The 55,297-nt window shown below is 66.1% G+C and carries 55 protein-coding genes and 2 tRNA genes (1 of these 57 cut by a window edge); 27 read left to right on the top strand and 30 right to left on the bottom strand.

The annotated features are described in order from the left end of the window. Positions 1-259: 259 nt before the first annotated feature. From KV697_RS03705 to serS, 3 genes are read right to left on the bottom strand one after another with little or no spacing between them, the layout of a single operon-like run. Complete coding sequence (locus KV697_RS03705) at positions 260-1,501, bottom strand: peptidoglycan DD-metalloendopeptidase family protein (RefSeq protein ID WP_257575590.1); 1,242 nt, start codon at positions 1,499-1,501, stop codon at positions 260-262. A gap of 24 nt (positions 1,502-1,525) precedes the next feature. Beyond that, positions 1,526-2,290, bottom strand: coding sequence for a 5'/3'-nucleotidase SurE (gene surE, locus KV697_RS03700; RefSeq protein WP_219020150.1), 765 nt, complete (start codon positions 2,288-2,290; stop codon positions 1,526-1,528). Next, on the bottom strand, positions 2,290-3,567 hold the full coding sequence (serS, locus tag KV697_RS03695; RefSeq protein WP_219020149.1) for a serine--tRNA ligase: 1,278 nt from the start codon (positions 3,565-3,567) through the stop codon (positions 2,290-2,292). Before serS ends, surE begins: the two co-directional genes overlap by 1 nt. 87 nt (positions 3,568-3,654) lie before the next feature. Between serS and KV697_RS03690 the strand changes: the two genes are divergently transcribed. After that, positions 3,655-4,086, top strand: coding sequence for a host attachment family protein (locus KV697_RS03690; protein ID WP_219020148.1), 432 nt, complete (start codon positions 3,655-3,657; stop codon positions 4,084-4,086). Positions 4,087-4,107: 21 nt separating this feature from the next. On the opposite strand, the gene KV697_RS03685 is transcribed toward KV697_RS03690, so the two are convergent. Next, entirely contained in the window at positions 4,108-4,971 is an 864-nt protein-coding gene (locus KV697_RS03685; protein WP_219020147.1) for a PEP-CTERM sorting domain-containing protein, read from the bottom strand. A gap of 526 nt (positions 4,972-5,497) precedes the next feature. Between KV697_RS03685 and dksA the strand changes: the two genes are divergently transcribed. Together dksA and KV697_RS03675 are read left to right on the top strand one after the other, a co-directional pair. Then, positions 5,498-5,959, top strand: a complete 462-nt coding sequence (gene dksA, locus KV697_RS03680; RefSeq protein ID WP_219020146.1) for an RNA polymerase-binding protein DksA — start codon at positions 5,498-5,500, stop codon at positions 5,957-5,959. A 241-nt stretch (positions 5,960-6,200) separates the two neighbouring features. After that, positions 6,201-6,566 (top strand): PilZ domain-containing protein, encoded by a 366-nt coding sequence (locus tag KV697_RS03675; RefSeq protein WP_257575589.1) that lies wholly within the window; start codon positions 6,201-6,203, stop codon positions 6,564-6,566. Positions 6,567-6,703: 137 nt separating this feature from the next. Here KV697_RS03675 and KV697_RS03670 read toward each other — a convergent pair whose 3' ends face one another. Continuing rightward, entirely contained in the window at positions 6,704-6,859 is a 156-nt protein-coding gene (locus KV697_RS03670) for a YdcH family protein (protein WP_219020144.1), read from the bottom strand. A gap of 204 nt (positions 6,860-7,063) precedes the next feature. Between KV697_RS03670 and KV697_RS03665 the strand changes: the two genes are divergently transcribed. Next, a complete protein-coding gene (locus tag KV697_RS03665) occupies positions 7,064-7,261 on the top strand; it encodes a YdcH family protein (RefSeq protein WP_042482878.1) in 198 nt (65 codons plus the stop codon). An 83-nt stretch (positions 7,262-7,344) separates the two neighbouring features. Continuing rightward, complete coding sequence (locus KV697_RS03660) at positions 7,345-7,797, top strand: DUF1465 family protein (protein WP_257575588.1); 453 nt, start codon at positions 7,345-7,347, stop codon at positions 7,795-7,797. Positions 7,798-7,816: 19 nt separating this feature from the next. On the opposite strand, the gene KV697_RS03655 is transcribed toward KV697_RS03660, so the two are convergent. Continuing rightward, on the bottom strand, positions 7,817-8,776 hold the full coding sequence (locus KV697_RS03655; RefSeq protein ID WP_219020142.1) for an NAD(P)H-dependent flavin oxidoreductase: 960 nt from the start codon (positions 8,774-8,776) through the stop codon (positions 7,817-7,819). A 137-nt stretch (positions 8,777-8,913) separates the two neighbouring features. Between KV697_RS03655 and KV697_RS03650 the strand changes: the two genes are divergently transcribed. The 3 genes from KV697_RS03650 to KV697_RS03640 all read left to right on the top strand — a co-directional run bounded on the left by KV697_RS03650 (position 8,914) and on the right by KV697_RS03640 (position 14,103). After that, entirely contained in the window at positions 8,914-11,499 is a 2,586-nt protein-coding gene (locus KV697_RS03650; RefSeq protein WP_219020141.1) for a M1 family metallopeptidase, read from the top strand. A 462-nt stretch (positions 11,500-11,961) separates the two neighbouring features. Then, positions 11,962-13,545 (top strand): S10 family peptidase, encoded by a 1,584-nt coding sequence (locus KV697_RS03645; protein ID WP_219021222.1) that lies wholly within the window; start codon positions 11,962-11,964, stop codon positions 13,543-13,545. 39 nt (positions 13,546-13,584) lie between these two features. Then, positions 13,585-14,103 (top strand): hypothetical protein, encoded by a 519-nt coding sequence (locus KV697_RS03640; RefSeq protein WP_219020140.1) that lies wholly within the window; start codon positions 13,585-13,587, stop codon positions 14,101-14,103. Between the two features lie 37 nt (positions 14,104-14,140). Here the strand turns inward: KV697_RS03640 and KV697_RS03635 are convergent. Further along, a tRNA-Lys gene (locus tag KV697_RS03635) sits at positions 14,141-14,216 on the bottom strand. Positions 14,217-14,358: 142 nt separating this feature from the next. After that, positions 14,359-14,967, bottom strand: coding sequence for an NAD(P)-dependent oxidoreductase (locus KV697_RS03630; RefSeq protein ID WP_219020139.1), 609 nt, complete (start codon positions 14,965-14,967; stop codon positions 14,359-14,361). A 90-nt stretch (positions 14,968-15,057) separates the two neighbouring features. On the opposite strand from KV697_RS03630, the gene KV697_RS03625 reads away from it, so the two are divergent. Continuing rightward, a complete protein-coding gene (locus KV697_RS03625; RefSeq protein WP_219020138.1) occupies positions 15,058-15,423 on the top strand; it encodes a winged helix-turn-helix transcriptional regulator in 366 nt (121 codons plus the stop codon). A 14-nt stretch (positions 15,424-15,437) separates the two neighbouring features. Here the strand turns inward: KV697_RS03625 and KV697_RS03620 are convergent, their stop codons facing one another. After that, positions 15,438-16,877 carry an NAD-dependent succinate-semialdehyde dehydrogenase gene (locus KV697_RS03620; RefSeq protein ID WP_219020137.1) on the bottom strand — a complete coding sequence of 480 codons (1,440 nt, stop codon included), beginning with the start codon at positions 16,875-16,877 and terminating at the stop codon, positions 15,438-15,440. Between the two features lie 228 nt (positions 16,878-17,105). Between KV697_RS03620 and KV697_RS03615 the strand changes: the two genes are divergently transcribed. From KV697_RS03615 to KV697_RS03590, 6 genes are all read left to right on the top strand, one after another. Further along, positions 17,106-18,116 (top strand): sulfate ABC transporter substrate-binding protein, encoded by a 1,011-nt coding sequence (locus tag KV697_RS03615; protein ID WP_306822682.1) that lies wholly within the window; start codon positions 17,106-17,108, stop codon positions 18,114-18,116. Positions 18,117-18,121: 5 nt separating this feature from the next. Further along, entirely contained in the window at positions 18,122-18,952 is an 831-nt protein-coding gene (cysT, locus tag KV697_RS03610; protein WP_257575587.1) for a sulfate ABC transporter permease subunit CysT, read from the top strand. Further along, positions 18,949-19,794 (top strand): sulfate ABC transporter permease subunit CysW, encoded by an 846-nt coding sequence (gene cysW, locus KV697_RS03605; protein WP_219020136.1) that lies wholly within the window; start codon positions 18,949-18,951, stop codon positions 19,792-19,794. Before cysT ends, cysW begins: the two co-directional genes overlap by 4 nt. Continuing rightward, positions 19,791-20,825 (top strand): sulfate/molybdate ABC transporter ATP-binding protein, encoded by a 1,035-nt coding sequence (locus KV697_RS03600; RefSeq protein WP_219020135.1) that lies wholly within the window; start codon positions 19,791-19,793, stop codon positions 20,823-20,825. The genes cysW and KV697_RS03600 overlap by 4 nt, the downstream gene beginning before the upstream one ends. Positions 20,826-20,979: 154 nt before the next feature. Then, positions 20,980-22,359, top strand: a complete 1,380-nt coding sequence (locus KV697_RS03595; RefSeq protein WP_219021219.1) for a phospholipase D-like domain-containing protein — start codon at positions 20,980-20,982, stop codon at positions 22,357-22,359. After that, positions 22,359-22,535: a DUF4169 family protein gene (locus KV697_RS03590; protein ID WP_219020134.1), complete on the top strand. Its 177-nt coding sequence runs from the start codon at positions 22,359-22,361 to the stop codon at positions 22,533-22,535. The genes KV697_RS03595 and KV697_RS03590 overlap by 1 nt, the downstream gene beginning before the upstream one ends. A gap of 115 nt (positions 22,536-22,650) precedes the next feature. Here the strand turns inward: KV697_RS03590 and KV697_RS03585 are convergent, their stop codons facing one another. From KV697_RS03585 to KV697_RS03550, 8 genes are all read right to left on the bottom strand, one after another. Next, positions 22,651-23,322 carry a spermidine synthase gene (locus KV697_RS03585; RefSeq protein WP_219020133.1) on the bottom strand — a complete coding sequence of 224 codons (672 nt, stop codon included), beginning with the start codon at positions 23,320-23,322 and terminating at the stop codon, positions 22,651-22,653. Further along, positions 23,319-23,681 (bottom strand): DUF6481 family protein, encoded by a 363-nt coding sequence (locus KV697_RS03580; RefSeq protein ID WP_056438408.1) that lies wholly within the window; start codon positions 23,679-23,681, stop codon positions 23,319-23,321. The genes KV697_RS03585 and KV697_RS03580 overlap by 4 nt, the downstream gene beginning before the upstream one ends. 78 nt (positions 23,682-23,759) lie before the next feature. Beyond that, positions 23,760-23,835: transfer RNA gene (locus KV697_RS03575), tRNA-Lys, on the bottom strand. A gap of 105 nt (positions 23,836-23,940) precedes the next feature. Further along, positions 23,941-25,053: a rod shape-determining protein RodA gene (rodA, locus tag KV697_RS03570; protein ID WP_219020132.1), complete on the bottom strand. Its 1,113-nt coding sequence runs from the start codon at positions 25,051-25,053 to the stop codon at positions 23,941-23,943. Next, positions 25,050-27,116 (bottom strand): penicillin-binding protein 2, encoded by a 2,067-nt coding sequence (gene mrdA, locus KV697_RS03565; RefSeq protein WP_219020131.1) that lies wholly within the window; start codon positions 27,114-27,116, stop codon positions 25,050-25,052. Before mrdA ends, rodA begins: the two co-directional genes overlap by 4 nt. Before the next feature lie 2 nt (positions 27,117-27,118). Next, on the bottom strand, positions 27,119-27,643 hold the full coding sequence (locus tag KV697_RS03560) for a rod shape-determining protein MreD (RefSeq protein WP_056437662.1): 525 nt from the start codon (positions 27,641-27,643) through the stop codon (positions 27,119-27,121). Then, positions 27,640-28,509, bottom strand: a complete 870-nt coding sequence (gene mreC, locus KV697_RS03555) for a rod shape-determining protein MreC (protein ID WP_219020130.1) — start codon at positions 28,507-28,509, stop codon at positions 27,640-27,642. The genes KV697_RS03560 and mreC overlap by 4 nt, the downstream gene beginning before the upstream one ends. A 24-nt stretch (positions 28,510-28,533) precedes the next feature. Continuing rightward, positions 28,534-29,574: a rod shape-determining protein gene (locus KV697_RS03550; protein ID WP_042482832.1), complete on the bottom strand. Its 1,041-nt coding sequence runs from the start codon at positions 29,572-29,574 to the stop codon at positions 28,534-28,536. 134 nt (positions 29,575-29,708) lie between these two features. Here KV697_RS03550 and mutL point away from each other — a divergent pair, with 134 nt between their 5' ends. Next, on the top strand, positions 29,709-31,496 hold the full coding sequence (gene mutL / locus KV697_RS03545; protein WP_219020129.1) for a DNA mismatch repair endonuclease MutL: 1,788 nt from the start codon (positions 29,709-29,711) through the stop codon (positions 31,494-31,496). Positions 31,497-32,029: 533 nt separating this feature from the next. Here the strand turns inward: mutL and rplI are convergent. The 3 genes from rplI to rpsF are packed head-to-tail and all read right to left on the bottom strand — an operon-like array spanning position 32,030 to position 33,270. Further along, positions 32,030-32,623, bottom strand: coding sequence for a 50S ribosomal protein L9 (gene rplI / locus KV697_RS03540; protein ID WP_056437565.1), 594 nt, complete (start codon positions 32,621-32,623; stop codon positions 32,030-32,032). A gap of 12 nt (positions 32,624-32,635) precedes the next feature. Then, entirely contained in the window at positions 32,636-32,860 is a 225-nt protein-coding gene (gene rpsR, locus KV697_RS03535) for a 30S ribosomal protein S18 (RefSeq protein WP_007403456.1), read from the bottom strand. Beyond that, entirely contained in the window at positions 32,860-33,270 is a 411-nt protein-coding gene (rpsF, locus tag KV697_RS03530; RefSeq protein ID WP_037567458.1) for a 30S ribosomal protein S6, read from the bottom strand. The genes rpsR and rpsF overlap by 1 nt, the downstream gene beginning before the upstream one ends. 255 nt (positions 33,271-33,525) lie before the next feature. On the opposite strand from rpsF, the gene fabD reads away from it, so the two are divergent. The 6 genes from fabD (at position 33,526) to mltG (ending at position 38,660) form a co-directional block, all read left to right on the top strand. Continuing rightward, positions 33,526-34,485, top strand: coding sequence for an ACP S-malonyltransferase (gene fabD / locus KV697_RS03525; protein WP_219020128.1), 960 nt, complete (start codon positions 33,526-33,528; stop codon positions 34,483-34,485). 32 nt (positions 34,486-34,517) lie between these two features. Continuing rightward, positions 34,518-34,946, top strand: coding sequence for a GxxExxY protein (locus tag KV697_RS03520; protein WP_219020127.1), 429 nt, complete (start codon positions 34,518-34,520; stop codon positions 34,944-34,946). Positions 34,947-34,948: 2 nt separating this feature from the next. Then, positions 34,949-35,689 carry a 3-oxoacyl-[acyl-carrier-protein] reductase gene (gene fabG / locus KV697_RS03515; protein ID WP_219020126.1) on the top strand — a complete coding sequence of 247 codons (741 nt, stop codon included), beginning with the start codon at positions 34,949-34,951 and terminating at the stop codon, positions 35,687-35,689. A gap of 131 nt (positions 35,690-35,820) precedes the next feature. Beyond that, positions 35,821-36,057, top strand: a complete 237-nt coding sequence (locus KV697_RS03510) for an acyl carrier protein (protein ID WP_007403554.1) — start codon at positions 35,821-35,823, stop codon at positions 36,055-36,057. A gap of 122 nt (positions 36,058-36,179) precedes the next feature. Next, complete coding sequence (fabF, locus tag KV697_RS03505) at positions 36,180-37,436, top strand: beta-ketoacyl-ACP synthase II (protein WP_219020125.1); 1,257 nt, start codon at positions 36,180-36,182, stop codon at positions 37,434-37,436. 255 nt (positions 37,437-37,691) lie between these two features. Next, positions 37,692-38,660: an endolytic transglycosylase MltG gene (gene mltG, locus KV697_RS03500; protein WP_219020124.1), complete on the top strand. Its 969-nt coding sequence runs from the start codon at positions 37,692-37,694 to the stop codon at positions 38,658-38,660. 3 nt (positions 38,661-38,663) lie between these two features. On the opposite strand, the gene bla is transcribed toward mltG, so the two are convergent. Next, on the bottom strand, positions 38,664-39,527 hold the full coding sequence (gene bla / locus KV697_RS03495) for a subclass B3 metallo-beta-lactamase (RefSeq protein WP_219020123.1): 864 nt from the start codon (positions 39,525-39,527) through the stop codon (positions 38,664-38,666). Positions 39,528-39,621: 94 nt separating this feature from the next. Between bla and KV697_RS03490 the strand changes: the two genes are divergently transcribed. Beyond that, complete coding sequence (locus tag KV697_RS03490) at positions 39,622-40,500, top strand: LysR family transcriptional regulator (RefSeq protein WP_219020122.1); 879 nt, start codon at positions 39,622-39,624, stop codon at positions 40,498-40,500. Between the two features lie 110 nt (positions 40,501-40,610). Here the strand turns inward: KV697_RS03490 and eda are convergent, their stop codons facing one another. From eda to KV697_RS03450, 8 genes are all read right to left on the bottom strand, one after another. Then, positions 40,611-41,216, bottom strand: coding sequence for a bifunctional 4-hydroxy-2-oxoglutarate aldolase/2-dehydro-3-deoxy-phosphogluconate aldolase (gene eda, locus KV697_RS03485; protein ID WP_058744040.1), 606 nt, complete (start codon positions 41,214-41,216; stop codon positions 40,611-40,613). Next, complete coding sequence (glk, locus tag KV697_RS03480) at positions 41,213-42,178, bottom strand: glucokinase (protein ID WP_219020121.1); 966 nt, start codon at positions 42,176-42,178, stop codon at positions 41,213-41,215. Before glk ends, eda begins: the two co-directional genes overlap by 4 nt. Positions 42,179-42,200: 22 nt before the next feature. Further along, positions 42,201-44,018: a phosphogluconate dehydratase gene (edd, locus tag KV697_RS03475; protein WP_219020120.1), complete on the bottom strand. Its 1,818-nt coding sequence runs from the start codon at positions 44,016-44,018 to the stop codon at positions 42,201-42,203. Beyond that, entirely contained in the window at positions 44,015-44,725 is a 711-nt protein-coding gene (pgl, locus tag KV697_RS03470) for a 6-phosphogluconolactonase (protein ID WP_058716759.1), read from the bottom strand. The genes edd and pgl overlap by 4 nt, the downstream gene beginning before the upstream one ends. A gap of 97 nt (positions 44,726-44,822) precedes the next feature. Next, a complete protein-coding gene (gene zwf, locus KV697_RS03465; RefSeq protein WP_219020119.1) occupies positions 44,823-46,286 on the bottom strand; it encodes a glucose-6-phosphate dehydrogenase in 1,464 nt (487 codons plus the stop codon). Between the two features lie 9 nt (positions 46,287-46,295). Beyond that, entirely contained in the window at positions 46,296-47,222 is a 927-nt protein-coding gene (gene argC, locus KV697_RS03460; RefSeq protein ID WP_219020118.1) for an N-acetyl-gamma-glutamyl-phosphate reductase, read from the bottom strand. Beyond that, the gene (locus KV697_RS20265; protein WP_306822681.1) at positions 47,219-47,410 is read right to left on the bottom strand and encodes an SH3 domain-containing protein; all 192 of its coding nucleotides are present in this window, start codon (positions 47,408-47,410) and stop codon (positions 47,219-47,221) included. The genes argC and KV697_RS20265 overlap by 4 nt, the downstream gene beginning before the upstream one ends. 118 nt (positions 47,411-47,528) lie before the next feature. Next, on the bottom strand, positions 47,529-47,849 hold the full coding sequence (locus KV697_RS03450) for a MarR family transcriptional regulator (protein ID WP_058732142.1): 321 nt from the start codon (positions 47,847-47,849) through the stop codon (positions 47,529-47,531). Positions 47,850-48,136: 287 nt separating this feature from the next. Here KV697_RS03450 and secG point away from each other — a divergent pair, with 287 nt between their 5' ends. Next, positions 48,137-48,502: a preprotein translocase subunit SecG gene (gene secG / locus KV697_RS03445; RefSeq protein ID WP_042482793.1), complete on the top strand. Its 366-nt coding sequence runs from the start codon at positions 48,137-48,139 to the stop codon at positions 48,500-48,502. 106 nt (positions 48,503-48,608) lie between these two features. Next, positions 48,609-50,258 (top strand): CTP synthase, encoded by a 1,650-nt coding sequence (locus tag KV697_RS03440; protein ID WP_219020117.1) that lies wholly within the window; start codon positions 48,609-48,611, stop codon positions 50,256-50,258. Positions 50,259-50,496: 238 nt separating this feature from the next. Here KV697_RS03440 and KV697_RS03435 read toward each other — a convergent pair whose 3' ends face one another. Next, entirely contained in the window at positions 50,497-50,973 is a 477-nt protein-coding gene (locus tag KV697_RS03435) for an Hsp20 family protein (RefSeq protein WP_219020116.1), read from the bottom strand. 245 nt (positions 50,974-51,218) lie between these two features. Here KV697_RS03435 and KV697_RS03430 point away from each other — a divergent pair, with 245 nt between their 5' ends. Further along, the gene (locus KV697_RS03430) at positions 51,219-53,660 is read left to right on the top strand and encodes a TonB-dependent receptor (RefSeq protein ID WP_219020115.1); all 2,442 of its coding nucleotides are present in this window, start codon (positions 51,219-51,221) and stop codon (positions 53,658-53,660) included. Between the two features lie 551 nt (positions 53,661-54,211). Continuing rightward, positions 54,212-55,297: the 5' portion of a lipoprotein-releasing ABC transporter permease subunit gene (locus KV697_RS03425; protein ID WP_219020114.1), read on the top strand. Its footprint extends 165 nt past the window's final position; only the first 1,086 of its 1,251 coding nucleotides appear in the window; its start codon is at positions 54,212-54,214; its stop codon lies beyond the right edge, outside the window.

Here is a 55,297-nt window from a genome sequence, read left to right as displayed (position 1 = left end):
GATCCACACTCATAACGCATCTCCTTTCCCTCTCCCCTGGACAGGGGAGAGGGTTAGCGGAGCTTGCCAGCGTGCTGGCTAGCGCAGCTTGGGTGAGGGGTTGAGCGAGCCCTGCGGGCTCGCGCGCTCGGTCCCCGAGCGCTTCGCCCCTCACCCAGCTCCGACTAAGCCTTTGCTTTCGCAAAGACCAAGTCTGCGCAACCCTCTCCCCTCTGAGAGGGGCGAGGGAGGAATAGGCAGGGCTGAATGTCGATTTGGCCTAGGGCTTGGGCAACTGGCTGAGCGGATCGACGGGGGTGCGGCCCCGGCGCAGCTCGAAATGCAGCTCGGGCCGGTCGGCAAAGCCGGTCTGGCCCGACAGCGCCAGCGTCTGGCCGCGCTTCACGCTCTGGCCGCGCTGGACCATCAGCTTGGAGGCATGGCCATAGACGCTGGTCCAGCCGTCACCGTGCTTGACGATCACCAGCCCGCCCAGCGCCGCGATGCCGTCGCCGACATAGGCGACCACGCCGTCCGCCGTCGCCTTGATCGGCGTACCGACCGGCACCGCTATCTTGATGCCGTCGTTGCGCTCGCCGCTGGAGCCCGCGCCGAACCGCTTCACGACGCGGCCATCGACCGGCCAGGCAAAGCCCGAGCGCAGCCGGGCGGGGGCCGCGACCACGGCGGTCGGCGGCAGGACGCGGCGTGGCGTCGCGCTGGGCTTGGCGGGTTCCTGGTTGCTGGCCAGCGCGGGCTCGCCTCCGGTCAGGATGTCGTCGACGTCGAGCTTGAAGGCGGCGGCGCGCTCGGCGGCGCTGCTGAGCGGCGTGGCGCCGGGAGCCGTGCCGGGGATCAGGATCCGCTGCCCGGCGCGCAGGACATAGGGTTCGCTCAGCGCATTGGCGTCGACGATCCGCGACCATGAGACGCCGTAAGCGCGCGCGATCGCAATGCCGCTCTCACCCGAGCGGACCAGATGATAGCGGCCGCCGGGGATGGTCAGGCGCTGGCCCGTCCGGATCATGAAGGGGGGGGGCAGCGCGTTGGCACGTGCGATGACTTCAGACCCGGCACCCGTGCGATCCGCCACGGCGCGCAGCGTGTCGCCGGGCTTCACGACATAGACGCTGTCCGCGATCTCGCGCGCATCGGGCGTGACCGGGCGCAGCTCCCAGGAGGGGCGCGGTGCGGGCAGCGAGGAAACGGGCGCGGTCGGCGTCGCGACGGGGGCGGGCCGCTGGCTGACGGGCGGGGCCATCGGCACGCGCTGCGTCGTGCGAGGCGCAGCGGCGGGCACCGATCGACGGATGGCGGGGCGCGATCCATTCGGCCGGGGAGCCGGCGACACGGGGACAGGCCGCGTCACCGGGGCGGCCTGAGGCGGCACGGTGGCGACTTGGGCGGGCGGCGGCGCGACGGGCTCGGCGGCGCGCATCGGCGGCTCCATGTTCGGAATGCAGCCCGATACCAGCAGCCCCAGCCCCAAGATCCGCCCGATGGCGCCCGTTGTCCGATCCAACCCCACGTCCCCCCAAGAACCCGTTCAGCGATAGGCTTTGTTAAGCATAACGAAGGACGGGTCATGCGTCAGGTCGAGTTGCAAAGGCGTTACCGCGATATAATCCTCAGCCACGGCGTCGAGATCGCTGTCCTGACCCGGCTGATGCGGCAGGCGGCCAAGCGCCAGCCAGTAATAGTCGTAACCGCGCGGGTCGGCACGCTTCTCGAACCGCGCCCGGCCATAGTCGCGCAGGCCCTGTCGCGCGACGCGGATACCCTTTACCACGTCCGGCGCGACCGGCGGGAAGTTGACGTTGACCAGCGTGCGGGGCGCGAAGTCCATGTCGAGCAGCGGACGCAATACCCGCTCGCCCCAGGCTTCGGCCGTGGCGAAGGAGACCTGGTCGCCGACCCCTTGCGTCGGATAGCGCTGGCTGAGCGCGACCGAGCGGATGCCCGCCAGCGCGCCCTCCATCGCGGCCGACACCGTGCCGGAATAAAAGACGTCCTCGCCCAGATTGGCACCGCGATTGACGCCCGACAGGATCAGGTCGGGTTTGTTGTCCGCCATCACCTCGCCCAGCGCCATCAGCACCGAGTCGGTCGGCGTGCCCGTCACCGCAAAGCGCCGCTCACCAAATTGCCGCAGCCGCATCGGCCGGGTCAGGGTCAGCGAGCGGCTGGTCCCCGACTGGTCCTCGGCGGGCGCAACGATCCAGACATCGTCCGACAGCGTCGCCGCGATCCGCTCCAGTGCGACCAGCCCCGGTGCGTGATAGCCGTCGTCATTGGTGAGCAGGATGCGCATCAGCGCGGCTCCAGCACCGCCTGCCCGCCGAGATAGGGACGGATGACCTCGGGAACGACGACCGAGCCATCGGCCTGCTGGTAATTCTCAATGACGGCGACCAGCGTACGGCCGACCGCCAGCCCCGAGCCGTTAAGCGTATGGACGAAGCGCGTGCCCTTGCCCTCGGCGGGGCGATAGCGCGTCATCATCCGCCGCGCCTGGAAATCGGTGCAGGTCGAGCAGGACGAAATCTCGCGATAGCGTGCCTGTCCGGGCAGCCAGACCTCCAGGTCATAGGTGCGCGCCGCCGAGAAGCCCATGTCGCCGGTGCACAACAGCATCCGGCGATAGGGAAGGCCCAGTGCCTCCAGCACGCCCTCGGCACAGGCGGTCATCCGCTCATGCTCGGCATCCGACTGGTCGGGGGTGGTGATCGACACCATCTCGACCTTGTCGAACTGGTGCTGGCGGATCAGACCGCGCGTGTCGCGCCCGGCCGCGCCCGCTTCCGAACGGAAACAGGGGGTCAGCGCCGTGAAGCGCAGCGGCAACTCCGCTTCGCTCAGAATCGCCTCACGCACGATGTTGGTCAGCGAGACCTCCGCCGTCGGGATCAGCCAGCGGCCATCGGTGGTGCGAAACAGATCCTCGGCGAATTTGGGCAACTGGCCGGTGCCGAAGGCGGCTTCGTCGCGGACCAGAAGCGGCGGCTGGACCAGCTCGAAACCGTTTTCCTCGGTCATGCGGTCGAGCATGAACTGGCCGAGCGCGCGCGACAGCCGCGCCATGGGGCCGCGCAACAGGGTGAAGCGCGCGCCCGACAGTGCGACGCCGGTCTCGAAATCCATGCCCAGCGCGGGCGCGATCGCGTCATGCTCGCGCGCCTCGAACGCGAAGGTCGCGGGGCTCCCCTTCTGGTGGACCAGCGCATTGTCATTCTCGTCCGCGCCCTGCGGCACATCGGCGGCGGGCAGGTTGGGAATGGCGGCGAGTGCGGTGTTCAGCTCGGCCTCGACGCCACGCTCCTGCTCCTCCAGTTCCGGGAGCTTGGCCTTCAGCGCGGCGACCTCGTCCATCAAGGCCTGGGCGCGTGCCTCGTCCTTGGCCGCCTTGGCCTGGCCGATCTGCTTGGACAGGTCGTTGCGGCGGGTCTGCGCGTCTTGCGCGTCGGCGATGATCGCGCGGCGGCGCTCGTCGATCGCGATCAGCGTGTCAGCCTGGGGTTCGGCGCCCCGCTTGGCGAGGGCGGCGTCGAAGGCGGCGGGGTCGTCCCGGATCAGGCGAATGTCGTGCATGGGGGCGAGGCTATGGCCTTCGCTCCGCCGTCACGCAACCCGTGGCGAAGCGACCGCGTTATCCCAGTCCATAGAAGGAGAAACGCGATGCAGGTGCCGCATAACAGCTTCGTGCTGGTCGTCGATGGCCGCAAGAGCCTGTTCTTTCGGAACGAAGGCAATGCCGAATATCCCAATCTGATCGTCGAACAGGCGGTGGAACAGAATAATCCCGCCGATCGCGACCAGAAGACCGATCAGGCCGGTCAGGCCTCTTCGACCACCGGCGGCACGATGGGCGAGGTCGACTTCCATCAGCAGGAGGAAGATCGCTTCGCGGCCGAAACCGCCGAGATGCTCAAGCGCCGTGCGCTGGCCAACGAGTTCGAGGCGCTGATCGTCGTCGCCCCGCCCAAGACTCTGGGCGAGCTGCGTAAACATTATCACAAGGCGGTCGAGGACCGACTGGTCGGCGAACTGGCCAAGGACCTGACCGGGCATCCGGTCCCGGAGATCGAGGCCGCGCTGCAAAAGGCGTAATCGCCACCGGGCGGCGGCGGGTCAGGCCGTTCTCGGCTTGGCCAGTCGCCGCCGGATGACCAGCGCCGCCGCCGCGCTGCCGAACAGCAGGACCATCGGCGGGGCGGGCACCGGGGTCGGCGGCGGCGTGTCGCCGCCCGACGAGGATGCGCTGCTCGCCGAGGAGGCGGACGATGCGCTCGACGCCGAGGATGCGCTGGAGGCGGAAGAGCCGTTGGACGACCACCCGCTGCTGCTCGACGCATAGCCGCTGGACGACGCAGAGGAGGCGGACGACGCGGAAGAGGCACTCGACGAACTCGACGAACTGACATCGCCCGACGACGCGCTTGTCGAGGAAACATTGCCCGACGAGGTGGACGATCCGCCAGTCGAGGACGTGCTCGACACGTTGCCGCTCGACGAGGTGCTGCTGACTCCGCCGGTCGAGGTGGACGATCCGCCCGCCCCCCCGGATGCGGAGGAGGTCGACGACCCGCCGGACCCGCCCGAAGCCGAAGAGGTGGAGGTCGACCCGCCGCTGCTGGTCGAGGAAATGACGATGTTGCCGTTCGATCCGCCGCCGCCGAAACCGAAGCCGCCCCCGAAACCACCGCCCCAGCCTCCGCCGAAGCCGCCGCCCCAGCCGCCGATCACCGCGGGGACATAGCCGCCACCCGTCGCGAACGAGGGGGCGGGGGGCAGGGGGATGGGAACCGGCGGGTCCTGAGTCGTGACGGTGACGATGGTGGGAGGCGGCGTAGTGGTGATGGTCGTGGTCCGCTTGACGATCCGCCGCTTTGGCGGGGGACGGCGGTGGACGATCCGCTTCTTGACCTTGGTCTGCTTGACCAGGGCAGGGCGCTCGGGACGGTCGACCATATGCACGGCCCCGCCACCGATCACGGCACCCCCAGCGGCACATGCCGTCAGCTTTGCCAAGGCCATTCGCACAGACATCGTCACATCCTCTAACGGTTCCGGCCCCAGAACGATACGGGGTCCGAACCAAGGCTCGAACCGGGCGATGGTTCCGGTCCCGTGATGGTCCCGGCTGCGCCCGTCTGCCCATTATCGGCAGTTTTCAGGTTTCTGTCATCACAGTGACCAACAAAGCCTTAAGGTCAAACCGAATATTCCCCTCCCGCGTCTAGCTTTGGGATTCGGGCCGCGGACAGGAGCGGGTTCTCTAAAAAACGGGCGGGTCGCGGCAGGGAGATTCGACGATTGGGTGTGGAAATACACCATAAAGGCACCATTTCGTCCATATCGGGTTAACATCGCAACTTTATTATAGAAATTGGCAATACGATGAAACGCCGGTCGCTTGCGGCAGACGGTGGCACCGATTATAGGCCCTCTCGACCATCAGGGGGCGGCCCCGAGGACACGGTGCCGAACGTCGCACCGACGGGCCCTTTGGGAGAGTGGTATGGCGACGGTGATTAATCGCGTGACGGAATCCACCGGGCCGGATGCGGCCAATGATCTCGACGAAAATTATCGTCCCTCGGCGGACGAGCCTTTCATGAACCTGAAGCAGCAGGCCTATTTCCGCCGCAAGCTGATCGCATGGAAGGAAGCCATTCAGCGCGAGGCGCAGGGAACCCTGTCCCAGCTGCAGATCGACTCGCTGCGCGAACCCGATCTGACCGATCGCGCGTCGAGCGAGACCGACTGGTCGATCGAGCTTCGCACCCGCGACCGCCAGCGCAAGCTGATCTCCAAGATCGACGCCGCGCTGCGCCGGATCGAGGAAGGCGAATATGGTTATTGCGAAGTGACCGGCGAGCCGATCAGCCTGGGTCGGCTGGAGGCGCGGCCGATCGCGACGATGACGGTCGAGGCGCAGGAGCGTCACGAGCGCAACGAAAAGGTCTCGCGCGACGATTGATCGACAGGGTGGGGCATCGGGGCGGTATAAGTCGGCCCGGCCCCCGCCCTGGTTTCGCCCGGCAGGAAAGCGGGGCGAACGCGAAGGACTTGCCCCATTTGCTGACAGATGGTTGGAGCCCGTTGCCAATAATGGATTGGCAACGCGGCGGCAGCTGTCGCATGATCGCGCAAGGCAATAACGGGTACGTAGGACGATCGGGATGGAAGCGACGAGCCGCGCACCCGCAAGTGGATCTGGAATGGCCGAAGACGAAGTGGAACGCAGCGACCGGGCTGGACGGCGCGACAGCCTGTTGCTCATGGCGCAGATGACGTTGGACGACGAGGCGACGCCGCGCGACGTGCGCGTCCGTAATATCTCCGAGGGCGGGTTGATGGCCGAGCTGGCCGTCTCCGTGGAAATAGGAACGCCGGTCTCGCTGGATCTGCGCGGGATCGGCCTGGTGTCGGGGCGGATCGCCTGGTGCACACAGGGCCGGGTGGGCGTCGCCTTCGATCGGCCGATTGATCCGACGCTCGTGCGCAAGCCGGTCGGCGGGGGGACGTCAACGCCGGACTATGCCAAGCCGTTCACGGGCTTGAAGACCAAGCCCTTCCATCACTGATCCGACGATGGTTGTGGGGGCGTAGCACCATTCCTTATCCAGGAAGGCCCCGATCTGCGACGTAGTCCGTCGGTGACAAGGGTCCGTCGGCGACAAGGGCCGCAGCGGGCCGAATGACCCGCGCGGCCGCGTCAAGGCTATAGGCCTTGCATCTCTTCCTTCAGCCTGAGCTTTTGCTTCTTCAAATCCGCAAGGATCAGCGCGTCTGGCACGGGACGCTGTGATTCGGCGCTGATTCGCCGATCCAACGTCGCGTGCTTGGTCTCCAGGGCCGTTTGATGCGCCGTGTGCATGGGCTTCAACCTCCTGTCGTTGCTTGGGGGAGTGATTAAAACACCAAAAGCCGCATCTGTCCCCATCCATTTTCGTCAGAATCGACCGGATGAGGCATTTGACGCGACGACGTGTTGCCGCCTCTCGCGCCGCGCACGCGGGCTTGCTAGAGGGGCTGAACCGGCGTCGGACTTCCTCCGCGTCGGTCGCCAAGGGGGAGCAGGATGGACGTCACGCTGGCACGCGCGCGGATCGACATGTTGCGAACCGAGCACCGCGATCTGGACGATGCCATTGCCGCGCTGCTGCAGTCCTCCACGCCCGACCAGTTGCAGATCGCGCGGCTGAAGAAGCGCAAACTGCGCCTGCGCGACGAGCTTGCCGAACTGGAAGACCGGCTGATTCCCGACATCATCGCCTGACCGGTTCGTATCGGGACAGGCCGCCCCCAAGCGCCGTCTTGTCCCTGAAAGCCATGTCATGCGAGCCATGGGCCATGCCCGACATGCCGTCCGAATCCCCGTTTCACGCGAAGCTGATCGAAAGCCTTTATGGCGAGGCCATGGCGCTGGCCGAGGCGGCGCGCGGCTATTTCGACGGCATCGGACGTGACGAGCGCGATGCGCTGGACCCGGTGGTACGGGTCGCCTTTTCTTGCGAGTCGCTGAAGGTCACGACGCGGCTGATGCATGTCATCGCCTGGGTCCTGACCCAGCGCGCGGTCGAGGCCGGGGAGATGGACTGGACCGAAGCGCGCCAGCCGGTGCGGCGGCTGGGCGCATCGCCGGACAGCGACGCAGCGCAACTCGCCGTCTTGCCCCGCCAGGCGCAGCGGCTCACCCAGGCGAGCCTCGACCTGCATCGCCGGGTCGAGAGGCTCGATGCGCTCGCTGACGTGACCCCGCCCGTAATGAGTCCGGTTCAGGCATTGCAGGCGCGGTTGGGGCGGGCGTTCTAAATACTCCGACGGGCGACGGCTATCGGGCCAGCGACAGACTTTCCCGCGCCGCCTCATATTGCTCCCGCAACGCTGCGATGCGTTCGGCGGCGGGGGCGATGCGGTCGACCGCGCCGATGCCTTGCCCTGCGCCCCATATGTCGCGCCATGCCTTGGCGGCTTGACCACCGCCGAAGTTCATCGTCGCCACGTCGCCGTCCGGCAGGTTGTCGGGGTCCAGCCCGGCCGCCACGATCGACGCGCGCAGATAATTGCCGTGGACGCCGGTAAACAGGCTGGAATAGACGATGTCGCTCGCGCGGCCCTCGACCACCGCCTGCTTATACGCTTCGGCGGCATTGGCCTCGGTCGTGGCGATGAAGGGCGAGCCGATATAGGCGAAGTCCGCCCCCATGGCCTGCGCCGCGAGGATCGCATCGCCCGTCGCGATCGCCCCCGCCAGCGCCAGCGGCCCGTCGAACCAGCTGCGGATTTCCTGCACCAGCGCGAAGGGAGAGAGCCGCCCGGCATGGCCGCCCGCGCCCGTCGCCACCGCGATCAGCCCGTCCGCGCCCTTTTCCACGGCTTTGCGTGCGAAACGGTCGTCGATCACGTCATGCAGTGTGATCCCGCCCCAGCTATGGACGCCCGCATTCACATCCTCCCGCGCGCCGAGCGAGGTGATGACGATCGGCACCTTCCACTTGGCGCACACCGCCAGGTCGGCCTCCAGTCGGTCGTTGGAGCGATGAACGATCTGATTGACCGCGAACGGCGCGGCGGGGCGATCGGGATGCGCCCGGTCATGCGCCGCCAGTTCTTCTGTGATCCGGTGGAGCCATTCGTCGAGCAGGCTGGCAGGCCGCGCGTTCAGCGCCGGGAAGGAGCCGACGATCCCCGCCTTACACTGGGCGATGACCAGGTCCGGGTTGGAGATGATGAACAGCGGCGACCCGATGACAGGCAGGGACAGGCGACTCAGGGCGGGGGGCAGGCTCATGGCTTTACGATAACGTAAAGGTAAAGCGTGTCCAGCGCCGCTTGGTCGCGTGCAACATTATTACATGACCGTCATTTGCTTTGAGCCGAACAGGGCGTAGAGATTTGCGCATTCCAAAGTGAAAGGCCCTGATTGCGATGAAGTCCGCCCTATCGGTCCTGCTGGCCCTGACCGTTTCCACCCCGGCGCTGGCGGCGGGCCAGTTGCCCCAGACCGTCGCGCCGGTTCTGTACGACATCACCGTGCGGCCGGATGCGAAGGCGCTGACCTTCGCCGGCGAGGAAACGGTCGATGTCGATGTGAAAGAGGCGACCGCGACGATCGTGCTGAACGCCGCCGAGCTGACCGTGACGCGCGCGACCTTCGACGGAAAGCCGGTGCCTTTCGTCGCTGACAAGACGGCGCAGACCCTGACGCTGACCCTGCCGCAGGCGGCGAGCGTAGGGCGGCACAAGGTCGGTTTCGCCTGGACCGGCACGATCAACCGCTCGGCCAACGGCCTGTTCGCGATCGACTATACCAATGCCGACGGCTCGGCCGACCGGATGCTGGCGACCCAGTTCGAGGCGCCCGACGCGCGCCGCTTCGCGCCGATGTGGGACGAGCCTGCCTTCAAGGCCAAGTTCCGCCTGACCGCTACCGCGCCCAAGGGCCAGCGCGCGATCAGCAACATGCCCGCAGAATCCGTCACCGCCCAAGCAGACGGCAGCCAGCTCTACCGCTTCGGCGAGACGCCGGTGATGTCCAGCTATCTGCTCTTCTTCGGCTCGGGCAATCTCGATCGTAAGACGGTGGACGCGAACGGTGTCCAGATCGGCGTGGTCAGCCGCAAGGGTGTGGTGGATCAGGGCGATTATTCGCTGAGCTCGGCCACCAAGCTGCTGTCCTATTACAACGACTATTTCGGCACGCCCTATCCGCTGCCCAAGATGGACATGATCGCAGGCCCCGGCTCCAGCCAGTTCTTCGGCGCGATGGAGAATTGGGGGGCGATCTTCTATTTCGAGAATGAGTTACTCTTCGACCCGAAGGTGATGAGCGAGAGCAACCGCCAGCGCATCCACACCGTCGTCGCGCATGAAATGGCGCACCAGTGGTTCGGCGATCTCGTTACCCCGCGCTGGTGGGACGACCTCTGGCTGAACGAGGGCTTCGCCTCGTGGATGGAGGGCAAGGCCAGCAACGACCTGAACCCCAGCTGGGAAGCGGCGGCGGCCAGCGTCGCGGGCGAGCGCGAGTCGGCGATGGGGATCGACGCGACCAGCGCCACCCACCCGATCATCCGCAAGGTCGAGACGGTCGACCAGATCGGCGAAGCGTTCGACAGCATCACCTACCTGAAGGGGCAGGCGGTGATCGGGATGCTGGAATCGACGCTGGGCGCGGACACGTTTCGCAAGGGCATCCGCGCCTATATGGCGAAGTACAAGTATCGGAATACGGTGACCGACCAGCTCTGGGAAGAGCTGTCCAAGGCGTCCGGCACTAACGTCGCGACCATCGCGCACGACTTCACCCTGCAGGGCGGCGTGCCGCTCATCACGATGACCGGCGCACGCTGCGAGGGCGGCAAGACCGTCGCGACGCTGACGCAAGGGCGGTTCGGGCTGGATGAGTCGTCGAAAGCACCCCAGACCTGGCATGTGCCGATCCGCGTGGCGACGATCGGCGGGGCCGAGACGACCGCGATCGTGACCGGCGCTGCGCCTGTGCCGGTGACGGTCGGCGGCTGCGGCACGCTGGTCCTGAACCAGGGCAAGGGGTCCTATACGCGCGTCATGTATGACGATGCGGGCCATGCCGCGATCGTGCGCGACTATGTCAAGCTGGCGCTGAACGATCGTCTGGGTACGCTGGGCGACGATTATGCGCTGGCGGCGGGTGGTTATCAGGATCTGAGCCGCTGGTTCGAGCTGATGGCAAAGGTGCAGCCCGAGGCCGATCCGCTGGAATGGGAGACGGTCGCCGGCGAACTGGCGCGTCTGAACGGCCTGTATGAGGGCACGCCGCTCGAAAAGCCGCTGCGAGCGCGGACGGCGGCGATCCTGTCGCCGGTGCTGGCGCGGATCGGGTTCGAGCCGAAGCCGGAGGACGGCGCGCTCGTCTCCAACCTGCGCGAGACGCTGATCGGGCAGCTCGGCACGAGCGGCGACGCGATGGTCGCGGCGCGCGCGCGTGGCTATGTGACGGCGCTGGGCAAGAACCCGAACGCCATTCCGGGCGCCATCCGCCAGCCGATCCTGGCGACCTACGCCAAGCAGGCGACGCCCGCTGAGTGGGACCGCCTGTACGAATTGGCCAAGGCCGAGCGCAACCCGGTGGTCAAGAACCGCTATGTCTCGCTGCTGGGCTTTGCCGAGGACGAGGCGGCGGCGCGTCGGGCGCTGAGCGTGTTGAAGGACAACACCTTCACCCCGCCGCAGCGCGCCGCGCTGCTCCGCTCGATCGCGGGGGCGCATCCTGACATGGCGTTCGACTGGGCGGTCGCGAACAAGCCGCTGGTCGACAGCTTCCTGGAGGAGAGCAATCGCTCGACCTTCATCGTCGGGCTGGGCGCAGGATCGAACGATCCCGCCATGCCTGGCAAGATCGAAGCCTGGGCCGCCGCCAATCTGCCCGAAGGCTCGCGCGGCGGGGCCAAGCGGTCGATCTCGCAGATCGCGGTGCGCAAGGCGGTAGCCGATCGCCTGAAGCCCGCCGTCCAGACCTGGCTGTCGCGGTGATGTGAGAGGCTGGCGGGGACACGATCCCGCCAGCCTTTGACCGATCCACCCCTCCGTTCAGCCTGAGCAAAGCCGGAGGCCAAGGGAAACCTCTCCCTTTCCGTTCCCCGGCGAAGGCCGGGGCCCAGTTCCGGCGAAGCCGAAAGGGAATGGCAACGGCGAGTGGGAGGCCAATGGCCCGGTGGACATAGTCTCCCACGCAAATTTATCGGGCCATCGCATCCGAACAGAAACTGGACCCCGGCCTTCGCCGGGGAACGGCCTGAATTGAGGCTATACCCGTGGCCTTACCCGTACCCTTCGACATCGCTCAGGCTGAACGAAGCAAAGGATAATCGCCCCACGCCCCCGCAACCTCTTGCCTCGAATGCCGAAACGCGGGAACCATGACGCTTCCGTCATCCAACCCGTGAGCCATTCGTGATCCGCAACAGCCTTGCTCTCCTCTTCGCTGCCACCGCCATGACCGCGCCGCTCGCCGCACAGGAGGAAGGGGAGAGAAAGGCCGCGCACCATGAAGCCGCCAAGGCCGAGGCGGAAGCCGCCTGGGCGCGGGCGCCACTGGAGGAAACCGAGGTTCGCCACCGCGACAGCGTGACGATCAATGGCCGCGCCTATCCCTATATCGCCTCGGCCGGTACGCTGACCGTGCGCGATATCGAGGGCAAGCCGACCGCCTCGATGTTCTACACCGCCTATACGCTCGACGGCACCAAGCCCGGCACCAAGCGGCCTGTGACCTTCCTGTATAATGGCGGGCCGGGATCGCCGTCCTTCTGGCTGCGCATGGGTTCGTTCGCGCCGATCCGCATCCGCACTACCAGCCCGGAGTTCGTGCGGCCCGCACCCTATGATGTCGGGCCGAACCCGGATTCGCTGCTCGACAAGACCGACCTCGTGTTCCTCGACGCAATCGGTACCGGCTATTCGCGGCCGCTGGGCGATATGAAGCCCGCGCAATTCTATGGCGTCGACGAGGATGTCGATGTCTTTGCGGGCGCGATCCAGCGTTACGTCACCAAATATGGCCGCTGGATGAGCCCGAAATTCCTGCTGGGCGAGAGCTATGGCACGCTGCGCTCGGGGGCGCTGGCCTATCAGTTGCAGGAAAAGGGCGTGGCGCTGAACGGCGTCGTGCTGCTCAGCTCGATCATGAATTACGGCTATCGGCAGCCTGGGCTGGATCAGGTCTATCTCAATTACCTGCCCAGCTATGCTGCGACCGCCTGGTATCACAACCGCCTGGCCGATCGCCCAGCCGATGTCGCGACCGTGGTGGCGCAAGCCCGTGCCTTCGCGGTCGGCCCGTATATGTCGGCGCTGGCCAAGGGGCAGAGCATCTCGCCGCAGGAGCGCGACCAGATCGCCGAGCAGATGAGCCGCCTGATCGGCATCTCGCCCGACTATATCAAGCGCGCGAACCTGCGCATCGACCTGCCGCGTTTCCAGAAGGAATTGCTGCGCGGGTCGGCGCGCACGGTGGGGCGGTTCGATTCGCGTTATCTCGGCATCGATACCGACGCGGCGGGCGAGGCACCGGAGACGGATGCTTCTTCCGACGCTATTTCAGGGGCTTATATCGCGTCCTTCCAGGACTATCTGCAGTCCACGCTCGGCTACAAGACCGAACTTCCCTATCGCCTGTCGGCGCGCGAGGCGGCGGGCTGGACCTGGAACTGGAAGCACAAGTCGCCCGACGGCGGGCAGAACAATCCGAATACCGCGATCGACCTGGGCGCTGCGATGCGCGCGAACCCGTATCTCAAGGTGCTGTCGATGAACGGCTATTACGACATGGCGACCCCATTCTTCGGCACCGAGAACGACTTGGGCCATATGATGCTGGAGCCCGCGCAGCAGGCCAATCTGCGCTTCACCTATTATCCGGCTGGGCACATGACCTACCTCAACCCCGATGCGCTACGCCGCATGAAGGCCGATCTATCGCGCTGGTATGACGAGGCGGTGAGCGATGCGAAGTCGTCCACCCCGCCGGTGCCGCCTTCGGGGCAGGGGGCCTCTAGGCCTAATAATTCGGGCCAGTGATCGACCTGTAGCTTTTAATGGTCATGTGCGGGAGATGTTATGCCGATCATGGAAGCGATTGCTGCCGTCGGGCAGGCTCTTGATGTAGCCAAAGGGCTTCGAGCCGTAGAGAAGGGCTGGGACGCTGCGGCCTATAAGGTCCAGATTGCCGAGCTCATGACCGCGCTAAGCGATGCTCGCCTCGAGTTAGTGGCGGCGCGAGAGGCGGCATTAGAAAAAGATGCTGAGTTTGAACGGTTGAAGGCAACGCTTGCAGGTCAAGCGTTGCTTGTCATGGGGCGCGGCGGCTTCAAGTATAAGGCTGATAATAGCGGCCAGCCTACGGGCCTGCCGGTCTGCCCTACATGCGAATTAAGAGATGGACGCCTGACATTTACCGTCAAAGACAACTCGCCGCGTAAGGTTAGATGCCCCGTTTGTAACGAGCGTTTTGATGGCGTCGCAATCTACGCGATCGAGCCTGTAAACGAGCCAATGACGTTGGAAGACGATCAACATCGACGATCTGCCGAAGGTATGGCTCGCTTCACCGAGCGTTTAAATCGTGGAGTTTACTGACTTCGCGAAATCGCTCTTTCGCACTTTTTTGATTGAATGGTGGACGCACTTGGGCTCGAACCAAGGACCCGCTGATTAAGAGTCAGCTGCTCTACCAACTGAGCTATGCGTCCGATGCCGGTCTGCGGCACGGCGGGGAGCGTGTCCCCGTCTGGTGGGGCGGCTATTAGCCGGGCATGTCCGACCTGCCAAGGGGGTTTTTGACATTTTTTTGGCAGTCGGGGCCGCGTGTGCAGCCCCGACTGTGTAAGTTCCTCAATAACCGACCGTAAAGCGCTGGCGGATGTGGCGGGGCTGCTCGATTTCGTCGGCCAGCGCGATGGCATAGTCCTCGAACGAGATGCTGCTGCCCTGCTCGTTGGACAGTAGCGTGTCGGTACCGAGCCGGAATTGCCCCGTCCGCTCGCCGGGGACGAACATCGCCGAGGGCGAAAGGAAGGTCCACTCCAGATCCTCCACACCGCGCAGCAGGTCGAGGAAGTCAGCACCCGCGCTCGCCTCCGCCTTATACGCCTCCGGAAAGTTCGGTTGGTCGATCAGGCGCTGGCCGGGCGCGACTTCCAGGCTGCCTGCGCCGCCGACGACCAGATAGCGCTTCACGCCCGAGGCGCGGACGGTGTCGATCAGGGCCTGGGCATCGGTGACGAGGAAATGCACCGCGCTGATCACCGCATCATGCCCGCGCAGCGTCTCGGCCAGCGCGGCCGTGTCGCTCAGGTCGCCTGCGACGGGGGTGACGCCGGGCAGCGCCGCGATCCGCTCGGGCGTGCGGGCGATGGCGGTCACGGCGTGGCCGCGATCCGACAATTCCTGCAGGATCCGCGAGCCCGCATTGCCCGAGGCTCCGATCAGCGCGATCTTCATGCTCTTTCCTTTCGATGGTCTGGATTGTAGACCATGAATATGCACAGTCATCCCGCGCCACAAGACGTCATTGTCCAAGGACCAGGTCACATGGACGTGACCGCCCCACCGACCGGAGAGGGCGGGTGCCCGATCCGCGATGTGCTGGACCGGATCGGCGATCAGTGGAGCCTGCTCATCCTCGCCGCGCTGGAGCCGGAAACGTTGCGCTTCAACGTCCTGCTGCGGCGGATCGGCGATGTGTCCAAACAGATGCTGTCGCGCACGCTGCGGCGGCTGGAGGAGGATGGTTTCGTCGAGCGGACCGTCTATGCGGAGGTGCCGCCACGGGTGGAGTATAGCCTGACCGATCTGGGCCGGTCGTTCCTGGGGCCGATGCGGGCGCTGATCCGCTGGGCGGATACGCATCAGCCCGAAGTGGAGGCGGCCCGCGCGGCCTATCGCGCGCGAGCCTGACCCCAATCTTCCTATCAGGCGATGTGAACCGCCTTGGTAATCATATGGTTGGCGATGCCCTCTGGCCCGTCTTCCGAACCATAGCCGCTTTCCTTGACCCCGCCGAAAGGCGCATCGCCCCAGCTGAGCCGAACGGTGTTGATCGCGACCATGCCCGCCTCGATCTCGTCGGCGAGCTGATTCTGGCGGCGGCCATTCTCGGTGAAGCAATAGGCGCCCAGGCCGAAGGGCAGGCGGTTGGCTTCCGCGATGGCGTCCTCGGTGGTGGCAAAGGGGCGGATCAGCGCGATCGGGCCGAACGGCTCCTCGTTCATCGCCTTGGCGTCGAGCGACACATCGGCCAGCACGGTGGGCGAGAAGAAGAAGCCGTTACCGGCCTGGGCTTCGCCGCCGGTCAGCTTGCGTGCGCCATTCTTCACCGCATCCTCGATCATCGCGCCGATCGCCTCGGGGCGGCGCGGATTGGCCATCGGGCCCATCTGGGTATCGTTCGACAGGCCATCGCCAATCTTCAGTGCGGCGGCGCGCTCGGCAAAGCCCTTGGCGAAGCGCTCGTAAATCCCCTCCTGCACATGGAAGCGGGTGGGCGCGACGCAGACCTGGCCCGCATTGCGGAACTTGTGGGTGACGAGCAGGTCGAGCGTCTTGTCGAGATCGCAATCGTCGAAGACCAGCACCGGGCCATGGCCGCCCAGCTCCATGGTCGACTTCATCACCGTATCAGCGGCGAGCTTCAGCAGGTGCTTGCCGACCGGGACCGACCCGGTGAAGCTGAGCTTGCGGGTGACCGGGGAGGCGAGCAGGTGGCGCGACACCGCATCGGGCACGCCGAAGACCAGCTGTGCGACATCGCCGGGCAGGCCCGCATCCTGGAAGCAGCGCATGATCGCGATGGCGCTGGCGGGGGTTTCCTCGCTGGGCTTCAGGATGACCGAGCAACCCGCCGCAATGGCGGGCGAAATCTTGCGCACCGGGTTCATGACGGGGAAGTTCCAGGCGCAAAAGGCCGCGACCGGGCCGACCGGCTGGTGCAGCACCAGCGAGCGGGTGCCGGTGGGACGCGGCAGGACGCGCCCATAGATGCGGACCGCTTCGCCTGCATGGAAATCGAGCAGCGCGGCGGTCGCGGCGACCTCGCCGCGCGCCTCGACGATGGGCTTGCCTTCCTCCAGCGTCGCGAGTCGGGCCAGTTCCTCGGCACGCTCGCGGACCAGCGCGGCGGTGCGGTGCAGGACGGCGGCGCGCTCCTGCGGCGCGACTTTACGCCACTGCTCGAACCCGCGCGCGGCGGCCTCCAGCGCACGGTCCATGTCGGCGGCGGTCGCCAGCGGCAGCTCACCCAGCGACTGGCCGGTCGCCGGGTTCAGCACCGCCTGGGTATCGCGCCCCTCCGGCCCCAGCCACTCTCCGCCGATATAAAGGCCGGTTTTTACATCAAGTTGCTGGGCGGTCATGTAGGTCCTTTCGAAAAGGCTAGGGGGTCGAATGCGGGCCGGAGATCGGCCTTGTGCGCCGTCGATACAAGGCCGGGCAGGGCCGGAACGGGCTTCTGTCAGGATCGAGGGAGCAAAAGCAGGGCTTTGTGCGTCCCAAGCTTTACGGCATTTCCTATCAGGGGGATCGAGATAGGTTACGCGCCGAAACGAAAGGGACGGATCCAGATGCGAGCACCATTTCCGGCCATGTTGGCCGCATTGATGATCGGTACGGTCGGTCTGTCCGGCTGTTCGGGCGGCGGCAACGGCAAGGGCACGGTCGAGCTGCTGAACGTCAGCTATGATCCGACGCGCGAGCTGTACAAGGATGTCAACGCCGCCTTCGCCAAGGATTATCAGGCCAAGACCGGCAAGACCGTGTCGTTCCGCATGAGTCATGGCGGATCGGGCAAGCAGTCGCGCTCGGTGATCGACGGGCTGTCCGCCGATGTGGTGACGCTGGCGCTGGCCTATGACATCGACGCGATCGCCGAGCGGGCCAAGCTGCTGCCCGCCAACTGGCAGACCCGCCTGCCGGACAATAGCGCGCCCTATACCTCGACGATTGTGTTCCTGGTCCGCAAAGGCAACCCGAAGGGCATTCGCGACTGGGCCGATCTGGTGAAGCCGGGCGTGCAGGTCATCACGCCGAGCCCGAAGACGAGCGGCGGCGCGCGTTGGAACTTCCTGGCGGCCTGGGCCTATGGCAAGAAGGCTGGCGGTTCGGATGCGGCGGCGCAGAAATATGTCGCCGACCTCTATAGCCATGTGCCCGTGCTGGACTCGGGCGCGCGCGGGGCGACGACGACCTTTGTCGAGCGGGGGCTGGGCGATGTGCTGATCGCCTGGGAGAATGAGGCGCTGCTCTCGGAGAAGGAACTGGGCGCGGGCAAGTTCGACATCGTGGCGCCGTCCATCTCGATCCTGGCCGAACCGCCGGTTGCAGTGGTCGATGCCAATGCCAAGGCGCATGGGACCGAACAGGTCGCGACCGAATATCTGAAGTTCCTCTATACGCCGGAAGGCCAGGAGATCGCCGCGCGCAACTTCTATCGCCCGCGCGACCAGGCGGTGCTGGCCAAGCATGCCGCGACCTTCCCGAAGCTGGACATGGTGACGATCCAGGATTTCGGCGGCTGGGCGGCGGCGCAGAAGCGGTTCTTCGCGGATGGCGGGGTGTTCGACGCCATTTATGGCAGCCAGGCCAAGCGGCGCTGATCACGGTGTTGCGGAGGAAGCGCCGCTCGGCGCTGCCGGGCTTCGGCCTGACCATGGGCATGACCATTTTCTGGCTCGGGCTGGTGGTGCTGGTCCCGTTGTCGGCGCTCGTCATCCGGGCGGCGGGCATGGGCTGGGACGGCTTTGCCGAAGTCGGGCTGTCACCGCGCGCGCTGGCCGCTTATCGCCTGAGTTTCGGCGCGGCACTGGCGGCGGCGGCGATCAATGCGGTGTTCGGGCTGCTCATCGCCTGGATCCTCGTCCGCTATGAGTTTCCGGGCAAGAAGCTGATCGACGCGGCGGTGGACCTGCCCTTCGCGTTGCCGACGGCGGTGGCGGGCATCGCGCTCGTGTCGCTCTATTCGGAAAATGGCTGGGTCGGGTCGCTGCTGACGCCGCTCGGGATCAAGGTCGCCTATACGCCTCTGGGTGTAACAATTGCCCTTGTTTTCATTGGTTTGCCGTTCATTGTTCGCTCGGTTCAACCAGTTCTCGCCGATCTGGGTCGCGATGTGGAGGAGGCCGCCGCGACGCTTGGCGCCTCCCGTTTGCAGACCTTTGGCCGGGTGATCCTGCCCGCCATTGCCCCGGCTTTGCTGACCGGCTTCGCACTCGCCTTTGCGCGGGGGGTGGGAGAATATGGCTCGATCATCTTCATCGCGGGCAACATGCCCTTCAAGTCGGAGATCGCGCCGCTGCTGATCATTACTCAGTTGGAGCAGTTCGACTATAATGGTGCGACCGCCATCGCCTGTGTGATGCTGGTCCTGTCCTTCGCGATGCTGTTGTTCGTCAATCTGCTCCAGGCGTGGCGCGCCAAGCGGGGAACGCGATGAGCAATTCCAACCCTACGACCATCGAAAGCCCCTGGGCGCGGCGGGCGCTGATCGGTGTCGGTTTTCTGTTTCTAGCATTGTTCCTGTTCCTGCCCTTGGTCATGGTCTTCGCGGGCGCTCTTGCGAAGGGATGGAGGGTCTTCTTCGACGCGCTGGTCGACCCGGATGCGCTGGCGGCGATCCGCCTGACCCTGCTGGTGGCCGCCATCTCGGTGCCGATCAACGCGGTGTTCGGGGTGGCGGCGTCCTGGGCGATCGCGAAGTTCGACTTTCGTGGAAAAAGCCTGCTCATCTCACTGATAGAACTGCCTTTTTCGGTGTCGCCGGTGGTGTCCGGCCTGATCTTCGTGCTGCTTTTCGGGGCGCAAGGATGGCTGGGGCCGTGGCTGACCGAGCATGGGGTGCGGATCATCTTCGCGGTGCCAGGCATCGTGCTGGCGACGGTGTTCGTGACCTTCCCCTTCGTGGCGCGCGAACTGATCCCGCTGATGGCCGAGCAGGGCCGCGACGATGAGGAAGCGGCGCGCTCGCTGGGTGCGAATGGGTGGCAGATTTTCTGGCATGTCACGCTTCCCAATATCCGCTGGGGCCTGCTTTACGGGGTGCTGCTCTGCAACGCCCGCGCGATGGGCGAGTTCGGCGCGGTGTCGGTGGTGTCGGGGCATATCCGGGGGTTGACCAACACCATGCCGCTGCACGTCGAAATCCTGTACAATGAATATGACTTTGTCGGCGCGTTCGCGGTGGCGTCCCTGCTCGCCTCGCTTGCGCTGGTGACCTTGGGAGTGAAGACCGTGCTGGAATGGCGTTTCGGCATCCATCGGGCGGGAGCCGCGCATTGAGCATCGTCGTCGACAATATCTCCCGCCGGTTCGGCGGTTTCACCGCGCTGGACCGCGTGACGCTGGAGACTAAACCGGGCGAGTTCCTGGCGTTGCTGGGTCCGTCGGGTTCGGGCAAGACCACGCTGCTCAGGACCATAGCGGGGCTGGACTTCGCTGATGAGGGGCATGTCCTGTTCGACGGGCAGGACATGACCGGCACCCCGGCCGCCGAGCGGCGGATCGGTTTCGTGTTTCAGAATTATGCGCTGTTCCGCCACATGACGGTCGCCGACAACATCGCCTTCGGCCTGACGGTGCGCAAGCGGCGCGACCGGCCCGCCAAGGCCGCGATCGCCAATAAGGTCGCAGAGCTGCTGGAATTGATCCAATTGCCGCAATTGGGCGATCGTTACCCCGCGCAGCTGTCGGGCGGCCAGCGTCAGCGTGTGGCGCTGGCCCGCGCGCTTGCCATCGAGCCGCGCCTGTTGCTGCTCGACGAGCCGTTCGGCGCGCTCGACGCGCAGGTGCGCAAGGACTTGCGCGGCTGGCTGCGGCGCATCCATGACGAGACCGGGCTGACCTCGATATTCGTGACGCATGACCAGGAAGAGGCGCTGGAGATTGCCGACCGCATCGTCGTGATGCGTGGCGGCGTGATCGAGCAGATCGGCACCCCCGCCGAGGTGCAGAGCGCGCCCGCCACCGCCTTCGTGTCATCGTTCATCGGCGAGACCAATCGACTGCCCGTCACGCGGCGGGATGGCGCGGCGGTTATCGGCGACGGGCTGGCGACCGTGCCCGACGAAGCGCGCGGGCAGGGCGGGGGCGAAATTCATATCCGCCCGCACGATGTCGAGCTGGCCGAGCCGGGCGCCGCCGACGCACTGCCCGTCACCATATTGGCGAGCCGCCCCATTGGTCGGTCCCGCCGGATCACGGCCGAGCTTGCTGGGATCGCCGAGCCCTTGACCTTCGACTTGCCCGTCGCGGAGGAGGCAACTGCCGGACAATCGCTGTCGATCCGCCCGGTCCGCTACCGCATTTTCTGATCCCTTTTCGCGTTTGATCCCCTGACCTTTTGCGGGAATTGGCCGTTTCGGCATTTGCCAGGGCCGGGTCGTCGGGGCATGACGCGGACGTCAACAGGGGAGATCGTCGTTGAAGGTCGGACAGGAATGCTGGCGGATCGAGCAGGCCGATCGCATGGCAGTCATCGTCGATGCGGAGGAATATTTCCGGATGGCCCGCCGCGCGATGCTGAATGCGCGGCGGCAGATCCTGCTGATCGGCTGGGACTTCGACGCGCGCATCGTCTTGGATCATGACGAGGCACCCGGCGAGACGGTCGGCGACTTCATCTACTCGCTCGTCCAGCGCCAGCCCGAGCTGGAGATTTTCCTGCTCCGCTGGGACACCGGCGCGATCAAGTCGCTGTTCCGGGGGCGGACCTTCTTCACCGTCCTGAAGTGGATGGCGCACAAGCGCATCCATACCAAGCTGGACGGCCATCACCCGATCGCCGCCTCGCATCACCAGAAGATCGTCATCATCGACGACCAGCTCGCCTTTTGCGGCGGCATCGACATGACCAGCGAGCGCTGGGATACGCGCGAGCATCGCGATGACGATCCCGGTCGCAAGCGGCCCGGCGGCCAGCCCTACAAGCCCTGGCACGACGCGATCAGCGCGGTGGAAGGCCCGGTGACGCACGCGCTGGGCGAGCTGTTCCGCGAGCGCTGGCATGCGGCAGGCGGCAAGCCGATGGGGGCTGCCGTGCCGGGGGCAAGCTGCTGGCCGGAAGGGTTGGAGCCCGACTTCACCAACCAGCCGGTGGCCATCGCCCGCACCATGCCGGAAATGGACGATCAAACCCCGGTCCATGAGAATGAGGCGTTGTTCCTCGCCCAGATCGCACGGGCCGAGCGCTACGTGTATATCGAGAGCCAGTATTTCGCCTCGCGCCGGGTGGCCGAGGCGATCGCCCGGCGGCTGGACGAAGAGGATGGCCCGGAATTCGTCATCATCAACCCGTTGACCGCGCAAGGCTGGCTGGAGCCCATCGCGATGGACACCGCCCGCGCCCGGCTGGTCGAGGCGTTGCGGCGGCGCGACCGGCATGGGCGGCTGCGGCTTTATCATCCCTTCACCGCCGGGGGCGAGGCGATCTATTGCCATGCCAAGATCCTGATCTCCGACGACCAGGTCTTCCGGCTGGGCTCGTCCAACCTGAACAATCGATCCATGCGGCTGGATACCGAATGCGACCTGGCGATCGCGGTCGAAGCGGACAGCCCCGCCGGGCGGCGGATCGCGGCGATCCGGGACGATCTGCTGGGCGAGCATCTGGGCATCGCGCCCAGGCTGGTCGGCGATGCCGTCGCCCGCACCGGCTCCCTGATCGCCGCGGTCGAGGCGCTGCGCGGGAAGGCAGGGCGGAGCCTGCGCCCCTATGAGGTGCCGGACCTGTCTAGCGTCGAGGAATGGCTGGCGGACAATGAAGTGCTTGACCCCGAAGGCCCGGACGAGATGTTTGAGGCGTTCAGCCAGCGAAAGGGGCTGTTCCGGCGGCTGCGGCGGCACTGATGGGGGAGGTCGTGAACTTCCGTCAGGCGCGCAAGGGCTTGGCTCGCAAGGCCGCCGAACAGCAGGCGGCGGAGAACCGCGTGCGGTTCGGACGGACTAAGGCCGAAAAGTGGCGGGATGCGGTGGAGCAGGAGCGGGTTCGCAAAGAGCTGGACGGCGCCAAGCGGGAGGATTGATCTGCCGAACACCCTCACCCTTCCGGCGCTTCGCGCCTCCCTCCCTCTCCCATCGGGAGAGGGAAGGGGCCCGCCCGCCTAAGCGGGTGGGAAGGGTGAGGGCGGCGTTGCGATCTCAGCGCGGCGTCGCGAACCAGATGGTGTGGGTCGCGCCCTTGCCGTTCTCGCGGGCGCGGACCTTGACCTCGTCGACCAGGAATCCCGCACGCGACAGCCGCCGGGTAAAGACCGGGTCGGGCGCGGCCGACCAGATGGCCAGCACGCCGCCGGGACGCAGCGCGACCCGTGCCTCGTCCAGCCCCCGGTTCGAATAGAGCCCGTCATTGGCCGGGCGGGTCAGCCCGTCGGGGCCATTATCGACGTCTAGCAGGATCGCGTCATATTGCCCGCGCCCCGCATAGATCGCATTGCCGACATCGCCCATCGCCAGCGTCACGCGCGGATCGTCCAGGCACCCGGCGGTCAGCTCGACCATCGGCCCGCGTGCCCATTCGATGATGCCGGGGACCAGCTCGGCCACCGTCACCCGCGCATCGCGGCCCAGCCGGGCCAGTACGGCGCGCAAGGTAAAGCCCATGCCATAGCCGCCGATCAGCAGATGCGGCGCGCTGCGCCCACCCAGCCGATCGCAGGTCATCGTGCCCAGCGCCACTTCCGAGCCGCTCATGCGCGTGCTCATCAGTTCATTGCGATCGAGCACGATCATGAAGTCTTTGCCCCGGCGGAACAGCCGCAGGGGCTCGCCACCCGGCACCTCGGCGATGCCCAGCAGCTCGCGCGGGGTCACTTGCCCTGACGCGCCTTGCGAGCGGCGTAGCGGGCGTCGCGCGCGGCCTTCAGCTCGGCGGCGGTGGGGACCACCGGCGGGCGTGCAGCGGCGGCAGCGGCCTCTGCGGCAGCCTCGGCCTCGGCCTTCGCCTTGGCGCGGGCTTCCTCACGGGCGGCCTTTTCCTGCTCGATCGCGGCCTTGTGCGCGGCGCGGCGCTCGGCCTCGGCGGCTTCCTTGGCCGCGCGGGCGGCGGCGCGGGCTGCGACGACCTCGGGGTCGGGCGCGGCCTTGTTGCGCAGCTTTTCCAGCGCGGCGGCCTTTGCGTCGCGCGAAGCCGATGCGCGATCGGCGAAACCGGGAACTTTATATCCTGCCATCAATCCTTCATCCCGCTGGAGGGCCATGGGAGCCCAATGCACAACGGCCCCGCATCGCTGCAGGGCCGTTGGAGAAACTGGTGGACGCACTTGGGCTCGAACCAAGGACCCGCTGATTAAGAGTCAGCTGCTCTACCAACTGAGCTATGCGTCCGTTCGTCACGCTCGTCAGGCCGTCCGGCGGCCCGCCTCGTGATCGGGAGGCGCGCCTTTAGCAGGCCTCCGCCGCTTTGCAAATGCTTTTTGCCGAATTTTTGCCTTACCAACGTGCGGGGCGGCGATTTTCGCGGTCGATCGCCATCAGGATGCCCAGGCACAACAGCACCGTCATCTGCGACGATCCGCCATAGCTGACCAGGGGCAGGGGGATTCCGACCACGGGCGCCAGGCCCATGACCATCATCAGATTGACCATGACATAGATGAAGATGGTGGTCGACAACCCCGCCGCCGTCAGCCGGGCAAAGCGCGTCTGCGCCGCCTGCGCGACGTTCAGGCCCCAGCGGATGACGAGGATGAAGGCCAGGATCAGGAAGCAGCCGCCGACCAGCCCCCATTCCTCGGCCATGGTGGCGAAGACGAAGTCGGTATGTCCCTCGGGCAGATAGTCGAGATGGCTCTGGGTGCCGTTCAGGAAGCCCTTGCCCCAGATGCCACCCGATCCGATCGCGATCTTGGACTGGCTGATATGATAGCCGGTGCCCAGCGGATCGCTTTCCGGGTTCATGAAGATCAGCACGCGGTTGCGCTGATAATCGTGCAGCACGAAGTTGACCGCCAGCGGCGCCGCCACCGCCAGCGCCATTGCCCCGCCGATGAACAGGCGAAGCGGCACGCCCGCCAGGAACATGACCGTCGCTCCGCCCGCACAGATCATCAGTGCGGTGCCGAGGTCGGGCTGCTTCATGACGAGCGCGGCGGGCACCGCGATCATCGCCGCGACGGGCCATATGCCGGAGAAACGCCGTGTCTCGGCCGGCGGCATCAGTTCGTAGAAGCGTGCGGCGCCCAGCACGATGAACAGCTTCATCAGTTCGGACGGCTGGAGGCGGATGAAGCCGACGTCCAGCCATCGCTGGCTGCCCCCGCGCACGGCGCCGAGCAACTCGACCAGTACCAGGGCGACGACCAGCACCAGATAGCCCGGCATGGCGATCCGTCGCCAAAGGTCGAGCGGCAGGCGCGACAGCACTAGCGATCCGGCCAGCAGGACGAAGAAGCGCACGCCCTGCGGCTTGGCCCAGGGGGTCAGCGAGCCGCCCGCTGCCGAATAGAGGACGACCAGCCCGAAACAGCCGATGGCGGTGACCAGTAGGATGACCCGCCAGGGCAGCTGCGCGATCGGTTCGGGGATGATGCGGGGGCCGCTCATGGATTGGGGTCGCCTGCGTCTTCAGGATCGGTTTCGCGCGTCGCCATCGCCTCGGCCTGCGCGTCGGAGACGTTGGTCGCGGCCTCGACGGCGGGGGCGTCGGTCGCGGCGCCCGCATCGGTCTTGGTCGCGGCGGCAGCGGGCTGAGGGGCATGCGCCGCGCGGTAGGCGGCTTCCTCGGCGCGCATCCGGGTGGCGATGTCGCCGCCCCAGGTCGGTTCGCCTTCCGCCAGCGAGGCCAATGCCCGGTCGCGGTCGAACAGATAGGTCATGATGTCGCGCCCGATCAGCGGCGCGTCGAGATTGCGCACGGTATGGCCGTTATGCTCCAGCACGACGGCGGCGGCGTAGCGGGGATTGTCGGCGGGCGCGAAACAGACGAGCAGCGCGTGATCGCGCAGCTTGAAGGGCAGTTGTCCGTTCTTCAGCACTCCCATGCGCCGCTCGGCCATGGTGATCCGGCGGACCTGCGCGGTGCCGGTCTTGGCCGCCAGGCTGACGCCGGGCACCAGCATCCGCGCCGCACCGCCGGTGCCGCCCTGGTTGACCACGCCGAACATGGCATCGCGCACCACCGCCAGATGCTCGGAGGCAACGGGCAGGGCGGGGGCATCGAGATGAACCTGATGCGCGAGCATGCTGGGCTGAAGATGCCGCCCGGACGCGAGCCGCGCCGCCATTACCGCCAGCTGCAGCGGATTGGCCAGCACATAGCCCTGACCGATCGAGGCGTTCAGGCCATCGGCGACGGTCCATTTCGTCTTGTATTTCTTCAGCTTCCACGCCGCATCTGGCACGGTGCCGTAACGCTGGGTGCTCAGCGGCAGGTCGAATTTCTGGCCCAGCCCGACCATCCGCGCGATCGGCGCGATCCGGTCATAACCCATGCGCCGGATCATCTCGTAGAAATAGATGTCGCAGCTCTGCTCGATCGCGCCCTTCAAGTTGAGCGCGCCGTGCCCGCCCTTTTTGTGGCAGTGGAAAACACCGGTCCCGACCCGCATCGCGCCGGTGCAGAGCACCCGATCGTTCGCCCCGACGCCCGCCTCCAGCAGCGCCAGACCGTTCATCGGCTTGACGGTCGAGCCGGGCGGATACAGCCCCTGCGTGACCTTGTTCATCAAGGGCACGTGATCGTTTTCCGACAGCATCGACCATTCGAGATGGCTGATCCCATCGGAGAAGCTGTTGGGGTCATAGGCGGGCATCGACACCATCGCCAGCGTCTCGCCGGTGCGGCAGTCGAGCACCACCGCCGACCCCGAATTGGTGCCCAGGCGGCGCGCGGCATATTCCTGCAGCCCCGCATCTATGGTCAGGCGGATATTCTTGCCGGGTGTGTCGGGGCGGGTGGCCAACTCGGCCACGACCTTTCCCCGCGCGGTCACTTCGACGCGCTTGGCACCGGGCTTGCCGCGCAAATACGGCTCCAGCATCTTTTCCAGCCCGTCCTTGCCCAGCTTGAAGCCGGGGGTGACGAGCAACTGGTCATGCGTCGCCTTGAACTGCTCGGCGGTGGGCGTGCCGACATAGCCGGTCAGGTGCGCAACGGCGGGACCTGCGGGGTAGAAGCGGGCAAAGCCGCGCGTAGGCTGGACGCCCGGCAACTCGGGCAGGCGGACGCTAACCGCCGCGAAGCGTTCCCAGTCGAGCCGCTCGGCGACCTGCACCGGCTGGAAACCCGCGGCATGTTCCAGGTCGAGGCGGATGCGGTTCATCGCCTCGTCGTCCAGTTTCAGGATCCGGCGGAGCAGTTCCAGCACCCGGTCCTTGTCCTCCAGCCGGTCGGGGATGATGTCGACGCGGAAGTCCGTCCGGTTGTTGGCGATGGGCATGCCATGCCGGTCGATCAGCCAGCCGCGTCGCGGCGGGATCATCGTCGTGTTGACGCGGTTGCTCTCGGAGAGAAGGTTGTACTTTTCGTTCTGCGCGATCGACAGCCACGCCATCCGCCCGGCGAGCATCAGGCCGACACCCGCCTGGGCCGCGCCCAGCACGAAGGCACGGCGCGAAAAGCTATAGGCCTGCGCGGCCTCGGTCATGATCCGGCCGGGGCGATCCATGCTCAGGCCCCTACCTCATTCCGGCCGCGTTTGCGATCGATCCACGCGACCAGCCGCGTCGCCATCGGGAAAAGCAGGATGGTGATCGCGATCTGGATGACCAGCGGTGCGTCGACCTGCGCGCCGACCGGCACCGCCAGGAAGCGCCCCGCGATCAGGCAGAAGGCGATGGCGCCGCTGGCGATCAGCCAATCCTGCCAGAAATCGCGGAACACCAGCCGGTGCTCGAACAGATCGATCGCCAGCGACGTCAGCGACCAGAGCAGAACGGCGGAGCCGAGCGGCTGCCCCGATACCAGGTCGTCGAACAGCCCGAGCGGGGCGGCCGCCCACAGGCGCAGCGCAAAACGCGCGACCAGCCGCCAGGCGAGCAGCATCAGCAAGCCCATCGGCGGCTGCAACGGTACGATCGCGACCACCGGCACGATGGCGGTCAGCGATCCGGCCATCACGGTCAACCACGGCAGCGCACGGGCGCGGGCGGGGGGCAGTCCGGGGTCGAAGGGATTATAGGCGTCTAGGGTCACGGCCGGGGTGCCGGCGCTGATGGCGGCATCGGCATGAAGGCGCGCTGAACGATCGCGAAATCCAGCGTGTCGGGATGGATGAAGGGTCGCGCCACCGCCACGTCGCCGCCATCGGTCTGGATGCGCGCAACGGGGATATTGGGCGCGTACAGCCCGCCGGTGCCCGAGGTGACGAACAGGTCGCCCTTGCCCAGCCGGACGTTGGTGTTGACCGAGCGCACGTCGAGCGTCCCGTCGCCGCGGCCCACCGCGATGGCGGGCATGCCGTCACGGGTGCGCCGCACCGGCACGATGCTCTCCGGATCGGTCAGCAGCAGGACGCGCGCGGCGGCGGGGCCCGCCTCCGTCACGCGACCGATCAGCCCCTCGGGCCCGCGCACCGCCATGCCGGGGGTCACACCCTGCCAGCGTCCCGCGTTGAGAAGCGCGAAGCGACGGCCGCTCGATCCCGTCGAACTGACCAGCCGCGCGGTCGCCACCGTATCGGGCGTCCGGTCGCGCACCGCCAGCAAGCGGCGCAGGCGGCGATTGTCATAGGCGATGGTTCGCGCGGTGAGCAGGACCTTGCGTGACTGATCCAGCTCGGCGCGCAGACGTTCGTTTTCGGAATGGACGAAGAAATAATGGCCGATCGTGTCGGGCACGCCGCTGACCGCGTCCCCGACGGCGACGAACGCGCCGGAAACGGGCGCGGCCACGCTGCCCAGCGTCATGCGCAGGGCGGCAAAGGCGGGCGGGTTGAACGTCGATGCGACAAGCAGCACCACGCCCACCACCGCACCCGCCACCGCGAGCACATAGGCCAGGAAAGCTCCATATTGCCGCCGTCGCGAAAACCCTGTGCGACGGTCGCGGGCGGGCGCCATGCGCCGGTCCCCTTATGCTGGAGGTTAGCCGTTCAGCAGGACGCCGCGATACATCGGGTCTTCCAGCGCGCGGCCGGTGCCCAGCGCGACGCAGGTCAGCGGATCCTCCGCCACCGTCACCGGCAGGCCGGTTTCGTCGCGCAGCACCTCGTCCAACCCTTCGAGCAGCGCGCCGCCGCCGGTCAGGACGATGCCCTGGTCGACGATATCGGCGGCCAGTTCGGGCGCGGTGTTTTCCAGGGCAACACGAACGCCCTCGACGATGGTCGCCACCGGCTCGGACAGCGCCTCGGCGATCTGGCCCTGGTTGATCTGGATTTCCTTGGGCACCCCGTTGACGAGGTCGCGGCCCTTGATCTGGATCGTCACGCCGATGCCGTCCGCCGGGGGACGCGCGATGCCGACTTCCTGCTTGATCCGCTCGGCGGTGGCTTCGCCGATCAGCAGATTGTGGTTGCGGCGGACATAGGAGACGATCGACTCGTCCATCTTGTCGCCGCCGACGCGGACCGACGTGGTGTAGGCCAGGCCGCGCAAGCTCAGGACCGCGACTTCGGTCGTGCCGCCGCCGATGTCCACGACCATCGAACCGATCGGCTCGGTGACCGGCATGTCGGCGCCGATCGCGGCAGCCATCGGCTCCTCGATCAGGAAGACCTGGCTCGCCCCGGCGTTGGAGGCGGCGTCGCGGATCGCGCGGCGTTCCACCTTGGTCGAACCCGAGGGCACGCAGATCACGATCTCTGGCCAGCGCGCGAACTTGCGCGGGCCATGCACCTTCAGGATGAAGTGCTTGATCATCTGTTCGGCGACGTCGATGTCCGCGATCACGCCATCGCGGAGCGGGCGGATCGCCTCGATATTGCCGGGGGTCTTGCCCATCATCAGCTTGGCGTCGTCGCCGACCGCCTTCACGCGCTTGATACCGTTGATCGTCTCGACCGCGACGACGGACGGCTCGTTGAGCACGATGCCGCGTCCGCGGACATAGACCACGGTGTTCGCGGTGCCGAGGTCGATCGCCATGTCTTGCGACATGAATTTCAGGAAGCGGGGAAGGGGCATCGAGGCTTTCGTTCCGTCTGGTGGACCGGGTGGGCGCGTTTCATATCCCGAACCGCCGCCAAGAGCCGTCACAGGCACCTGCACCGTCATTTGCGGGGTCGCGGGATGCCGTCGCTTGGGCTAGGGTTTGCCGCATGTCAATACGGCGTCTGCCTCCCCATCTCGTCAATCGTATCGCGGCCGGTGAAGTGGTGGAAAGGCCCGCCAGTGCGTTGAAGGAACTGGTCGAAAACTCGATCGATGCGGGCGCGACCCGGATCGCGGTTTCGATCGGGCAGGGCGGGATCGGCCGGATCGAGGTGGCGGATGACGGATGCGGCATGTCGGCCGACGACATGGCGCTGGCGCTGGAGCGGCACTGCACCTCTAAATTGCCGGACGAGGCGATCGAATCGGTCGTAACCCTCGGATTTCGCGGCGAAGCTCTGCCCTCGATCGCCAGCGTCGCGCGGGTGACGATCGAGAGCCGGCCGGCGGGCCGCGACGGATGGAGCCGCGTCGTCGACAATGGCGAGGTGCTGCGCGATGGGCCCGCCGCCGTGCCGCCGGGCACCCGGATCGTGGTCGAGAACCTGTTCGCGCGCGTGCCTGCGCGGCGCAAGTTCCTGCGCTCGCCGCGTTCGGAATATGCCGCCTGCCTCGACATGGTCCGCCGCCTGGCGATGGCGCGGCCGGACATCGCCTTCACGCTGGAGCATGACGGGCGGCGGGTGCTGACCGTGCCGGGCGGCGAGGAGCGGCCGGGGCGGGTCGCTGGCCTGACCGACCGGGCGCTGGCCGAGAATTCGGTGGCGATCGACTGGGTTCGCGACACGGTGTCGCTGGGGGGCGTGGCGGGGTTGCCCACCTTCAACCGGGGCATCGCCGACCACCAATATCTGTTCGTCAACGGTCGGCCCGTCCGCGATCGGTTGCTTATGGGCGCGATCAGAGGCGCTTATGCCGAGATGTTGCCACGCGATCGTCATGCGGTCGTGGCGCTGTTCCTCGACATGCCGCCGTCGGAAGTCGATGTGAACGTCCATCCGGCCAAAACCGAGGTCCGCTTTCGCGACCCCGCGCTGATCCGGGGCATGATCGTGTCCGGCCTGCGCCGCGCGCTCGACGAAGCGGGGCATCGCAGCGTGCAACGGCCGCCCGACTCGGCGCTCGCCATGTGGCAGGCCGAGACGGTTGCGTCGCCTCTGCCGCCCGCTGCGCCCGCCGACGACTGGGGTCATGCCATGCCCGAAACCCGGGTGATGGAGCGCCAGTCGCTATTCGCCCCGCGCCCCGGTTTCGCCGCCCCGCCGCCGCTTGCCCGCGCCGAGACCGCCTTCGCGCCGCCGCCGGAGGTCCGCCAATTCCCGATGGGCGTCGCGCGAGGTCAGGTCGCCAAGACCTATATCGTCGCCGAGGCCGAGGACGGGCTGGTGCTGGTCGACCAGCACGCCGCGCATGAACGGCTGGTGCTGGAGCGGATGCGCGCCGCCCTGACCGGCGGCCGCGTCGCGTCGCAGGCGATGCTGATCCCGGAGGTCGTGGAACTGGACGAACCGGCCTGCGACCGTCTGGAGGCGCGTGCCGAGGAATTGGTGGAGTTCGGCCTCGATCTCGAACGTTTTGGCCCGACCGCGATGCTGGTCCGGGCGACGCCCGCGTTGCTGGGTCAGAGCGATCCCAAGGGCCTGGTCGCCGACCTAGCCGACGAACTTGCCGCCTTCGACCAGGCGCTGTCGCTGCGCGAACGGCTGGACCATGTCGCCGCCACTATGGCCTGTCACGGTTCGGTGCGCGCAGGCCGCATCCTGTCGGTCGCCGAGATGAATGCGCTCCTTCGCGAGATGGAGGTCACGCCCCATTCCGGCCAGTGCAACCATGGCCGCCCGACCTGGGTGAAGTTGCAGCACGGGGATATCGAGAAGCTGTTCGGGCGAAAGTGAGAGGCGAGCGGACGGAGCTGATCGCAACGTCCCTCACGCCTCGTCCTGACCTAACGGCGGCAATCGCGGCGCCACAGCGCGTTCGAGCAATGCCTGATGTTGAAGGGGGAGCGCTGTGGCTCGCAGACTACCTGCCCCGCCCACCATCGGACCAGAACGATAAAAGTCACCGGTTAGGCCAAATTCTACTTAACCTACGATAGCCACTGCTCTTGCGCGTACGGTGAACCGCTCCCATAGAGCGATGAGTTGAGAATTTTTGCGTTTCGGCGTTCACCGTAACGAAACTTTTGCACTTGGCCGTGTATTAACCGGTCATTGGACAGGTAGGCAGTCAGATCATGAAGCACGTCATGGCCATTATCTTCGCCCTCATCCCGCTGGCCGCCGTGGTCAGCGCGTGCGTTACCTGTCCCTGAGATAATCGGCGCCCCTTGGGGTGCCTGTACGTTGCGCTCTCCCAAGACGCAAAAAAGGGCCGCCCGGTCATGCCGGACGGCCCTTTCTTTTTGGCGGCAAGCCGAAGCGGGGGATTAACCCTGCGCTTCTTCCTGCTCCGGCTGAACCTCGGCGGTGGCGCCGGGCTCTGCGTTGGGATCGTAATCCTCGGTGAAGCCGGCTTCGTCACGCTCGAACATCGAGGCCATGACGTCGACGCCCTGCGCCTGCATCTCGGCTTCTTCCGGCGAGCGGGCGACGTTGACCTTGACGGTCACGGCCACTTCCGGGTGAAGCGCGACGCGCACGTCGTACAGGCCGATCGCCTTGATCGGACGGTCGAGCACGATCTGGCTCTTGTTCACCTTGTGGCCGTCGGCGACCAGCGCCTCGACCAGGTCACGCACCGCGACCGAGCCGTACAGCTGGCCGACGTTCGACGCCTGACGGATCAGGGTGACGGTGGCGTTCTCGAAGGTCTTCGACTCGACCTCGGCCTCGGCGCGACGGTTCGCGTTCTCGGCTTCGATGCGGGCGCGATTGGCCTCGAACACCTTCTTGTTGGCTTCGTTGGCGCGCAGCGCCTTCTTGCGCGGCAGCAGGAAGTTACGGGCATAGCCGTCCTTCACCGAAACCACGTCGCCGATGGCGCCGAGCTTTTCGACGCGCTCAAGCAGAATAACGTTCATCTGTAAGACCCCTTACTTCACGACGTAGGGCAGGAGGCCCAGATGACGCGCGCGCTTGATCGCCTGGGCGAGTTCGCGCTGCTTCTTGGCCGACACGCTGGTGATGCGCGAAGGCACGATCTTGCCGCGCTCGGACACGAAGCCCTGAAGCAGACGGACGTCCTTATAGTCGATCCGGGGCGCGTCCTTCGCGGAGAAGGGGCAGCTCTTGCGGCGACGGAAAAACGGGCGGGCCATTATGCGGCTTCCTCTTCACGATCACGACGGGGGCGGTCAGCGCGGTCGGGGCGTTCGCCACGATCGGCACGACGCTCGCGGTCACGCTCCTGCTTGCGCATCATCACCGACGGACCTTCTTCATGGCCGTCAACCTTGACGGTCATGTAGCGGATCACGTCTTCGTTGATCTGGGTCTGGCGCTCCAGCTCGGCGACGACACCCGCGGGGGCGTCGATTTCGAGCATGACGTAATGCGCCTTGCGGTTCTTGGCGATCTTGTACGCCAGCGAACGCAGGCCCCAGGTCTCGGTCTTCACGACCTTGCCCTGATTGTCCTCGACGATCTTCGTGGCGGCTTCCGCCAGCGCGTCCACCTGCGCCTGTGCCAGATCCTGGCGCGCAAGGAACACGTGCTCGTAAAGAGCCATGCAGCTTACCTTATGTTGGCCGATCGCTGACGCCCACCCCATGTGGTGCGCCCCTCCGGCTGTCTTCCATACTTCAATACCGTCACGCCAAAAGGCATGAGGGCGGGTGAAGCAGGTGCTTCCCGCCCAATGGTGCGCTGGCTCATAGCGAATTGCGGGTAAAAGGCAAGCGGGGAAGGGGCGTGCCCTTGCCAGCGGCGGGCGACCTTTCTACCGCGCGGGCCATCCTATTACGCTTTGATGGCAGATACGAACATGCGTGCATTCATCTTTCCAGGCCAGGGCAGCCAGGCCGTCGGCATGGGCAAGGCGCTGGCCGAGGCGAGCCCCGTCGCCCGCGAGGTCTTCCAGGAGGTCGACGAGGCACTGGGCCAGCACCTCTATCGCCTGATGACCGAGGGACCCGCCGACGAGCTGACCCTGACCGAGAATGCGCAACCCGCGATCATGGCGAACGCCATCGCGACCCTGCGCGTGCTGGAGAAGGAGGGCGGCGTCCGCTTGTCGGAAAAGGCCGATTTCGTTGCGGGCCACTCGCTGGGCGAATATACGGCGCTGTGTGCGGCCGATGCGATCGACCTGCCGACGACGGCGCGCCTGCTGAAGCTGCGCGGCCGGGCGATGCAGGCGGCGGTGCCGGTGGGCGAGGGCGCGATGGCGGCGCTGCTCGGGGCGGATCTGGAAAAGGCCAAGACGATCGCGGGCGCGGCGGTCGATGCGATCCTGGCGGAGGGCGGTGAGGAACTGGTCTGCACGGTCGCCAATGACAACGACCCGAGCCAGGTCGTGATCTCCGGCCACCGCGCGGCGATCGAAAAGGCGGTGGCGCTGGCCAAGGATCTGGGTGCCAAGCGCGCGGTCCTGCTGCCGGTGTCGGCGCCGTTCCACTGCCCGCTGATGCAGCCCGCCGCCGATGCGATGGACGCCGCGCTGGCCGAGGCGACGATCCGCGCGCCGCTGGTGCCGGTCTATGCCAATGTCGAAGCCGCGCCGGTCGCCGATCCGGGTGCGATCCGCGCGCTGCTGGTGGCGCAGGTGACGGGCATGGTCCGCTGGCGCGAATCGGTGCTGGCGATGGCGGCGGCGGGTGTGACGCAGTTCGTAGAGTTCGGCGGCAAGGTGCTCGGCCCCATGGTCAAGCGCATCGCGCCGGATGCGGATGCGGTCAGTGTCGTGACAATGGACGATATCGAGGGGCTTCTGGCCAAGCTCTGATTTGGTTCACGCGAAGGCGCGAGGACGCGAAGATGGCGGACATCGAAACGATAGCGTTTGATGTAATTGACCTTTCCTTGCGCCTTCATCGTGAGTTGGGGCCTGGGCTGCTGGAAAGCGTTTATGAGACGATCCTAGCGGCCAAGCTCGGCAGCATGGGTTATCAGGTCGAGCGACAGCGCGCCGTCGATTTCAGCTTTGACGGGCTGCAATTTGATGGAGCATTTCGCATTGATCTGCTCATTGAGCAAAGCCTCCTGGTCGAAATCAAATCCGTTGAGCGGCTGAATGCCGCTCATGCAAAACAATTGCTGACCTATCTACGCCTGACCAAGCAGCCCTTGGGGCTGCTTATCAATTTCGGCGGTGCTACCTTGAAGGAAGGGCTCCGCCGCGTCGTCAACGACTACACGCCCATCGCGTCTTCGCGGCTTCGCGTGAACAAGAAAATCGGAGAATAAGCATGTTCGACCTGACAGGAATGACCGCCCTCGTGACCGGCGCATCGGGCGGTCTCGGTTCGGCGGTGGCCAGGGCGTTGGCGGCGCAGGGGGCGAAGCTGGCGCTGTCCGGTTCCAATATCGATAAGCTGGAGGCGTTTCGCGCCGAGCTGGGCGGCGATCATGTCGCGGTGCCGTGCAACCTGTCCGACCCCGCCGCGGTCGATGCGCTGATCCCGCAGGCGGTCGAGGCGCTGGGCGGCAAGCTCGACATCCTGGTCAACAATGCGGGCGTCACCCGCGACAACTTGACCATGCGGATGAAGGACGAGGAGTGGGATCAGGTCATCAGCGTGAATCTGGAGGCGACCTTCCGCCTGATCCGCGCCGCCGCCAAGCCGATGATGAAGGCGCGCTTCGGCCGCATCATCTCGATCACCTCGATCGTCGGCGCGACCGGCAATCCCGGCCAGGCCAATTATGCGGCGTCCAAGGCGGGCATCGTCGGCATGTCGAAGGCGGTGGCGCAGGAACTGGCCAGCCGCAACGTCACCGTCAACTGCGTCGCCCCCGGCTTCATGCGCTCGGCGATGACCGACGTACTGCCCGAGGCGCAGAAGGCCGCGCTGCTCGGCAAGATCCCGGCGGGCGATCTGGGCAAGGGCGAGGATATCGGTGCCGCCGTCGTCTATCTGGCGTCGAAGGAAGCGGGCTATGTCACCGGCCAGACGCTGCACGTGAACGGCGGCATGGCGATGCTGTAAAAGGCATATTTGCCACGAATGACCTTATCCTGGCCCAAGTCCGTCGCTGGACGGGCTTGCCAGACTAGGGCGCGCGTTCTACGTGCGTTCAGGAAGTATCAACCCCCGATGAATTACGAGAAGGGATTACCATGAGCGAGACCGCCGACCGCGTGAAGAAGATCGTCGTCGAGCATCTCGGCGTCGAAGCCGACAAGGTGACCGAGGACGCGAGCTTCATCGACGACCTCGGTGCCGACAGCCTCGACATCGTCGAGCTCGTCATGGCGTTCGAGGAAGAGTTCGGTGTCGAAATCCCGGACGATGCCGCCGAGAAGATCACGACCGTCAAGGACGCGATCACCTATATCGACGAGAACAAGGCCTAATTCCGGGGCCTCGGCCCGCAGGTGATGCGGGCCGAACGGGCCGCCAAGGCCAGGATTCAAGCGGCTCCCCGACCCCGACATAGCGGGCGGGGAGCCGTTTTCGTTTGGGAATGGAGTGGAATATGCGGCGCGTCGTCGTCACCGGTCTGGGTCTTGTCACGCCACTGGGCGCGGACGTCGAAACCGCCTGGGCCAATCTGATTGCTGGCAAGTCGGGCGCGGGGACGATCACCCGCTTCGACACGACGGGGCAGAAATGCACCATCGCGTGCGAGGTGAAGCCCAAGGATCATGAATATGGCTTCGACCCCGACAAGCGCGTCGACCATAAGGTCCAGCGTCAGGTCGATCCCTTCATCGTTTACGGCATCGACGCCGCCGGACAGGCGCTGGAAGACGCCGGTCTCACCGAGATGGACGAGGCTACGAAGCTGCGCGCGGGCGTGTCGATCGGCTCGGGCATCGGCGGTCTGCCGGGCATCGAGATCGAATCGGTCAACCTGCATGAGCGCGGCCCCGGCCGGGTCAGCCCGCACTTCGTCCATGGCCGCTTGATCAACCTGATCTCGGGGCAGGTCAGCATCAAATACGGCCTGATGGGCCCGAACCACGCGGTCGTCACCGCCTGCTCGACCGGCGCGCACTCGATCGGTGACGCGGCGCGCATGATCCGCGACGACGATGCCGACATCATGCTGGCAGGTGGTGCGGAAAGCACAATCAACCCGCTCGGCGTGGCGGGCTTCGCCCAGGCACGCGCACTCAACATGAGCATGAACGACCGTCCCACCGAGGCGAGCCGTCCTTATGACAAGGGCCGCGACGGCTTCGTGATGGGCGAGGGCGCGGGCGTCGTCGTGCTCGAGGAATATGAGCACGCCAAGGCGCGCGGCGCGAAGATTTATGCCGAGGTCGTCGGCTATGGTCTGTCGGGCGATGCCTATCACGTCACCGCGCCGCATCCCGAGGGCAAGGGCGCCGAGAACGCGATGCGCATGGCGCTGCGCAAGGCGGGCATGGAGCCGTCGGACATCGATTATATCAACGCCCATGGCACCTCAACCATGGCGGACACGATCGAACTGGCCGCTGCCAAGCGCGTGTTCGGCGACGACCTGTCGGGTGCGTCCATGTCGAGCACCAAGTCGGCGATCGGCCATCTGCTGGGCGGCGCGGGTGCGGTCGAGAGCATCTTCTGCATCCTGGCGCTGCGCGACCAGATCGTGCCGCCGACGCTGAACCTCGACAATCCTGATGAGGGCACCGAGGGCGTCGATCTGGTGCCGCACAAGGCCAAGAAGCGTGAGGTGAAGGCGGTGCTGAACAACTCGTTCGGCTTTGGTGGCACCAATGCTTCGCTGGTGATGAAGGCGATCTAACTCGCCTGCACAACCTCCGTTCAGCCTGAGCGAAGTCGAAGGCTACGGGACTCCGGCTGAGGTCGGAACGTGCACTTCGACTTCGCTCAGTGCGAACGGAGGGTGGGCTTATCCAAAGAAAACCCCGGCAACCGCCGGGTCCGCTTGCAAAACGCTCAAGCCCGCGCCATCGGGCGGCCAGCAAAGCGGACCCGGATCGGTGCCGGGGTTGTTCTATGTCCGGGCGTCAGCGCCCTAGTCAAAACCGGGTGAGATATGCGCAAGGTCGGCTGTATCGGGTTGCTGCTGGGGCTGATCGGCATCGCCGTCTTCGCCTGGGTCGCGCATGACTGGGCGGGCAGCGGCCCGGCGGACCGGCCGCTCGCGGTCGTGGTGCCCGAAGGCGCGAGCCTCGCCCGTGCCGCCAACGAACTGCAAAAAGCGGGTGCGATCCGTTCGGCCAGCCGTTTTCGCCTTTATGCGCGGTTGTTCGGGGATGGTGGGGCGATCAAGGCGGGTGAATATGCCATCCCCGAACATGCCAGCGCGCATGACGTGCTGACCCTGTTGCAGGAGGGCAAGGTCCGCCAGCGGCTGGTGCCGGTGCCCGAGGGTTATCCCTCGGTGCTGGTCCATGACGCCCTGATTCGCGCCGATGGCCTGATCGGCGATGTGCCGGTTCCGGCCGAAGGATCGGTCCTGCCCGACAGCTATGCCTATCAGAAGGGCGACACCTGCGCCTCGGTCGTCGCGCGCATGCAGAAGGCGATGAAGGATTATCTCGCCCAGGCCTGGGCCAACCGCAAGCCGGGCATCGCGGTCAAGTCGCCGCAGGAGGCGATCATCCTCGCCTCGATCGTCGAGAAGGAAACCGGCAAGCCGTCCGAACGGCGGACGGTCGCGGCGGTCTATGGCAACCGTCTTCGTATCGGAATGCCGCTCCAGGCGGACCCGACCGTCATCTATCCGATCACCAAAGGCCGTCCGCTCGGTCGCCGTATCCTGCGCTCCGAGTTGCACGCAAAGAACGGTTACAACACCTATGCCAGCCCCGGCCTGCCGGTCGGGCCGATCGCCAATCCCGGCCGCGCCTCGATCGACGCGGTGCTGGACCCGGCGGACAGCAAGGCGCTCTATTTCGTCGCGGACGGATCAGGCGGCCATGTCTTTGCCGACACGCTGGCGCAGCATAATGCCAATGTGCAGAAATGGTACGCGATCCGTCGTCAGCGCGGCGAGATGTGACGATCAGCGCGCCTCTTCCCGGAGGCGTTGCGTGACTTTCCGCTGCGACGCCGCCTCATAGGCGCGGCAGGCGCCTGGCGTCGTCAGGAACCGACTGGTCGCGCCGTCCTGATCGGCATGGGCGGTAATCAGAATGTCGCAGGGCAGGGCGCGCATCGCCGCTTGGCCGCGTGCGAAGGCTGCCACCACCGCGTTGTTCGCGGGCGCGGAGAAGCGATAATCGTCGGTTGAGACCGGGTTGAGGCTGGAGGCGAAGACGATCGCCTTGCACCGTTGGCCTTCGCAGGCGCGCCAACTCCAGCTCATGCTGCCCATGGTATGCCCCGGCGTAGCGCGGGCGGTGACGACGGTGCTGCCCAGCGCCAGCCGCTCGCCGTCCTGAATGACCTGCACCGTGCGGACGGGCGGGAAGCGGCTGTCATAACCGCGCTGCGGATCATCCGCCGCCAGCCGCCCGGTGCGCAGCCCCTCGGCTCCGCGGGGGCTGGCGACCACTGTCGCGCCGGTGTCGCGGGCCAGCGCGGCAAGACCGCCCGCATGGTCGAAATGCGGTTCGGTGCTGAGAATATATTTGATGTCACGCGGCGCGAAGCCGAGCTTTGCGACATTGGCGAGGATGGCGGGCGCGGCCTGGGGCAAGGCGCCGTCGATCAGGATTAGGCCCTTGCCCGTATCGATCAGCGCGACGTTCAGCCCGCCGAAGCCGACCAGATAGGTGTTGCCATAAACCTTCACCGGCAGACGCGGCGCGAGCCATTCCGCTGTATGCTCGGTCACGATCGGCCGGGTCAGCGGGTCGGGCGTCCGGGACAGCGACGGCGCGGCGACGATGGCGATCAGCGAGAGCAGGGTCGGTCTGGCAAGCATGATGGGTCTCCTTGGCCGGCATGATGGATCGCATCACCCGACGCCACAAAGCATCTTCCCTCGACAGAGGCATGAGAGAAATTCATGGTGGGCCATGGACCGCGCCCAACTCCCGCTCAACGCCCTGCGTGCCTTCGAGGCGGCGGCGCGCCATCTGAGCTTCACCCGCGCGGCGATCGAGCTCTGCGTCAGCCAGGGCGCGGTCAGCCATCAGGTCGCGGCGCTGGAAAAGCGGCTGGGCGCTCGGCTGTTCCATCGTTTGCCGCGCGGGCTGGCACTGACCGATGACGGTCATGCGCTGGTCCCGGTACTCGCCGAGACGTTCGACCGGATCGGCGCGACGCTGGACCGGTTCGCGGATGGGCGGTTCCAATATGCGTTAGGATTGGGCGTGGTGGGGACTTTCGCGACCGGATGGCTGCTCGAGCGGCTGGACGATTTCGCCGCGACCCATCCGCACATCGACGTGCGTGTGTCGATCAACAACAACCGGGTCGATCTGGCCGGAGAGGGGCTGGATTACGCGATCCGTTTTGGTGACGGGGCGTGGCATGGCACCCATGCCGAGCCGTTGCAGGCGGCGCCGCTAACGCCCTTATGCTCGCCCCGGATCGCCGAGCGGCTGCGGCGGCCCGAGGATCTAACACGCGAAAGGCTGCTGCGCTCCTATCGGGTCAGCGAATGGGAGCGGTGGTTCGGGGCGGCGGGCGTTCCCACTCCGGCCCTGCGCGGGCCGATGTTCGACAGCTCGGCACTGATGGCGGGGGCGGCGATGGCCGGGCTCGGCGTGGCTCTGGCCCCGCGCGCGATGTTCCTGCGCGAACTGGCGGCGGAGCAACTGATCCAGCCCTTTGCGCTGGAGATCGATGCGGGGCGCTACTGGCTGACGCGGTTGCTGTCGCGCAAGGAAGGGCTGGCGATGCGGGCGTTTCGGCAGTGGTTGTTGGAGGCGCAAACATTTCCTCCCCTGTAAGGGGAGGTGGCGCGCGGCGCGCGTCGGAGGGGTGTCACCCTATCGAGAGCGGGACACCCCTCCACCATGCTGAGCATGGTCCCCCTCCCCTTACAGGGGAGGAAAAAGCATTACCCGCGCAGCGCCGCTGCCGCGCGCGCCTTGGCCTCCACATCGGCCATCGATCCGCCCGTCACCCAGCTGCCGCCGACGCACAGGACGCGGTCGAAGGCCAGCCAGTCGGGGGCGCTCGCTTCGGTGATGCCGCCGGTCGGGCAGAAGCGCGCCTGGTAGAAGGGCGCGGCCAGCGCCTTCAGTGCCTTCAACCCGCCGCTGGTCTCGGCCGGGAAGAACTTGAAATGGGTCAGGCCCAGATCCAGTCCGCGCATGATGTCGCCCGCATTGGCGATACCGGGCAAATAGGGAATACCGCTGTCGATCACCGCCGCGCCTAGGCGATCGGTCAGGCCTGGCGAGACGATGAACTCGGCGCCCGCATCGGCCACGTCGCGCAGCTGCTGCTCGTTGACGACGGTGCCAGCGCCGACGATCGCGCCGGGGACCTTCTTCATCTCGGCCATGGCTTCCAGCGCGGCGGGGGTGCGCAGCGTCACCTCCAGCACCTTCAGTCCGCCCGCGACCAGCGCCTCGGCCAGCGGCTTGGCGGTGGCGGCGTCGTCGATGACCAGCACGGGGATGACCGCGCTGGTGCGCATGATGGTGGCGATGTCGGTCATGAATGCTCCTGGGCAAAGGCCGCGGCTGCACCGAACAGGCCGGGCTGGGGATGGGTGATGAGCTTGACGGGGATGCGCGCCATCAGCGACTGGAACCGGCCCTTGGCGACGAAGCGCTGGTCGAAGCCCGAACGCAGCAGCTTGTCCTTGATCCGGTAGCCGAGGCCGCCCGCGATCACGACGGTCTTGGCACCCTGCGCCAGCGCGAAGTCGCCCGCCACCGCGCCGAGCGCCAGACAGAAGCGGTCAAGCGCAGCGAGCGCGATCGAATCAGTGCCGTCCAGCGCCTCGGTCCAGATTTCGCGGTCGTCGCGGCTGGGCACCGCACGGCCTTCCAGCGAGGCCAGCGTCTCATAGATAGCGACGATGCCAGGGCCGGAGCAGATGCGCTCGCACGACACGCGGGTATAGGTCCGGCGCAGGCGCTTCAGGATCGCATCCTCGATCCCGTCAAGCGGGGCATAGTCCATATGCCCGCCCTCGGTCTCGATGACGTGATAGCGGTTGGGCGTCATCAGAACCTGTGCGACGCCCAGGCCCGTGCCGGGGCCGCAGACGGTGACGACGCCGTGTTCGGGCATCGGCTCGTCGGGGCCGCAGATATGGAGGAAGTCCTCCTGCGGCACCTGCGCGACGGCGTGGCCGACCGCGCCGAAATCGTTGATGACCGTATAGACGTCCGCGCCCAGCCGCTCGGGGATCAGCGAGGGGCGGATGACCCAGGGGTTGTTGGTCATGCGGATCACGTCGCCGGTGATGGGCGAGGCGATGGCGAGCGAGGCCGCCTTGGGCAGCGGGCGGCCCAGATGCGCCTCGAACGCCTGCCACGCGGTCTGGAGCGAGGCGTGCTCGGCGGTCTTCTGCGTGCAGGGCTCGCCCAGCTTTACCACGCGGCCATTCTCGACCTCGGCGATCGCGAAGCGCGCATGCGTGCCCCCGATGTCGACGGCTACGATTTCCATGATCCTCTCCCCCTTTATTCTTTTACAGACCGGCGCCTGCGAGAATGGGCGATGCGCCCTTCTCGGCTTCGTCGGCGGCCTGGCGGAACAGCGCGAACAACTCGCGGCCCATGCCCTGCGCGGGGGCGGGCGTCGCCGCCTGCTCGCGCGCGGCCCATTCCACCGGATCGACCAGCGCGTTCAGCTTGCCCTCGACTGCGTCCAGACGGACGATGTCGCCGTCGCGGATCAGACCGATCGCGCCGCCGCCGATCGCCTCGGGGCTGAGATGGATGGCGCAGGGCACCTTGCCGCTGGCGCCCGACATGCGGCCATCGGTGACGAGTGCCACCTTGAAGCCCCGGTTCTGGAGCACGCCCAGCGGCGGGGTCAGCTTGTGCAGTTCGGGCATGCCGTTGGCCTTGGGCCCCTGGAAGCGGACCACGACCACCACGTCGCGCTCCAACTCGCCTGCCTTGAACGCGGCTTGGACTTCGGACTGGTCGGAAAAGACGCGGGCCGGCGCCTCGATGATCCAGCGTTCGCGTTCGACCGCCGACACCTTGATGCAGGCGCGACCGAGATTGCCCGACAGGATGCGCATCCCGCCATCGGCCGAGAAGGGCGCGGCGGCCGGGCGCAGGATCGTCTCGTCGCCGCTGTCGCCGACCGGGGTCCAGGCGAGCTTGTCGTCCGCGATCACCGCCGTCTGGCCGTAATCGGACAGGTCCTTGCCCGCGACCGTCATGATGTCACGGTGGAGCAGCCCGGCCGAGAGCAACTCGCGGATGACATAGGGCATGCCGCCCGCCGCCTCGAACCCGTTCACATCGGCCGAACCGTTGGGATAGACGCGCGCGATCAGCGGTACGGCGGCCGACAGGCGATCCATATCCTCCCAGTCGATGATGATCCCCGCCGCGCGCGCGATGGCGGGCAGGTGGATCAGATGGTTAGTCGAGCCGCCGGTCGCGAGCAGGCCGACCGCCGCGTTGACGATCGCCTTTTCATCGACGCAACGCCCCAGCGGGCGATAATCGTCGCCGCGCTGGCCGATCGCGGCCAGCCGGTGAACGGCGGCGCGGCTAAGTTCCTGGCGTAGCTTGGTGCCCGGATTGACGAAGGCGGCACCCGGCATGTGCAGGCCCATCACCTCCATCATCATCTGGTTGGTGTTGGCGGTGCCGTAAAAGGTGCAGGTGCCCTTCGAATGATAGGCCGCGATCTCGGCGTCGAGAAGTTCGTCGCGGCCCGCCTTGCCCTCGGCAAAGGCTTCGCGGACGGCGGCCTTCTGCTTGTTGGGCAGGCCGGTGGGCATCGGGCCGCCGGGGACCAGGATCATCGGCAGATGGCCAAAGCGCAGCGCGCCCATCAACAGGCCGGGCACGATCTTGTCGCAGATACCGAGCAGCGCGGCCCCCTCGAAGGTGCCGTGGCTCAGCGCGACCGCCGTCGACAGCGCGATGGTGTCACGGCTGAACAGCGACAGCTCCATGCCCGCATAGCCCTGCGTCACGCCGTCGCACATGGCGGGCACGCCACCCGCCACCTGCGCCGTCGCGCCGACCTCGCGCGCCCAGACCTTCATCAGTTCGGGATAGCGATAATAGACGGCATGGGCCGACAACATGTCGTTATAGGCCGACACGATGCCGATATTCATGCCGCGATCCGCCTTCATGGCGTCGCGATCTTCCTCGGTCCCGGCATAGGCGTGGGCGAGGTTGGCGCAGCCCAGATTGGGGCGGCGTACCGCCGTCTCGGCCTCGTGTGCGATCAGGTCGAGATAGGCCTGGCGGCCCGGACGCGAGCGTTCGATGACCCGGTCGGTGACGGCAGAGACGGCGGCGTTGAGGCTCATTGCTCGCTCCAGTGGATGTCGATCGGCAGCTCGACCTCGGCCAGCACGCGGCCGACCGGATAGGGCGAGGATGCGCCTTCCTTGATCGCGTCTTCGAGCACCTTCTTCTTGGCAGGGCCCGAGATGGCGAACATGATCGAGCGGGCCGAGACGATGCCCGCCCGGCTGAGCGTCACGCGGGCGACAGGCGCCTCGGGCGGCAGGGGATCGGGCATCAGGCCCAGCGCGCGGCGCTCCTTCGGGCCGTTGAGCGCTTCGTCATAGTCTGGGCCGGGGAAGATCGAGGCGGTGTGCCCGTCCGCGCCCATGCCCAGCAGCACCAAGTCGAGCGGCCAGTGCAATTCCTGCATCAGCGCATCGGCCGAGCGCCCTGCGGCTTTATAGTCCGAGGTCGCCTGCGGCACGATCGGCATGACGCGCGCGCCCTTGGGCAGGAAGATCTTGCCGATCATCGTCACGTTGGACAGCGGATCGCCCAGCGGCACGATACGCTCGTCGGCGGGGACGATGGTCACGCGCTTCCAGTCGAGCTTGGCCTGGGCCAGCTTTTCATAGACCGGGATCGGCGTCTTGCCACCCGACAACGCGATCACCGCCGCGCCGCGTGCTTCGATCGCGCTTTCGATGATGAACTGGATGTCGCCCGCCAGCGCGTTCGCCATTTCGGTGGTGTCTTCGTAATCCCACCATTCGATTTCGTCGGTCATGTCATCCTGTCCTAGATATTCGGGGCGCAAGGTAGGACCCGCCGCGCGGGCGGGCCATATCGCGCCAAAGTCTTCGCCCTCCCGATCGGGGCGGCGGTCAGTCGTCCTGCCAGTGTACCCCGTCGCGCTCGGTCAGCGCGATCGCGGAGGACGGGCCCCAGCTGCCGCTCGGATAGGTCTTGGGCTTGACGTCATTGGCGTCCCAACCGGCGCGGATCGCGTCGATCCAGGTCCACTGCGCCTCCACCTCGTCGCGACGGACGAACAGCGTCTGGTCGCCCTCAATCAGGTCGAGCAGCAGCCGCTCATAGGCGATGCGGCGGCGGGTCCCTGCGAACTCGGCGTCGAGCGACAGGTTCAGCGGGACCTCGCGCAGGCGGATGCCGTCGCGGTCGAGGCCCGGCTCCTTCGCCATCACCAGCAGCTGGATATATTCCTCAGGCTGCAGGCGGATGACCAGCGTGTTGGGCTGGAGCAGGCCACCGCGCCCGGCGAACATCGAGTGCGGCACCGGCTTGAACTGGATAGCAATCTCGGAACGGCGCGCGGCCATGCGCTTGCCGGTGCGCAGATAGAAGGGCACGCCCTGCCAGCGCCAATTGTCGACATGCGCCTTGATCGCGACGAAGGTTTCGGTCTTGGACGGCTTGCCCAACTCGTCCGCATAGGAACCGACGATCTTCCCGCCGACCGCGCCGTCCGAATACTGTCCGGTGACGGTGTTGTTCGGCACTTCCTCGGGCGTCATCAGACGCAGCGAGCGGAAGACCTTGGCCTTTTCGTCGCGGATCGAATTGCCGTCATAACGGGCGGGCGGCTCCATCGCGACGAGCGCGAGCAGTTGCAGGATATGGTTCTGCACCATGTCGCGCAGCGCGCCTGCGCCTTCATAATAGCCCGCGCGATCCTCCAGCCCGACCGTCTCGGCGATGGTGATCTGCACATTGTCGATGCCGTGCGCGTTCCAGATCGGCTCGAAGAAGAAATTGCCGAAGCGCAGCGCCAGGATGTTCTGGACGGTCTCCTTGCCCAGATAATGGTCGATGCGGAAGGTCCGCTCCTCGGGGAAGCCGAAGGCGACCGCGTCGTTGATCTCCTTGGACGAGGCGAGGTCGTAGCCGAGCGGCTTTTCCAGGCCGATCCGCACCGTCTCGCCTGCAAGGCCGACCGATTCGAGGCCCTTGATGGTCGACTCGAACAGGCTGGGCGCGGTCGACAGATAAATGGCGAGGCCGTTCGACACGTCGCCGACCTTCTCCGCCAGCGCCGGGAAGCCGTCCATCGAGGAGGCGTCGAGCGACTGATACTGCACCCGCTCCAGGAAGCTGGCGATCTTGTCGGTATCCTTGCGGTCGTCGGGCAGGAAGGTGTCGAGCGCCTTGGCGGCGAACTCGCGGAAGCTGGCATCGTCATGATCTGACCGCGCCGTGCCGGTGATGGTCAGCCCATCGGGCAGCAGCCCGTCCGAATGGAGGTTGAACAGCGAGGGCAGCAGCATCCGCTGCGCCAGATCGCCGGTCGCGCCGAACAGCAGCAGCTTGCCAACGGGATTGCGCGTCATGACGTCTCCTTAGAGCACGAGGCCAGCGGTCGGATCGAGCCCGGCCATGATGTTCAGGTTCTGGACCGCCGCACCCCCGGCACCCTTGCCCAGATTGTCGAGCGTGGCGATCAGTCGCGCTTGTCCCGTGGCCGCATTGCCGCAGACGCGCAAGGTCATCCGGTCGGTTCCGGCATTTTCCTCGATATTCACCGCCGCTACGGCATCCGCCGAAAAACGTACGATGCGGCTGTCGGCATAGGCCTCGGCCAGCGCCTGCGTCACGCGGTCGAGCGAGGGCGCGCCCGGCAGGGCGTAGAGGGCCAGGGGCACCTCGACGACCATGCCGCGATAGGTGTCGACCACGGACGGCGCGAAGATCGGCGCGTGGGTCAGGCCCGAATGACGCTGCATCTCCGGCGCGTGCTTGTGGGCGAGGCTTAGGCCATAGGGGCGAAAGGCGCGCTCGGTGGCGGTCTCATATTCGGCGATCATCGCCTTGCCGCCGCCCGAATAGCCCGAGGCGGCGTTGACCGTCACCGGGAAGTCGGCGGGAACGATCCCGGCGCGCACCAGCGGGCGGACGAGAGCGAGGAAGCCGGTCGGATAGCAGCCGGGATTGGACACGAACCGCGCCGAGGCGATCCTGTCCCGCTGCTCCGGCTCCAGCTCGGCGAAACCATAGACCCAGCCCGAGGCGGTCCGGTGCGCGGTCGAGGCATCGACCACGCGGGTCCGATCATTGGCGATCAGCGACACGGCCTCGCGCGCGGCATCGTCAGGCAAGCAGAGGATGACGAAATCGGCCTCGTTGATCGCCTCGCGGCGCGCCTCGGCATCCTTGCGGCGGTCATCGGGCAGGGTCAGGATCGACAGGTCCGGGCGACCCGCCAGCCGATCGGCGATTTCCAGCCCCGTCGTGCCCGCGCCGCCATCGATGAAGACCGTCTTCGTCACTGCACCCGCTCCAACAGCCCAGCATCGCAATAGCCGACCAGCCCGAGATGGGCAGCGATACCCCACGCGTTGCCGCCCGCCAGCTCCAGCACCTCGAACGTTTCGCCCGACCGCAGCTCGGCCAGGACGGCACTGTTCAGGGCGCGCCCCTCGCGAAGCGTCACCGGCGCGTTGGTCCTGTAGGGCAAAGGCGCGGCATAATGCGGCGCGAATACGTATTCAGCAAGCCGGACATCGGCTAGATCGGGTCGGACCGCATGGGTGCGCGGGTCAAGGTCGACGGTACGCCCCTGCAGGGCGAAGCTCTTACGCGCTGGCCCGCTGGAGAGCTGGGGCGTCGCCGGCGCCGATGAAATGTCCGAATTCTTCAAGAAAGTCCGCCCCTTCAGGTGTCCTGGCGACAAAGATGTTACGCTTGTCGCTATCATCGCGTTGGCGGCGCAGATAGCCCAGCGTTCCCAGTCTATTCAAGGCGCGGGTAACGACAGGTTTCGAGACGTTCAAGGCGCGCGCCAAACCGCGCACCGTATGCGGGCCGGGACGCAGATATACGACGAGCAGCAAAGCCATTTGTCGGTTGGTCAGATCGGGTTCCCCCGACCGGACATAATCGACAAGGGCGCTCATCCAGGCGAACAGCGACTGCGGGTCGTGCGGATTGGACACGATGGCGATTCCAATGGCTGTGCCGGGCTTTGCCGGGCGTTGTTTCGAAGTCATAACGCCCTTTATCCGTGGTGGTTTCACTCCTGTTCCGATGAGGTGAACAACTTGCGTCAGTGATTTTCCGGAACCTTTTCAGGGGATGGATGGCAGGGCCTGGAGGCGCTGGCTCGCCATGAGGTTGATCCTGCCACGCACGTCGCCTATGTGCGCGGTTTCGCACACCCCTTGTTCGGGATCATACGCGCCTCATGTTCGCATTTCTGCTCGTCATCCACGCCATCATCGCCGCGACCCTGGTCACGGTGATCCTCATGCAGCGGTCGGAAGGCGGCGGTCTGGGCATGGGGGGCAGCCCGTCGGGGCTGATGTCGGCGCGCGGCGCGGCGGACTTCCTCAGCCGCGCGACGGCGGTGCTGGCGACGGCGTTCGTCGGCTTCTCGATCCTGCTGGCGGTTCTGGCCGCGACGCGCGGCGCGCCCGCCATCGATACCTCGCTGGCCCGCACGCCCGCGACTCAGGCTCCGATCACCCAGCCCGCGCCCGCCCCGGTCCCGACCGGTGCGGCTCCCGCCCAGGCACCGGCGGACAATTCGGCGGTTCCGCTCGCCCGCTAAACCTCGTTTCCATCGCAGCATAGGCCAACGCGCCGCCGATAAATTCCGGCGGCGCGCATCTTTGCTGTTGTCGTATCCACCCCATCCAAGCTAGGCGATTCTTCCCATGGCGCGGTATATCTTCATCACCGGCGGCGTGGTTTCGTCGCTCGGCAAAGGCCTCATGGCGGCCTCTCTTGCGGCTCTCTTGCAGGCGCGCGGCTATAGCGTGCGCATCCGCAAGTTCGATCCCTATCTCAACGTCGATCCGGGCACGATGAGCCCGTATCAGCACGGCGAAGTCTATGTGACCGACGACGGGGCCGAGACCGATCTCGACCTGGGTCACTATGAACGGTTCACCGGCGTATCCTCGCGCCAGTCGGACAACGTCACCTCGGGCCGTATCTACAAGACGATCATCGAGCGCGAGCGGCGCGGCGACTATCTGGGCGCGACCGTCCAGGTGATCCCGCACGTCACCGACGCGATCAAGGCGTTCGCCAAGGCCGACACGCTCGACGAGAACGGCAAGGAAATCGACTTCATCCTGTGCGAGATCGGCGGGACGGTCGGCGACATCGAATCGCTGCCCTTCATCGAGGCGATCCGCCAGCTCAAGAACGAACTGGGTCGCGGCAAATCGATCAGCATCCACGTCACGCTGGTCCCGTACATCGCGGCGGCGGGCGAGTTGAAGACCAAGCCGACCCAGCATTCGGTGCGCGAGATCGCGGCACTGGGCGTGGCACCCGACGTTCTGGTCTGTCGCTGCGAGCATCCGCTGCCCGCCTCGGACCGCGCCAAGATCGGCCTGTTCTGCAACGTGCCGCCCTCGGCCGTCATCCCGGCGCTGGACGCCAAGAGCATCTATGCGGTGCCGCTCCAGTATCATGCCGAGGGTCTCGATTCGGAAGTGTTGCGCGCATTCGGCATCGAGCCTGAAGGCGCGCCCGACTTGTCGCGTTGGACCGAGATCGTCGACCGTCTGGTCAATCCGGAAGGCGAAGTGACGATCGGCGTGGTCGGCAAATATGTCGGCCTGCAGGACGCCTACAAGTCGCTCAACGAAGCGCTCGTGCATGGCGGCATCGCCAACAAGGTGAAGGTCCATATCCGCTGGATCGACGCCGAACTGTTCGAGGGCGACGAGAGCGAGATCGCGCAGCAGCTGGAACCCTGCCACGCCATTCTCGTCCCCGGCGCATTCGGCGAGCGCGGTGCGCAGGGCAAGATCGAGGCGGTCCGCTTCGCCCGCGAACGTCGCGTGCCCTATTTCGGCATCTGCTTCGGCATGCAGATGGCCTGCGTCGAAGGCGCGCGTAACCTGGCAGGCATCGCGGACGCCTCCTCGACCGAGTTCGGTCCGACCTCCGAGCCGATCGTCGGCCTCATCACCGAGTGGATGGGCCGCGACGGTCTGGAGAAGCGCGAGGCGAGCGGCGACATGGGCGGCACGATGCGGCTGGGGGCCTATGACGCCAAGCTGGCGGGCAACAGCGTCGTCGCGTCCATCTATGGCGGCGAAGACATCTCCGAGCGGCACCGTCACCGTTACGAGGTGAATACCGGGTATAAGGAAGCGCTGGAAAAGGGCGGCCTGGTGTTCAGCGGCATGTCGCCCGACGGCACGCTGCCCGAAATCGTCGAGCGGCCGGACCATCCCTGGTTCGTCGGCGTGCAGTTCCACCCCGAACTGAAGTCCAAGCCCTTCGACCCACACCCGCTCTTCGCCAGCTTCATCGAAGCGGCGGTGAAGCAGAGCCGGTTGGTGTGATTGAAACCCCGCCCCCAGTCGATGGAGGCGGGGTTTTCTTTTTGGGTGATCCCGGCCTCCGTTCAGCCTGAGCGCAGTCGAAGGCCAGGGGAAAACCTGTCCATTTGGCGGGCGGCAAAGCGTAGGCTTCGACTTCGCTCAGCCTGAACGGACCTTGGGATGGGCAGACAAAAGGCGCCCGGACCCGTCGGTCCGGACGCCCCGCGACGTCTTCAGGGAGAGAAAGACGTCGAGTGGTTTACGCCGCCTTGACCTCGTTAGCCTGATCGGCGTGATGTTCCACCGCGGCGAGCGGCTGGCCCGTCTTGATCGCGATCGTCTTGGGCTTCATCGCCTCGGGCACCTCGCGGACGAGGTCGATGACGAGCAGGCCATCGTTCAGGCGCGCATCCTCGACGAACACGAAGTCCGCCAGTTCGAAGCGCCGCTCGAACGAGCGATTGGCGATACCGACATGCAGGAAGTTGGGCGAACCCGCCTTGTCATCCTTCTTGCCGGTGACGAGCAGCATGTTCTGCTGCGCGGTGATCTCGATCTCGTCGCGGCTGAAGCCCGCCACCGCCAAGGTGATGCGGTAACGGTCGTCGGCCAGACGCTCGAGATTGAAAGGAGGATAATTCTCCGCCGAATTGGCCCGCGAATTGGCCTCCAGCAGATCGAACAGCCGGTCGAAGCCGATGGTCGAGCGGCGGTACGGGGTCAGATCGATACGCATGTCAAAACCTCCATCAGAAGCGAATTGAAACGGGATTGGCCGATTCACCCCGGCGCGGGGCGGTTCGACCCATCCGTGCGGCCCGATATCGGCACCGCACGCGAACCCATATGGTTCGTAAGAAAATCGCTTCAAGGGCGTTTGAGGATCGAAAAGCAAATCTTCGCTCAACCCAAGCCATGGCAGGCTTGAATGCCTACTAAAACGATGTGTGAATAGGAGATGAAATCAAAAGGGGAGCTTCCATGTCCTTGACCCTGGCCTTGATCCTGGCGGCGCAGACGACCGTCGCTGCCAATCCGCAAGCCGATCCGAATGCCGAACAGCAGACCCACCAGACCCGTCGCGACGAAGGACGGCTAGGCACGGCGCAGCAGGGCGGGGGTGATGTCGTCGTCACTGCGCGCCGCCGGGCCGAGACGATCCAGTCGGTGCCCATCGCCATGTCGGTGATCGGCGGCACTGCGTTGGCCGAGACTGGGACGTACAATGTCAATCGCCTGACCCAGATCCAGCCGACGCTGCAATTCTACTCGACCAACCCGCGCAATTCCGCCGCCAATATCCGCGGGCTAGGCGCGCCGTTCGGGCTGACCAATGACGGGATCGAGCAGGGCGTCGGCATTTATGTCGATCAGGTCTATTACAGCCGCATCGCCTCGGCGACGTTCGACTTCACCGACACCGAGCGGATCGAGGTGCTGCGGGGCCCGCAGGGCACGCTCTATGGCAAGAACACCACGGCGGGCGCGATCAACATCATCACCCGTCCGCCGAGCTTCACGCCCGAGGCGCGGGTCGAATTAAGCGCGGGCAATTACGACTTCTTTCAGGGCAAGGCGTCGGTGTCCGGCCCGCTGGTCGACGACAAGGTGGCGGTCCGCCTGTCGACCTCGATCACCACGCGGCGCGGCACCATCTACAATACGCGTCAGCAGGAATGGCAGAACAGCCAGGACAATCTGTCGCTGCGCAGCCAGTTTCTCTGGCACGCGACACCGACGCTCGACCTGACCCTGTCGGGCGATTATGCGCGGCAGAACCCCAATTGCTGCGTCCAATATTATGCGCGGGTGGGGGCGACGCAGCGCCCGCTCAACCGGCAATATGCCGCACTGGCGGCGGCGCAGGGCTATAGCGTGCCCTCGACCAACGCCTTCGACAGGCTGACCGATGTGGATACCGATCTGCGTGCCAAGCAGGAGCTGGGCGGGCTGTCGCTGGTCGCGAACTGGGACGTAGGGGAGGCGACGCTGACCAGCGTGTCGGCCTGGCGCTTCTGGCATTGGGACCCGTCGAACGACCGCGACTTCATTGGCTTGCCGATCACCACCGTCTCGGCCAATCCGTCGCAGCAGAGCCAGGTGACGCAGGAGTTCCGTATCGCCTCCAACGGCAAGCGGACGCTCGATTATGTGCTGGGCGCCTTTTATTTCTGGCAGTCGATCGACACGCAGGGGCTTCAGGTCCAGGGACCGGCGGCGAGCGCCTTCCTGCTCAACCCGACCAGTACGGGCGGTCGCAATCCGGCGACGCTGAACGGCCAGACCTCGCGCAATACGATCGGCTTTACCAACACCTCGGCGGCGCTGTTTGGCAAGCTCACTTGGCATGTCGACGACCGTCTGTCGGTTTCGCCGGGGCTGCGGCTCAACTACGACCGCAAGGACGGTTCCTATGTTTCGGTCGTGACCAACGGGGCGGGCTCCACGACGCTGACCAGCGATCAGCGCGGGGTTCTCGCGCCGCAGAATTATACGCCGTCCTTCACCAACTGGAACCTGTCGGGCGACCTGACCGTCGCCTATGAGTTCAACCCCAACGTCCATTATTATGCGACCTATGCGCGCAGCTATAAGTCGGGCGGCATCAACCTGTCCGGACTGCCGCTCGATGCACAGAACAACCCGATCCTGGCGACGCAGACGGTGCGGCCCGAAAAGGTCAATCATTTCGAGCTGGGACTGAAGACCCAGTTCGCCGACCGCCGCGCGACCGTGAACATCGCGGGCTTCTGGACCGAGATCGGTAATTATCAGGCGACGGTGAACAACCTTCAGGTCAACGTCCTGCGCGGCTATCTGGCCAATGCGGGCCGCGTGCGGACGCGCGGCGTGGAGATCGACTCGGCCTTCCGCCCGACCAGCCGGTTCAACGTCTATGCCAATGCGGCCTTTACAGACGCGCGCTATACCCGCTTCACCAACGCGCCTTGCCCGCCCGAGCTGTCGGGCGGAACCGCACTGCCGGTGGTCAACGGCCAGATCGTCGGCACGCCCGCCGCGGCGGGGACACCGGGCGCTTCGCTGCCCTACTGCAACATCTCGGGCCAGTGGCTGCTGGGCGTGTCGCGCTGGGCCTTCTCCTACGGAGCGGAGTATGATTTGCCCGCGACCGTGGCGGGGACCGAGGGGCAATTCTATCTGGGTTATGACGGCAGCTACCGTTCCAAATTCTCGTCCAACCCGTCGCGCTCGGCCTATACCGACATCAACGGGTACAGCCTGTCGAACGTGCGTGCGGGTTTCAAGGCGCCGGGCAGCTGGAACGCCTTTGTCTGGGTGCGCAACCTGTTCGATCACGACTATTACGAGTTGCTCGCGACCCAGTCGGGGTCGACCGGGCTGATCGTCGGTCAGCCGGGCGATCCGCGCACCTACGGGTTCACGATTTCCAAGTCGTTCTAATCCATTCCTCCCCAAGCACGCTTGGGGAGGAATGAACTGGACGAATCACAGGATTCGTCCACATTCGGTTCATCTTGATCTGGTATAGCAGCAGTCCCGTGAACGGGCGCCGGGCCGGCATCTGGAAACGGAGTTTGGAAGCTCCCCGTTTCTCAGCCGGTTCCGGCGGCTTTTCGGGTGGAGCGATGCGCGACAAGGCCCAGAATGACAAACGCCCGGACCGTTTCCGATCCGGGCGCCTGCGTGACGATCGCTCGTCAGCCCCCTTTTCCCGCTCCCGCATCAACCTCGTTGGGTGAGCGTTGGAGCAATCCCCGAACCACGGCCGTTGCTGCCTGTGTCTCAGTAAGATTGTGGTACGTTACGGCAGGGCCGCTTGTCATCCCTCTTGCGGCATTCGCGCTACGATTGACTCGGATGTGTGGCGTGCGCGCAACAATGGGCAGGGTGGGCCGTTTCGCTACCCGAACCGGGCGCGGCATTGCCAGCACCGGAAGCCGCCCGTACAGCCCTTGGGCTAGTCAGTTTCTCCATGGATCGATCGGACATCAATGATCCTGTCACGCTATGAACGGATGATCGCCCGGCGCTATCTGCTGCCGGGCAAAGGAGAGGCCTTCATCTTCTTGGTCGCCTCGATCAGCCTCGTCGCGGTCATGCTGGGCGTCGCCGCTTTGGTCATCGTCATGAGCGTGATGAACGGCTTTCGCGCCGAGCTGTTCGACAAGATCGTGGGTCTCAACGGCCATGCGGTGGTGCAGGGGGTGGGCGGGCGCCTGCCCGACTGGCGCGACATCGTACGCGAGGCCAAGGCGACGCCGGGCGTGACCAGCGCGGTTCCGATGATCGAACAGCCTTTGATGTCCAGCTATAACGGCCGGGTCGAGGCGGTGCTGGTGCGCGGCATGCGCGTGCAGGACATACGGGGCAACTCGGCGATCCGCTCCAAGATCATCATGGGTAATCTGAACAGCATCACGCCGGGGAGCGGCCGCATCGCGATCGGCAGCCGCCTGGCCGAGGCGCTGGGCGCGCAGGTCGGCTCGGAGATTTCGCTCATCAGCCCGCAAGGGCAGACCACGCCGTTCGGCACGGTGCCGCGCATCGTCAGCTATACGGTCGGCGCCATCTTCGAGATCGGCGTGTACGACTATGACAAGGCCTATGTCATCATGCCGATCGAGGATGCGCAGACGCTGCTCCTGATGGGCGATACGGTCGGCATGGTCGAGATCCAAACGGTCGATGCCGACCGGGTCGGCCAGATCCTCGCCCCGCTGGCGGACAAGCTGGGCGGCCGTGCGGTCATCGCCGACTGGCGGACGATGAACGCGCAGCTGTTCGAGGCGCTGGCGGTCGAGCGGGTCGCGATGTTCACCGTGCTGTCGATCATCATCCTGGTCGCGGTGTTCAACATCCTGTCCTCGCTGATCATGCTGGTCCGCGCCAAGACGCGCGACATCGCGATCCTGCGGACGATGGGTGCGACGCGGGGTGGCCTGATGCGCATCTTCATGACGGTGGGCACCACCATCGGCGCGCTGGGGACCGTCGCCGGGCTGGGACTGGGCGCGGTGTTCCTGTTCTATCGCCAGGGCGTGGTGAACTTCGTCCAGTTCGTGACGGGGCAGAATCTC

Source organism: Sphingomonas sanguinis, from assembly GCF_019297835.1.
GTDB lineage: Bacteria > Pseudomonadota > Alphaproteobacteria > Sphingomonadales > Sphingomonadaceae > Sphingomonas > Sphingomonas sanguinis_D.
This window is presented reverse-complemented; position numbering and strand designations above follow the sequence as displayed.

Bases quoted from the DNA above. Each gene is read 5' to 3' on its own strand.
- surE (WP_219020150.1), bottom strand. From the start codon at position 2,290: ATGCGCATCCTGCTCACCAATGACGACGGCTATCACGCACCGGGGCTG.
- serS (WP_219020149.1), bottom strand. From the start codon at position 3,567: ATGCACGACATTCGCCTGATCCGGGACGACCCCGCCGCCTTCGACGCC.
- KV697_RS03690 (WP_219020148.1), top strand. From the start codon at position 3,655: ATGCAGGTGCCGCATAACAGCTTCGTGCTGGTCGTCGATGGCCGCAAG.
- dksA (WP_219020146.1), top strand. From the start codon at position 5,498: ATGGCGACGGTGATTAATCGCGTGACGGAATCCACCGGGCCGGATGCG.
- KV697_RS03675 (WP_257575589.1), top strand. From the start codon at position 6,201: ATGGCCGAAGACGAAGTGGAACGCAGCGACCGGGCTGGACGGCGCGAC.
- KV697_RS03670 (WP_219020144.1), bottom strand. From the start codon at position 6,859: ATGCACACGGCGCATCAAACGGCCCTGGAGACCAAGCACGCGACGTTG.
- KV697_RS03665 (WP_042482878.1), top strand. From the start codon at position 7,064: ATGGACGTCACGCTGGCACGCGCGCGGATCGACATGTTGCGAACCGAG.
- KV697_RS03660 (WP_257575588.1), top strand. From the start codon at position 7,345: ATGCCGTCCGAATCCCCGTTTCACGCGAAGCTGATCGAAAGCCTTTAT.
- KV697_RS03655 (WP_219020142.1), bottom strand. From the start codon at position 8,776: ATGAGCCTGCCCCCCGCCCTGAGTCGCCTGTCCCTGCCTGTCATCGGG.
- KV697_RS03650 (WP_219020141.1), top strand. From the start codon at position 8,914: ATGAAGTCCGCCCTATCGGTCCTGCTGGCCCTGACCGTTTCCACCCCG.
- KV697_RS03645 (WP_219021222.1), top strand. From the start codon at position 11,962: ATGACCGCGCCGCTCGCCGCACAGGAGGAAGGGGAGAGAAAGGCCGCG.
- KV697_RS03640 (WP_219020140.1), top strand. From the start codon at position 13,585: ATGCCGATCATGGAAGCGATTGCTGCCGTCGGGCAGGCTCTTGATGTA.
- KV697_RS03630 (WP_219020139.1), bottom strand. From the start codon at position 14,967: ATGAAGATCGCGCTGATCGGAGCCTCGGGCAATGCGGGCTCGCGGATC.
- KV697_RS03625 (WP_219020138.1), top strand. From the start codon at position 15,058: ATGGACGTGACCGCCCCACCGACCGGAGAGGGCGGGTGCCCGATCCGC.
- KV697_RS03620 (WP_219020137.1), bottom strand. From the start codon at position 16,877: ATGACCGCCCAGCAACTTGATGTAAAAACCGGCCTTTATATCGGCGGA.
- KV697_RS03615 (WP_306822682.1), top strand. From the start codon at position 17,106: ATGTTGGCCGCATTGATGATCGGTACGGTCGGTCTGTCCGGCTGTTCG.
- cysW (WP_219020136.1), top strand. From the start codon at position 18,949: ATGAGCAATTCCAACCCTACGACCATCGAAAGCCCCTGGGCGCGGCGG.
- KV697_RS03595 (WP_219021219.1), top strand. From the start codon at position 20,980: ATGGCAGTCATCGTCGATGCGGAGGAATATTTCCGGATGGCCCGCCGC.
- KV697_RS03590 (WP_219020134.1), top strand. From the start codon at position 22,359: ATGGGGGAGGTCGTGAACTTCCGTCAGGCGCGCAAGGGCTTGGCTCGC.
- KV697_RS03580 (WP_056438408.1), bottom strand. From the start codon at position 23,681: ATGGCAGGATATAAAGTTCCCGGTTTCGCCGATCGCGCATCGGCTTCG.
- rodA (WP_219020132.1), bottom strand. From the start codon at position 25,053: ATGAGCGGCCCCCGCATCATCCCCGAACCGATCGCGCAGCTGCCCTGG.
- mrdA (WP_219020131.1), bottom strand. From the start codon at position 27,116: ATGGATCGCCCCGGCCGGATCATGACCGAGGCCGCGCAGGCCTATAGC.
- mreC (WP_219020130.1), bottom strand. From the start codon at position 28,509: ATGGCGCCCGCCCGCGACCGTCGCACAGGGTTTTCGCGACGGCGGCAA.
- KV697_RS03550 (WP_042482832.1), bottom strand. From the start codon at position 29,574: ATGCCCCTTCCCCGCTTCCTGAAATTCATGTCGCAAGACATGGCGATC.
- mutL (WP_219020129.1), top strand. From the start codon at position 29,709: ATGTCAATACGGCGTCTGCCTCCCCATCTCGTCAATCGTATCGCGGCC.
- rplI (WP_056437565.1), bottom strand. From the start codon at position 32,623: ATGAACGTTATTCTGCTTGAGCGCGTCGAAAAGCTCGGCGCCATCGGC.
- rpsR (WP_007403456.1), bottom strand. From the start codon at position 32,860: ATGGCCCGCCCGTTTTTCCGTCGCCGCAAGAGCTGCCCCTTCTCCGCG.
- rpsF (WP_037567458.1), bottom strand. From the start codon at position 33,270: ATGGCTCTTTACGAGCACGTGTTCCTTGCGCGCCAGGATCTGGCACAG.
- fabD (WP_219020128.1), top strand. From the start codon at position 33,526: ATGCGTGCATTCATCTTTCCAGGCCAGGGCAGCCAGGCCGTCGGCATG.
- KV697_RS03520 (WP_219020127.1), top strand. From the start codon at position 34,518: ATGGCGGACATCGAAACGATAGCGTTTGATGTAATTGACCTTTCCTTG.
- fabG (WP_219020126.1), top strand. From the start codon at position 34,949: ATGTTCGACCTGACAGGAATGACCGCCCTCGTGACCGGCGCATCGGGC.
- KV697_RS03510 (WP_007403554.1), top strand. From the start codon at position 35,821: ATGAGCGAGACCGCCGACCGCGTGAAGAAGATCGTCGTCGAGCATCTC.
- fabF (WP_219020125.1), top strand. From the start codon at position 36,180: ATGCGGCGCGTCGTCGTCACCGGTCTGGGTCTTGTCACGCCACTGGGC.
- mltG (WP_219020124.1), top strand. From the start codon at position 37,692: ATGCGCAAGGTCGGCTGTATCGGGTTGCTGCTGGGGCTGATCGGCATC.
- bla (WP_219020123.1), bottom strand. From the start codon at position 39,527: ATGCTTGCCAGACCGACCCTGCTCTCGCTGATCGCCATCGTCGCCGCG.
- KV697_RS03490 (WP_219020122.1), top strand. From the start codon at position 39,622: ATGGACCGCGCCCAACTCCCGCTCAACGCCCTGCGTGCCTTCGAGGCG.
- eda (WP_058744040.1), bottom strand. From the start codon at position 41,216: ATGACCGACATCGCCACCATCATGCGCACCAGCGCGGTCATCCCCGTG.
- glk (WP_219020121.1), bottom strand. From the start codon at position 42,178: ATGGAAATCGTAGCCGTCGACATCGGGGGCACGCATGCGCGCTTCGCG.
- edd (WP_219020120.1), bottom strand. From the start codon at position 44,018: ATGAGCCTCAACGCCGCCGTCTCTGCCGTCACCGACCGGGTCATCGAA.
- pgl (WP_058716759.1), bottom strand. From the start codon at position 44,725: ATGACCGACGAAATCGAATGGTGGGATTACGAAGACACCACCGAAATG.
- zwf (WP_219020119.1), bottom strand. From the start codon at position 46,286: ATGACGCGCAATCCCGTTGGCAAGCTGCTGCTGTTCGGCGCGACCGGC.
- KV697_RS03450 (WP_058732142.1), bottom strand. From the start codon at position 47,849: ATGAGCGCCCTTGTCGATTATGTCCGGTCGGGGGAACCCGATCTGACC.
- secG (WP_042482793.1), top strand. From the start codon at position 48,137: ATGTTCGCATTTCTGCTCGTCATCCACGCCATCATCGCCGCGACCCTG.
- KV697_RS03440 (WP_219020117.1), top strand. From the start codon at position 48,609: ATGGCGCGGTATATCTTCATCACCGGCGGCGTGGTTTCGTCGCTCGGC.
- KV697_RS03435 (WP_219020116.1), bottom strand. From the start codon at position 50,973: ATGCGTATCGATCTGACCCCGTACCGCCGCTCGACCATCGGCTTCGAC.
- KV697_RS03430 (WP_219020115.1), top strand. From the start codon at position 51,219: ATGTCCTTGACCCTGGCCTTGATCCTGGCGGCGCAGACGACCGTCGCT.